This is a genomic window from Sphingobium sp. TomMM35A, from assembly GCF_054771735.1.
In genome coordinates this window covers 165,016-219,066 of sequence record NZ_BSRC01000001.1, presented here as the reverse complement: position 1 = coordinate 219,066, position 54,051 = coordinate 165,016, and the positions used below count along the sequence as shown (strand labels likewise).

The window sequence follows — 54,051 nt, the reverse complement described above, 5'->3', positions numbered from 1 at the left end:
CGCTGGGATGACGCGCCAGGCGAGTAGATCACCCCCTCAAGGCATAACCGCCTCCGCCCGAGCGATCAGCGCGCGCGCCTCCTCGACATGCATTCCCTCGATCATTCGCCCCTCGAACCGCTCCGCCCCGCCCGTCGCCGCCTCGATCAGCCGCCGCGCATCGGCTACCGCCTGCGCATCGGGGCCGAACACCTGGTTGGCGACCGGAACCTGGCTCGGGTGGATCAGCGTCTTGCCGTCGAAGCCCAGCGCATGCCCTGCCGCGCATTCCGCTTCGAACCCTGCCTCATCGTCCAACCGGTTGAACACGCCATCGAACACGGCGACCCGCGCCGCCCGCGCGCTCAGGATCACCGACTGGAGAGCGAAACTCAGCCCTTCCCTCCCAGCCGATGGAGGAATGCCAAGGTCCTGCCGCAGGTCATTGGTGCCCATGAAGATCCCGGCCGTCCCCTCTTCCGCGGCGATCGACGCAGCAGCAAGAACCCCGGCCGCGCTCTCGATCATGGCGAGGACAGGCTTTTGGCAGACGCTGAACACGTCCCGCACCTGCCTGCCATTTTCGACCTTGGGCAGGATGACATAGTTCGCTGCCGACTTCTTGACCGCAACCATTTCTGGCCCATGCCACGGCGTCCCTTCGACATTGATGCGGACTGCGCACAGCCGCTTGCCAAAGCCTTCCGCCGCCGCCTCCACGGCATTCGCGCGCGCTTCCTCCTTCATGTCGTCAGCCACCGCATCCTCCAGGTCCAGCATGACCATATCGCAGGACAGGGTGCGCGCCTTGGCGATGGCGCGCCTGTTCGATGCGGGCAGGAACAGCAGCGATCGGGCGTGGCGCAGCAACATGACAGGTCTCCTATTCGGGCCGGGCGGCAGCGGTGACGGTTTGACTTTTCCCGTTAATGATTTCGCGTCATAGTCAAGCGCTTCTTCGGGGGAGAGAAAGATGCTGACGACCTTCGCGCTGACCGTGACTTTCTTGGTGCTCTTCTATCTGGCCGTGAGCGTCAAGGTGGTGCGGCAGGGCTATCAATATACCATCGAACGCTTCGGCCGGTTCACCGAAGTGGCAAAGCCGGGCCTCAATTTCTACCCCGCCTTCTTCTACGCCGTCGGGCGCAAGATCAACATGATGGAACAGGTGGTCGACATTCCGGGGCAGGAGATCATCACCAAGGACAATGCCATGGTGTCGGTCGACGGCGTCGTCTTCTTCCAGGTGCTGGACGCCGCCAAGGCCGCCTATGAAGTGTCGGAGCTTTACGTCGCCATCATGCAGCTGGCGACCACCAACCTGCGCACCGTCATGGGCTCGATGGACCTCGACGAAACCCTGTCGAAGCGCGACGAGATCAACGCCCGCCTACTGTCCGTGGTCGATCACGCCACCAACGCCTGGGGCATCAAGATCACCCGTGTCGAGCTGAAGGACATCCGCCCGCCCGCAGACATCGTCAACGCCATGGGCCGCCAGATGAAGGCGGAGCGTGAAAAGCGCGCGCTGATTCTGGAATCGGAAGGTCTGCGCGCCTCTGAAATCCTGAAGGCCGAGGGGCAGAAGCAAAGCCAGATCCTGGAAGCCGAAGGCCGCCGCGAGGCCGCCTTCCGCGACGCCGAAGCCCGCGAGCGCGAGGCGGAGGCGGAAGCCAAGGCGACGCAGATGGTGTCCGAAGCCATCGCATCGGGCAACGCGCAGGCGATCAACTATTTCGTCGCCCAGAAATATGTCGAGGCGGTGAGCCAGTTCGCCAACTCGCCCAATGCCAAGACCATCCTCTTCCCCGTGGAAGCCACGCAGCTGATCGGCACGCTGGGCGGCATCGGCGCTCTGGCGAAAGAGGCCTTGGGCAGCGACGGCACACCCACCCCTCCCCCCGCCGCGACCCGCCGCAGCCCCTTTGCTCAGGGTCAGGGCTGATGGACTGGCTCGGCATGCTGGATGATCATTGGGGCTGGCTGGTCTTCGCCGCCCTGCTTGGCGTCGGTGAAGTCCTGTTGCCCGGCGTGTTCCTCATCTGGGTCGCGCTGGCGGCGGCGGTGACGGGACTGATCGCGCTGGCGCTGCCCGTCTCGGTGCCCGTACAACTGCTGATCTTCGCCCTGCTGTGCCTGCTTTCGGTCTGGGGCGGCCGCCGCTGGTATGCGGCCAATCCGGTGAACTCGCAGGACCCGCTGCTAAATGATCGCACCGCTCGCCTGATCGGCGAAGTCGTGCTGGTGGTCGAAGCCATCGAAGCAGGCCGGGGCCGCGTGAAGGTCGGCGACAGCGTTTGGTCCTGCCGAGGCCCCGACGCACCTGCGGGCAGCCACGTGCGCGTCATCGGCGCGGATGCATCGGTACTACAAGTGGAACCGGCCTAAACGGGTTTGGGTGGATTGCAGACTCTCGGCTTTTTGAGAGACTAAGACGTGAGTTAGCTTTAGCCAAGGCTCCGGTAAATCTCAGTTGCGTGGACAAATTGCGGTTTGGGCAGAGTTCCATCTGGACGTCATGTCGGAGATCTTTACCTCTACTGTTCTGTCTGACATTTGACGGTAATGGATATTCGACATTTCAAGCGGGCTGAAGAACATCGGAACGCATGCAAGGAGAAATTTTCCGCACTTGCTGAGGCTTCGGATTTCAGTGTGGCGGCCAGACGATGGTCAGAGTTTTTAGTCGAGCATCAACGATGGTTTACTCGGATGCAGCAGGCATTGGAACGTGGACCTTCGGCGGCTTGGTTTGGTACGCTTAAGGGTAGCCGTAAGTCCGATCCATTGTTCCATTATCTCCATCAGGCGCGCCACGCGGATGAGCATGGGCTGGAACGCATTGCAGATGCACAGCCCGGCAGTGTTGGGATTGGAGTCGGCGGCGGACGCGTCCACATTGAACGATTGATAATTGAGAATGGTGTCATTACTCATTTGGCCGGCTCTCAGGACGGCGGCCCTCTCAAGGTGCGCGTCACAGAAGCGCACCTCAAGCTAAATCAGGTCGAAAATCGCGGCGTTATCTATGACCCTCCAATCTGCGCCGCGCATGGCGAGCCATACTCCGCCATTCGCGCTGCGAAAGAATGCCTTGATGCGATGGAGATCGCCTCAAAAAAGGCGCAGGAGTTCTTCAATTGAGCGATCGAACGGACGCCGTGGCATCCGTGTCGATGGCACGGAAGCTGCCGTAGCGTAGCGGAGATTTCCACAAGTCAGCAATGGCCGATTTGTTCGCAGGTCCGCCGACGCTGTCCCGCTTATCAAAACCAAAAAGTGGCCAGCGTCGCCGCCAGCCCCTCTTGCACCAAAACTCTCCGCCAGTTCAGCCGACGAACGCACGCTCGATCACGAACGCCCCCGGCGCCGCGTTTGAGCCTTCGGTGAAGCCTTCGCCTTCGAAATAGGCGGCGAACTGCTTGATCATCTCCATGCTGCCGCACATCATGATGCGGTCGGTCTCCGGATTGAACTTCCTGTCGCCCGCAATGCCTTCGAACAGCGCGCCGCTTTCGACCAGCTTGTCGATGCGCACATTGTTGCGGAACGGCTCGCGCGTGACGGTCGGCACATAGTGGAACTGGTTCGCGGCCTGTTCAGACACCAGCGGATCTTCCGCCAGCTTGCCCGTCAGTTCGTCATGGAAAGCAAGGTCGCTGACCCGGCGGACCGAGTGGACGACGACGACCTCTTCATAAAAGTCATAGACGTCCGGATCGCGCGCCAGGCTGAGAAAGGGCGCGAGGCCCGTGCCGGTCGACAGCATGAAGAGGCGCTTGCCAGGCAGCAGCGCGTCGGTCACCAACGTGCCGGTTGGCTTGCGGCCGAGATAGATCTGGTCGCCCGGCTGGATCAGTTGAAGCTTGGAAGTAAGCGGCCCGTCCTGCACCTTGATCGACAGGAATTCCAGTTCCTCGTCCCAGGCGGGGCTGGCGACGGAATAGGCGCGCAGCAGCGGCTTGCCATTGTCGCCCTGAAGCCCGATCATCACGAACTCGCCCGAACGGAAGCGGAAGCTTGCCGGGCGGCTGATGCGGAAGCTGAACAGATGCTCGTTCCAATGCCGGACCGACAGCACGGTTTCGACAGTCAGGGCGCCGGTCGGTTCCAGTACCGGCTTTTCGATCGTCACGTCGCTCAAAACCTTGTCTCCTGCCAAATCCACTTCGCCAACGCCCGGTCAGGACGCCAGTTGCGTGGCTTTCGCAATAAGTGATGGCGGCGCGAATGCCTTTTCGGCCCGTCCAAGGCAAGGTGAAAAAACTTTCATGGCCGATAGCTGACGATCATGCCCGCACGCGTCAGCCGGATTTTTCAGCCGAACAATCCCTTGGCCAACCTGCTGAGTTCGCCGATCGGGCTGCCGTCGCCATCGCTGTCGAACAGGCCGCCCAGCTTGCCCAGCACCGCTTCGGGCCCGCCGAATTGGGCGAACAGTTCCTGCAACTTGTCGGCGGAAACGCCATGCTCCGCCGCCGTGGTGGCGAGCGCCGCGACATCGGTTTCGCCCGACGCGATCTTGCCGCCGATTTCCGCCATCAGCGCCTGCATCTGCTCGGCCGAAAGCCCCAGCTTCGCGGCCACCGCTTCCAATCCGCCCACGCTGTTTATCAGTTGGTCAAACATCATCATCATCCCGTTATATCAAGCGACAGGATAGCACCGCCAGCCGCTACCCGAAAGCAAAAGGCCGAAGGCAAAAGCGGCACAAAGCAAAAGAGCCGGAAAGGCGCATGCCCCCGGCTCCTTCACCTTTGCGATCGTCGGCCCTGCTATCAGGCAGCGGTCAGCGCAGCCTGCCGCACCGACGCATCGACATGCTCTTCGAACTGGGCGAAATTATCGACAAACTGCTTCACCAGCTTGCCCGCAGTCTCGTCATAGGCCGCCTGATCGGCCCAGGTCGCGCGCGGATCGAGGATGGTCGCATCGACGCCCGGCACCGCGACAGGAACCTGGAAGCCGAAATTGGGATCGACCCGGAACTCGGCATCGTTGAGGCTGCCGTCCAGCGCCGCGTTCAGCAGGGCGCGGGTAACCTTGATCGGCATGCGCTTGCCCACGCCATATTTGCCCCCCGTCCAGCCGGTGTTGACCAGCCAGCAAGTTACGCCGCCCTTGTTGATCCGGTCCTTGAGCAGATTGCCGTAGACCGAGGGGTGACGCGGCATGAAGGGCGCGCCAAAGCAGGTGGAGAAGGTCGCCGAAGGCTCCGTCACGCCGATTTCCGTACCCGCGACGCGCGCGGTATAGCCGGACAGGAAGTGGTACATCGCCTGGTCCGGGGTCAGCCGCGCGATCGGCGGCAGCACGCCATAGGCGTCGGCGGTCAGGAAGATGATATTCTTCGGCACCGGACCCAGATTCTTTTCCGACGCATTCGGAATGAAGTCGATCGGGTAGGAACCACGGCTGTTTTCAGCCAGGCTGTTGTCGTCGAGGTCGATTTCGCGCGTATCCTCGTCGATCACCACATTTTCCAGCACCGTGCCGAAACGCTTGGTGGTCGCGAAGATTTCCGGCTCGGCTTCGGCCGACAGGTTGATCATCTTGGCATAGCAGCCGCCTTCGAAATTGAAGACCGCCGTGTCCGACCAGCCATGTTCATCGTCGCCGATCAGCGTGCGGCTGGCATCGGCCGACAGCGTCGTCTTGCCGGTGCCGGACAGGCCGAAGAAGACCGCCGTATCACCGTTCGGGCCGATATTGGCCGAACAGTGCATGGGCATCACGCCCTTGGTCGGCAGCAGATAGTTGAGGATGCCGAAGACCGACTTCTTCATTTCGCCGGCATATTTGGTGCCGCCGATCAGGATCAGCTTTTCGCTGAAATTGACCGCGATCACCGTTTCGCTGCGCGAACCATGACGGGCCGGGTCAGCCTGGAAAGACGGCAGGTCGATGATGGTATATTCAGGGGCAAAGCCGCTCAGCTCTTCCGCCTTGGGCCGCACCAGCAGCGTGCGGATGAACAGGTTGTGCCAGGCAAGTTCGTTGATGACGCGGACGTTCACCCGATGCTCGGGCTGCGAACCGCCGAACAGATCTGCGACGTAGAGCTTTTCCTTCTGGCCCAGCGCCTTGAAAAAATCTTCCTTGAGCGCGGCGAAATGTTCGGGCGTCATCGGGACGTTGGTCTTGCCCCACCACACCGTGGATTCGGTCTCGGCGTCCTTGACGATGAACTTGTCGTTGGCCGAACGGCCGGTGTGCTTGCCGGTCTTGACGACCAGCGGGCCATCCTTGGACAGCATGCCTTCGCCATTTGCGATGGCAGCTTCGACGAGCGGCGCGGTGCCGAGATTCCAATGCAATTCAGCGGTCGTGGAAATGCCCTGCTGATCCAGGGTAATTGAGGATTTGGCCTGCACGCCTTAGCTCCTGATGTGACTACTCCGGCCCGCCAACTCGCGCTCGCGACCGATCCGCTCCTAGCGTCGCCGGCCTCATATGGGCGGCAACATTCCTGCAGATGGGGGGGCAATAAGCCTTTGCACCCCCAGCGTCAAATCCCGCCCGCACGCACTTTATCCCAGATTAACACGGGTAAACCGCATAATCGCCCGCCTACCCCTTTCTTGCGAGCGGGGCAGGCATCGTCTAACGCTGGATGGGAAGGCCTGAGCAGGGCGGCCACGATCTTTGGGAACAAGCATGACTCCAACCATCGCCCTTGTGGATGATGACAAGAATATCCTGACTTCCGTGTCCATCGCGCTGCAGGCCGAAGGCTTCCTGACGCGCCTCTATTCGGATCCGGAGGCGGCGCTGAAGGCGCTGCTCGACAATCCCGCCGACCTCGCCGTGTTCGACATCAAGATGCCGGGCATGGACGGCCTGGAACTGCTGCGGCGGCTGCGGGAAAAGAGCCAGATGCCGGTGATCTTCCTGACGTCCAAGACCGATGAGCTGGACGAGGCGCTTGGCCTTGCCATGGGTGCGGACGATTATATCGCCAAGCCCTTTTCCCAGCGCCTGTTGATCGCCCGCATCCGCGCCATCCTGCGTCGGTCTGAGGTAGGGCGGACGGCGGATGCGAGTGACGAGCCCGCCGCCGAACCGATCATACGCGGCCGCCTGGAAATGGACCCGGCCCGCCATCGCGTCAAATGGATGGGGCAGGACGTCACGCTGACGGTCACGGAGTTCCTGATCCTCGAAACGCTGGCGTCGCGGCCCGGCGTCGTCAAGAACCGCAACCAGTTGATGGATGCCGCGTATCAGGATGACGTCTATGTCGACGATCGCACCATCGACAGCCACATCAAGCGGCTCCGCCGCAAATTCCGAGAGGTTGATCCTGAATTCAACGCAATCGACACGCTCTATGGCGCCGGATATCGATTCTCCGAAGAATGATCCGCGGGACGGTGGGTTGCGCTGGTCAGGCCGCATCAGCCTGACTCCGCGCATCCTGGCGGTCAACGTGTTCGCGCTCGCCTTGCTGGCGGGCGGCTTCTTCTATCTGGACAGCTATCGAACCCGCATCGTTGACGCGCGGCTGGAGCAGTCCGCGCGCGAATTGAAGCTGCTCGCCATCGGGCTGGAGACGGCCCCGGCAGAACAACATAACGCTCTGATCGCCGCCTATGCCCGGCAAACGCACGATCGCGTTCGCCGCTATGGACCGGACGGGCGGCTGATCGCGGACAGTTTCGCCATGGATGCGCCCCGCTACCGGCTGCGCCTGCCGTCGGAAGAAGGCTGGCGGCGGCATGCCGCGCGTTTCCTCGACAAGGCGGTGGACCGCGTCGTCTTCGCCGATCGCCCGCCTAATTTCGAAGAACCTGCCGTGGACCGGGCGGATGCCTGGCCGGAGGTACTGCTCGCGCGCAAGACAGGCCAGCCGCAGGCGACGAACCGCTATGCCCCCGACCGCACCTTCATGATTTCGGCGGCGACGGGCATGAAGGACGGCGGCAGCCTCCTTGCGACCGAAAATGCGCGCGACATCACCCGGACGGTGCGAGCGGAGCGGCTGAGGCTCGGCATCGTCATCGCCGCCGCCGTGCTGGCGTCGGTTCTGCTCTCGCTGTTCCTCGCCCGGACCATCGTCCAGCCGCTGCAACGCCTGGCCCGCGCCGCCGTGCGCGTCCGCCTTGGCCGCGCGCGCGAGGTGACGGTGCCCCGCCTGCCGGAGCGGCGCGACGAGATCGGCATGCTCGCCCGCGCGCTTTCCGACATGAGCCACGCATTGAGGCAGCGGATCGACGCCACCGACGCCTTCGCGGCCGATGTCAGCCATGAACTCAAGAACCCCATCGCGTCGCTCCGTTCCGCCCTTGATGCGCTGGAACGGATCGACAAGCCCGAACTGCGCGACCAGCTGATGGCGATTGCGCAGGACGACGTGCGGCGGCTCGACCGGCTGGTTACCGATATCGCCGAAGCGTCGCGCATCGATGCCCAACTTTCCCGCACGCGGTTCGAACCCATCGACCTTGGCCTGTTGATCGAGCGCATGGTCGTGGCGCGCGAGGCACGGGGCGTTCCACGCGGCGTCCGGCTCGCCTTCGCCCGCCCGCGCAAGGATGTCGCCGTCGTGCTCGGCGAAGAGCAGCGCCTGCTCCGCGTGCTCGACAACCTTATCGACAACGCCATCTCCTTCTCGCCCGACGGCGGCCTCGTGCAGATCGTCGCCACGGTCGCCGATCATGAAGTGCTGGTCAGCGTGGAGGATGAAGGGCCCGGCGTGCCCGAGTCCCAGCGCGAACATGTCTTCCGCCGCTTCCACAGTGTCCGCCCGGAAACGGAAAGCTTTGGCAAGCATTCGGGCCTTGGCCTTGCCATCGCCCGGTCGATCGTCGAAGGCCACCAGGGCAAGATCAGCATCGCCGACCGCGAGGACAACCAGCGTGGCGCCTGTTTCATGCTGCGCCTGCCCATGGGGGTCGAGCGTGATCCCGGCATTGTCTCGGAATAGGACAAAGCGCTTAAGTTTTTGACGTTTGCGTTAATTTCCTGCGTCAATTCGATTCACACGCACCGCCGCAAGGTCTAAGAAGAGGTCAGGGACATGGCGGCGCAAGACTCAACCGAAACAGTGCACGCAACGAGCGTCGCGATAGCCGGGCGCGGCATTCTGCTATGTGGCGCAAGCGGCGCAGGGAAATCCGATCTGGCGCTGCGCCTGATCGATCGTGGCGCCATGCTCATCAGCGACGACTATACGATCGTGGAGCGCAATGGCGGGCAACTGACCGCGTCCGCACCCGCCACCATCGCTGGAAAAATGGAGGTGCGCGGGTTGGGAGTCGTGGACATGCCCTTTGTCGGCGAGGCACCGCTGGCGCTGGTCGTCGACCTTGCGCAGCATGTCGATCGCATGCCGGGTGATCCGGACGAATGGATCATCGCCGGCGCCCCGCTGCCCGTCATCAAGCTTTCGCCTTTCGAAGCGTCCGCCCCGATCAAGGTCGAACTGGCGCTGAATGCGGTGGGGCTGGCATGAGCGCGCCCACGCCCAAGACCATCCTCCTGGTGTCGGGCCTGTCCGGCGCGGGCAAGACGACCGCGCTCAAGACGCTGGAGGACATGGGGTGGGAAGTCGTCGACAACCTCCCGCTCCTCCTGCTGGAGCGGCTGCTCGACACGCCCGTGCCTGCGGGCCACGAGGAACTGGACGACCGGCCTTTGGCGCTCGGCATCGACGCGCGCACCCGTGGCTTCGACGCGCAGGCGATCGTCCAGCGGATCAAGGCGCTGCGTACCCGGCGCGGCCATGATGTCGAAACGCTCTTCCTCGACTGTTCCGACATGGAACTGGAACGCCGCTTTGCCGAAACGCGCCGCCGCCACCCGCTGGCGTCCGACCGTCCGGCCGCGCACGGGCTGGCGCGGGAGCGCGAGCTTACCGATCCCTTACGCCGCTGGGCGACCCATGTCATCGACACGACCAGCCTGACCAGCAACGGGCTGCAGCAGGAAATCCGCAACCGTTTTTCGCGCGACGGACTGTCTGCCCCGACGCTGACGATCATGTCCTTCGGCTTTTCGCGCGGCGTGCCCCTGAATGCCGATCTGGTGTTCGACATGCGCTTCCTGCGCAACCCGCATTGGGAAGCGGATTTACGCCCCCATACCGGGCTAGATCCTGGGGTCGCTGCCTATATCATCGAAGACCCCGCCTATGAGGACGCGGTGCACCGCATAGAGGAACTGCTCGCCCTCCTGATCCCGCGCTATGAGGAAAGCGGCAAATCCTATGTGACCGTCGCCTTCGGCTGCACCGGGGGACGGCACCGGTCGGTCCATGTCGCCGAGCGGGTCGCCAAATACTTGCAAGACGCGGGCTTTTCGCCCACGGTCTCGCACCGCAATATGGAATCAGCGCCCCAGGACAGTCTGGAGAAGCGCGAACCGGGAGGCCCGAAAGCTAAATCATGAAACAATCTGGGCCGGGTAGGTAGATGATAGGACTTGTTCTCGTCACGCATGGATCGCTGGCGACGGAATTCGTCGTCGCGATGGAGCATGTGGTCGGTCCGCAGCAGCAGATCGCGACCATCTGCATCGGCCCGGAAGACGACATGGAGGTTCGCCGCGCCGATATCGCATCGGCGGTGGAGCGGGTGAATGACGGTTCGGGCGTCATCCTGCTCACGGACCTGTTCGGCGGCACCCCGTCCAACCTTGCCATCTCTCTGCTGAAGGCGGGCGAGATCGAGGTGATCGCGGGGATAAACCTCCCCATGCTCATCCGCCTGGAAAGCGCGCGCAAGGTCATGGACGTGCGCCAGGCCGTCGCCGCCGCGCGCGAAGCGGGCCAGAAATATATCAGCGTCGCATCCGAATTGTTGGGCAGCACCACATGAGCGAAATCAGCAGGCAAGTTCTGATCAGCAACAAGCGCGGCCTGCACGCGCGCGCCAGCGCCAAGTTCGTGACGCTGGCAAGCGGCCTCCCCGCCCAGATCACCGTGCGCAAGGACGGCAGCGAAGTGACCGGCACGTCGATCATGGGCCTCATGATGCTGGGCGCGGCGCTGGGCGATTCCATCACCATCAGCGCCCAAGGGCCCGATGCCGAAGAATCGCTCGGCAAGCTGGTGACGCTGGTCGAAGACAAGTTCGGCGAAGAATAGCTCTTCCGCGCTCCGCCCCGGCCCGATAGAGAGGCCGCCTCATCCTTCAGGAGGAAAGCAGGCGCAGTGGCACGCGAGATCACCGGATTTTCCAACCCGCTGGTGAAGCGCGTCCGCTCCTTGCGCGAAAAGAAGTTCCGCAAGGCCGAGGGGCTGTTCCTGGCCGAGGGCCTCCGCATCCTCACCGAAGCGCGCGAGGAAGGCGTGCTGCCGGAAATGCTCTTCCACGCCGGGTCCACCCACCCGCTCGCCGCAGAGCTGATCGCCGCGATGGAGGCGTCAGGCGGCGATGTCATCGAAACCACGCCCGACATCCTGTCCAAGATTTCCGGCAAGGATAATGCGCAGGCGGTCGTCGGCGTCTATCGCGACCGGCTGACCCCCTTGGCGAAGCTCGACCGGAGCAAGGCCGACATCTGGATCGTCGCCCAGTCGCTGCGCGATCCCGGCAACCTCGGCACCATATTGCGCACTGGCGATGCGGTGGGGGCTGGCGGCCTCATCCTGATCGACGATTGCGTCGACCCCTTCTCGGTCGAATCCGTTCGCGCATCGATGGGCGCGCTTTTCACCCAGTCGATCACCCAGGCGCGCTGGGGCGAATTCATGCACTGGCTGCGGCAAGGGCCGGGCGAACTCATCGGCACCAGTCTCAAAGCGACGCAGGATTATCAGGAACCGCGCTATGCCAGCCCCTCTTTCCTGCTGGTCGGCAACGAGGCGCAGGGCCTGCCCGAAGCCTATGAGGCGGAATGCGATCAGCTGGTGAAGATGCCGATGCTTGGCAAAGCCGACAGCCTCAACGCTGCCGTCGCCTGCGCCGTAATGGCCTATGAACTGCTGAACCAGAGGCGAGCGAAACGATAACGATAAGCCAACCATTCCCCTCAACGGGGGCGAGGTGATCCAGAATGTGGGGGATAGAGAGAAAGATGGCAAGCGAGGGAATAGGCGCAATGCTGCGCCACAAACGGGTGCTGGCGGCTAGCCTCATCGGCACGGCGGTCGAATTCTACGACTTCTACATCTACGCCACCGCCGCAAGCCTGATCTTTCCCTCGCTCTTCTTCCCCTCATCCTCGCCCACGGCGCAGTTGATGGCGTCATACGGCTCCCTCGCCCTCGCCTTCTTCGCACGGCCTTTGGGCGCAGCGGTGTTCGGCCATTATGGCGACCGCATCGGCCGGAAGGCGACGCTCGTTACCTCTCTCATGCTGATGGGCGGATCGACGCTCGCTATCGGCTTCCTGCCGACTTACCAGATGATCGGCTGGTGGGCGCCGCTCATCCTCTGCATCCTGCGCTTCGGGCAAGGTTTGGGACTTGGCGGCGAATGGGGCGGCGCGGCGCTGCTGGCGGTCGAAAATGCCCCTCCCGGCTGGCGAGCGCGCTTCGGCATGTTCCCGCAACTGGGCGCGCCGGTCGGCTTCATCGCCGCCAACGGCCTGTTCCTGATCCTCGGCATGTTCCTCACCGATGAGGATTTCTTCGCCTGGGGCTGGCGCCTGCCCTTCCTCGGCAGCGCGGTGCTGGTCATCCTTGGCCTCTGGATACGGCTGAAGCTCACTGAAACGCCGGAATTCGCCGCGGCCAAGGCCGAAGCGCCGCCACCCGCCGTCCCGCTGGCTACACTGTTCCAGAACCATCTTGGCGCGGCGATCGCGGGGACGTTCGCGTGCGCGGCCTGCTTTGCCGTCTACTATATCGCGACCGCATGGGCGCTGGGCTATGGCACGACCGCGCTGAAGATCGACCGCGAGACATTCCTGGCCATCCAGTTGGGCGCGATCCTGTTCATGGCGTTCAGCATCATATTGGCAGGATGGTGGGCCGACCGCAGCAGCCCGACCCGCGTGCTGGCATGGGGTTGCGTGGGCACGGTGGCGATGGGCGTGATCTTCGGCCCGGCAATGGGCACGGGAGCCTTGTTGCCGATCTTCCTGATACTCAGCCTCGCACTGTTTCTGATGGGCTTCGTATACGGGCCGCTCGGGGCTTATCTGCCGCACTTGTTCCCGGTGCAACTACGCTATACCGGCGCGTCCTTCGCCTTCAACCTGGGCGGCATCATCGGCGGCGCGCTGGCGCCGATCGTCGCGACCTGGTTGATTGCTGCGCAGGGGGTGGAACTGGTCGGCCTCTACATGACCGCCGTGGCGCTGGTCAGCCTTATCGGCCTGTGGTTCACGAGCCGGACCGGCAAGCGCGACGCTGTCCGCTGAGGGGAAACTGCCGGCCAACGCCTCTCCTCCCCTCCCGCCTGCGGGAGGGGCCGGGGGTGGGCCAGCGCAACGCCGAATTTTCGTCTAAGCCAGCCCAAAGCTCGCTCCGCTCGCCCCACCCCCCCCGCAGGCGGCAGGGGGAACAGACACAAAAAGGCGGCGCTCCTTCAGGAACGCCGCCTCTTCATCTTGGCCGTCAAGCCGCGAGGAAAATCAATCCTCGCTGCGGACGTCGCGGCGCTCGGCGATACGAGCGCGCTTGCCGGTACGGCCGCGCAGATAGTAGAGCTTCGCACGACGCACCACGCCACGGCGGACGACAGTGATCGAATCGATGTTCGGCGAATAGAGCGGGAATACGCGCTCCACGCCTTCACCGAACGAAATCTTGCGCACGGTGAAGTTGCTGCCCATGCCCTTGTTGGAGCGGGCGATGCAGACGCCTTCGTAGTTCTGGACGCGGCTGCGGTCACCTTCGATGACCTTCACGCCGACGCGCAGCGTGTCACCGGGGCGGAATTCCGGGATATCCTTGGCGAGAGCCGCGATGTTCTCGGCCTCGATCTGCTGGATCAAGTTCATTTGACTTAGGTCCTACTTTTCGCGTTGCGCACCAGAGGGCGGCTGGTCCCGAACGCCGATATGACGTTCCCAAAGGTCCGGCCGCCTTAGCCGTGTGTCATCCTCCGCCCTTTGTTTCCGCCAGGCGGCGATCTTCGCATGATCCCCCGATCGCAACACTTCAGGGATCGTGCGCCCTTCCCACATAGCGGGCCGGGTATAGTGCGGATATTCGAGAAGGCCGCTTTCGAAGCTCTCTTCATCCCCACTGGAAGCCGCGCCCATTACTCCGGGAAGCAACCGAATGCAAGCGTCCAGCAGCATCAACGCGCCCATCTCTCCACCCGACAGGATGATGTCGCCCATGCTGATCTGCTCAATGGGCCGCGCCTCGAAAATGCGCTCGTCAAAGCCTTCGAACCTGCCGCAAAGGATCGTTGCGCCTGGCCCCGCTGCGAGTTCCCGCACGCGGCCTTGCGTGATCGGCCTGCCACGCGGCGTCATCGCGATCACCGGCAGATCGGGCCGCTTTTCCAGCGCATGGTCGATGGCAAGTCCAAGGATGTCGGCGCGCAGCACCATGCCCGCCCCGCCGCCCGCGGGCGTATCGTCCACGGTTCTGTGCTTGTCGGTCGCAAAGTCGCGGATGTGGATCGGATCGCACGACCACTTCCCCTCGCTGAGCGCTCGCCCGGCCAGCGACACGCCCAAGGGCCCGGGAAACATCTCCGGATAGAGCGTCAGGATTTGCGCTGCAAAGATCATGCGCGACGTGCCCTCATCCACGCCGCCGCCATGCCGCCCAATAGCGACAACGCACCCCCGGCGATCAGCGATAGGCCGATGCCCCGCTGAAGATCGGCAAAGGGCCGCTCAGGGTGCAGCAGCGATGGCAGCAGGAACAGCATCGGAAAAGGCGCGACCAATGCCACGGCCGCCGCGACTTTCCGCCCCCGCGTCCAGCCCATGCCGAACAGCCGCCATCCAGCAGCGACCGTCAGCAGCATGTAGAAGGCGATGAGGGCTTTGGGCATGATGGACCTGATAGTTCTTCGTCATGCTGAACTTTTTAGCATGACGCTTGAGGAGAGGTATCCCATCCCTCAAACCGCAAAAGCCGCCTCAATCACCGCGCGATCGTCTGCGATCGTCACCGCATGCATCGGCGCCATGAAGCGCTTGCCGGTCGGCCGCTCCACCTCGATGATGTCGCCAGCGCCGAAATTCTCGACCGCGACGATATTGCCCAGCCCATCGCCATCGCTGGAAAAGCAAGGCAGGCCGATCAGGTCGGCATGATAATATTCACCCTCCTCCAGCGGAGGCAGGGCCGATCGAGGCACGGTGAGTTCCGTGCCGCGCACAGCTTCCGCTTGGCTACGGTCCCCGATCTCGGCGAAACGCGCCACCGCGCCATTGGGCCCGGGGCGCACCGACTTCAACGTCAGCGTGCCGCCCGCAGCGTCGAAGCTCTTGTAGGATTTGAGGGTTTCCACCCCCTCCCCGAAGAGCTTCAAACGAACCTCGCCCGACACCCCATGCGCGCCAATGATGACGGCGAGAGTGACAGCGCGCGAAGAGGCTAGCCCCTCCCCTTCAGGTTCAACCGAGTCACGTGCCTCGGTTGAAGGGTTGGGCTGGGGGGTGCCGGGCGCGGAGCCATTGTCAGCCCCCACCCCCGGCCCCTCCCCTGAAGGGGAGGGGTGATTACCCATTTAGCCTTCCGCCTGCTCTTCAGCAGCCGCTTCGGGAGCAGCTTCTTCCGCAGGCACTTCTTCAGCGGCCGGAGCAGCAGCAGCCTCAGCGGCGGCGGCCTTGGCAGCTTCGGCAGCTTCAGCGGCTTCGGCAGCCTTGGCGGCGCGGTCTTCGGCGCGATCCTTGGCCTTCTGGCCCGGCTCAGCCTTCTTCGGGTTGTTGCGGGCAGCGCGTTCCTTCACGCCAGCCGCGTCCAGGAAACGGGCAACGCGATCGGTCGGCTGCGCGCCAGCGGCAACCCAGTGCTTCGCGCGCTCGACGTCGATCACGACGCGCTTTTCATCGCCCTTGGGCAGGACGGGGTTGTAGCTGCCGATGCGCTCGATGAACTTGCCGTCACGCGGGGCGCGGCTGTCAGCCACGACGATGCGGTAATAAGGACGCTTCTTGGAACCACCGCGCGAAAGACGAATGGACGTTGCCATGCTGTTTTTGACCTTTCTACTCTAATCTACTTAGCTTCAATTCATCATCCCAGCGGAAGCTGGGATCTTGTGCCTGAAATCACAGCCTTCGCTGGGATGACGGGCTATTTCTTCATGAAATTCTGAAAGCCCGGCGGCAGGTTCGGCATGTTGCCACCCCCGCCCAGGCCACCCAATCCACCGAGCCCGCCGAGGTCCGGCGCGCCGCCCGCGCCGCCCATCAGCTTTTCCATGCCGCCGCCGGTGAACATCTTGGCGAGGCCCTTCAATCCGCCCATCTTGCGGATCTTCTTCATCGCCGTTTCCATCTCCTGATGCATTTTCAGGAGCTTGTTGACTTCCTGCACAGTGCGGCCGGCACCCTTGGCGATGCGGATCTTGCGCTTGGCGTTGATCAGGCCGGGCTTCTCCCGCTCCTTGGGCGTCATGGAGCCGATCATCGCATCGAGATGGATCAGCGTCTTGTCATTGGCGCCGCTCGCCGCCATCGCGGCCTGCGCCTTCTTGAGGCCCGGCAGCATGCCCGCCAGCGCGCCAAGGCCGCCCATGCGTTGCATCTGCTTCAACTGCGCGCGCAGGTCGTTCATGTCGAACTGACCCTTGGCCATTTTCTTGGCGAGCTTCTCGGCTTCCTCGGCATCGACAGCCTCTGCCGCCTTCTCGACAAGGCTGACGACGTCGCCCATGCCCAGGATACGCTGCGCCACGCGCGCGGGATGGAAAGGCTCGATCGCGTCCAGCTTTTCGCCCGTGCCCGCGAACTTGATCGGACGGCCCGTAACGGCGCGCATCGACAGCGCCGCACCACCGCGCGCATCGCCGTCCATGCGGGTCAGCACCACGCCGGTCAGCGGCACCTGAGCGGTAAAGCTGGTCGCGACGTTCACCGCGTCCTGGCCGGTCAGCGAGTCGACGACGAGCAGGATTTCCGCCGGGTCGGAGACTTGCGCCACCGCCTTCATCTCGTCCATCAGCGCCTGATCGACGTGCAGACGGCCCGCGGTATCGAGCATCACCACGTCGAAGCCCTGGAGCTTCGCCGCCTGAAGCGCGCGCTTGGCGATATCGACCGGCTGCTGGCCCGGCACGATCGGCAGGGTCGCGACATCGGTCTGCGTGCCCAGCACCGCCAGCTGTTCCTGCGCCGCCGGACGCTGAACGTCGAGCGACGCCATCAGAACCTTCTTGCGCTCTTTTTCCTTCAGGCGCTTGGCGATCTTCGCGGTGGAGGTGGTCTTGCCCGAACCCTGCAGACCGACCATCATGATGACGGCGGGCGGGCTGACATCGATCAGAAGGTCACTGGTTTCCGCGCCCAGCGTTTCGGTGAGCGTGTCCGAGACGATCTTGACGACCATCTGGCCCGGCGTGACCGACCGCAGCACGTCGCTGCCCACGGCGCGTTCGGTCGCCTGATCAACGAACTGGCGCACCACCGGAAGCGCGACGTCGGCCTCCAACAGCGCGATTCGCACCTCGCGCATCGCGGCGCGGACATCGTCCTCCGTCAGCGCACCGCGCCCACGCAGCTTGTCGAATACCCCGCTCAGACGATCGCTTAGCGAATCGAACATCATCACCTCATTTGGGCCCGAAAGCCCGGAAAAGCTTGCCACCCCGCCAAACGACAAAATCGCCGGCGGGCGAAACCTCGCCGGCCAGCGTCCATCCGGTACTCCCTAGTGAGCGCCATGGATCTGTCAGGGTATCGAACGGCGAACCGTCCAATTGCGATGTGCCCCTTAGCGGAAAGGGTGCAGCGATGCAACCGGCGCGCCAACTCCCTCCGTCAGCCTGCCCCCCAACGTCATGCCAGCGAAGGCTGGCATCTCAGGAGACGTCGCCCGAGGCAGCCCGAGATCCCAGCCTTCGCTGGGATGACGGATGATTTGCCGGGGCCTGGGATAAAACGGCAACTCTGGCCTTTTCCCCGCACAGCCCCTACATGCGCCCGCCTATGGGACGCTTCTCCAAAATGCACGGGCTGGGCAATGATTTCGTCGTGATCGACGCGCGCGAGGACGCGGTCGATATGACATCCACGCGGGCTCAGGCCATTGCCGATCGCCACGCCGGCATCGGCTGCGATCAGCTCATCCTCATCGGGCAATCCGATCGCGCGGACGTATCGATGCGCATCTTCAACAGCGATGGCAGCGAAGTCGAAGCCTGCGGCAACGCCACCCGCTGCGTGCCCCTTTTCGTCGGCCGCGACGTCCTGATCGAAACCAAGGCGGGCCTGCTTGATGCGAAGGCCGTCAACGGTGGCGCCAGCGTCGACATGGGCGCGCCCCGGCTGGACTGGGACGCCATTCCGCTCGCCTATGCGATGGACACGCTCACCATGCCGGCCAGCTGGGAAGACCTTCCCGCCCCCGCCGCCGTCAACGTCGGCAATCCGCATGTCGTCTTCTTCCTTGACGATATGAACGGTGTGAACTTCGACCATTTGGGCCCGATGATCGAGACCGATCCGCTCTTCCCTGCCCGCGTGAACGTGAACTTCGCGCAGGTCGTCGGCGACAATCATATCCGATTGGTCGTATGGGAGCGCGGCGCTGGCCTCACCCGCGCCTGCGGCACAGGAGCCTGCGCGACAGCCGTCGCAGCGGTCCGTCGCAAGCTCGTCAGCGGGCCGACGCGCGTCACGCTGCCCGGCGGCGATCTCGTCATCGACTGGCAGCCCGGCGGTCACATCATGATGACCGGCCCCGCCACCCACGTCTTCGATGGCGAGGCTGACTGGACGCGCTTTTAGAGCATGAGCGGGCCGCAGATCATCACCCTCGGCTGCCGCCTCAACATCGCGGAAAGCGAAGCCATCCGCGAAATGGCGGGGGAACAGGACGACCTTATCGTCGTCAACAGCTGCGCGGTCACCGCCGAAGCCGTGCGCCAGACCCGTCAGGCCATCCGCCGCGCCCGCCGCGAACGGCCAGAAGCGAGGATCATGGTCACCGGCTGCGCGGCACAGACGGAACCGGAAACCTTCGCCCAAATGGCGGAAGTCGACGCGGTAATAGGCAATCGGGAGAAGCTGGACCCCGCCCACTACCCCTCATCCCAGCGAAAGCTGGGATCTCAGGCCCAACGCCGTGCGCCACCGCATGAGACCCCAGCCTCCGCTGGGGTGACGCAAGTGTTGAAGGCAGCGGAAAAGATCCAAGTCTCCGACATCATGGCCGTCCGCGACACAGCGCCGCACATGGCCAGCGCCTTCGCCGAGCACGCCCGCGCCTTCCTCGAAGTGCAAAATGGCTGCGATCATCGCTGCACCTTCTGCATCATCCCCTATGGCCGGGGAAACAGCCGCTCCGTGCCCGCAGGCGCCATCATCGACAAGGCGCGCGAGCTTGTGGACACAGGCTATCAGGAGATCGTGCTGACCGGTGTCGATGTCACCAGCTACGGCCCCGACCTCCCCGGATCGCCCTCCCTCGGCCTGCTGGTCGAACGCATATTGAAAGCCGTGCCAGCCCTGCCCCGCCTGCGCCTCTCGTCCATCGACAGCGTGGAAATCGACGACCGACTGTTCGAGCTTCTCGCGCATGAACCGCGCATGATGCCGCACCTGCACCTTTCGCTCCAGGCAGGCGACGACATGATCCTCAAGCGCATGAAGCGGCGCCACATGCGCACCGACGCCATCAGTATCGTGGAGCGCCTCAAGGCCGCCCGCCCTGCCATCAGCATCGGCGCGGATATCATCGCCGGTTTCCCGACAGAGGATGAAGCGATGTTCGAAAACAGCCTGAAGCTAGTCGAGCAATGCGCCATCGTCCACGGCCATATCTTCCCCTACTCCCCGCGCGCAGGCACGCCCGCCGCTCGTATGCCGCAAGTCGATCGCGCCATCATCAAGGCCCGCGCCGCCCGCCTCCGTTCGGCCTGCGAGGCGCAACGCCGGGAATGGCTGCAAAGCCTCATCGGCAGCACCCAATCCGTGCTGGTCGAGCGCAACGGCCTCTCGGGCCACGCCGAAAATTTCGCCCCGGTTCGCTTCGAAGCGCCTCAATCCCCCTCCTCCATCACGTCCGCAACGATCACGGGCCTTGAGAATGGCGTGCTGATCGCGCAAGAGGCTCGTCAATGACTGAACCCGGCACCAGCTGGCGCGACCGCCTCTTCGGCGGCTTGAAGCGCACCTCCGACAAGCTTGGCGAGAACCTCACCGGCCTCTTCACGAAGGCCGCGCTTGACGACCAGACGCTCGACGAGATCGAGGAAGCGCTGATCGTCAGCGACTTAGGACCCGCCATGGCCGCCCGCGTGCGCGATCGTCTGTCCGAAGGCCGCTACAATCGCGAATTGACCGAAGATTATCTGCGCGAGATCATCGCGGAAGAGATCGAGAAGGTCCTCGCTCCGGTCGCCCACCCGCTGGAAATCGAAGCCTTCCCCCGCCCTCAAGTCATCCTGGTCATCGGCGTCAATGGCTCGGGCAAGACCACCACCATCGCCAAGCTCGCCAATAATTTCCTGGAGCAGGATTATGGCGTGATGCTGGCGGCGGGCGACACCTTCCGCGCCGCCGCCATCGGGCAGCTGAAGGTCTGGGCGGACCGCCTTGGCATCCCCATAGTCGCGGGCAAGGAAGGCGGCGACGCAGCGGGCATCGTGTTCGATGCGGTCAAGCAGGCGACCGCCACCGGTATCGACGTGCTGATCGTCGACACCGCGGGCCGCCTGCAGAACAAGACCGAGCTGATGGATGAACTGGCCAAGATCCGCCGCGTGCTCGGCCGGTTGAACCCGGCGGCGCCGCATGACGTTGTGCTGGTGCTGGATGCCACCACCGGACAGAATGCGTTGAGCCAGATCGAAGTCTTCAAGGAAGTCGCGCAGGTCACCGGCCTCGTCATGACGAAGCTGGACGGCACCGCGCGCGGCGGCGTACTGGTCGCGGCGGCCGAGAAATATCGCCTGCCCATCCATGCGATCGGAGTGGGAGAGAAGATCGAGGATCTGCGCCCCTTCGACCCCGGCGACATGGCGCGCGCTATCGCGGGAACGGCCTATGCGCGTTGAGATCACGATCTTAGTCATCCCGGCGGAAGCTGGAATCTCATGCGGGCACAGAACGGCCCAACCTTACAAGATGCCAGCTTCCGCTGGCATGACGCAGGTGCCCAATGACTGACTCCAAACCAGCCCATGGCGGCAACCTCAGCCTCGCGCTAGACTTCGGCCCGCTGCTTGTCTTCTTCCTGACATACAAGGGCGTGGGCTGGATCTGGGGTCCGGGAAACCCGATCACCGCGATGAGCTTAAGCACGGCCGCCTTTATGGCCGCCATCGTTATCGCGGTCATCATCTCGAAGGTGAAGCTCGGCCGCGTGTCGCCCATGCTGTGGCTGTCGGCGATGCTCGTGCTCTTTTTCGGCGGCCTCACCATCTATTTCCAGGATCAAAGCTTCATCCAGGTGAAGCCGACGATAATCTACAGCTTCTTCGCCCTGATGCTGTTCGGCGGGCTTCTGCGTGGCAAGGCGCTGCTCAAATATCTGCTGCAGGCCGCCTATGACGGCCTGACCGACGAAGGCTGGCGCAAGCTGTCGCGCAACTGGGGCATATTCTTCGCCGCCATGGCCGTCGCCAATGAAGTGATGCGCCATTCGATGAGCTTCGACGCATGGCTTTCGGTGAAGGTCTGGGGCGTGACAGTGGTTTCATTGCTCTTCGCCCTCGCCAACATCCCGATGCTCACGCGTCACGGACTGACATTGGGTAACAATCTCGACAGCGAGGAAGTCGGCGAGACCACGCCACCCCAGGGGTGATGCGGATCTGGCGCCACGCATATTATTTCCGTTCGGGCTGAGCCTGTCAAAGCCCTTCGCTTCTTCCAAGAGAGCCCTTCGACAAACTCAGGGCGAACGGAGGAAAAGTCAGTCGGAAAACGCAGGCGGAGCCAGCCTTGGCCAGCCCCGCCCAAACCTCGCTTCAACCGCCGTTGAAGTTCACCATGCAATACAGCATCGGCAAAGACAGCAGCGTATTGGTGCGCGAGAAGATCATCGCCGTCGTCGCCGCTTTCGCCTTCACCGCATCCTCGGCGGGAACGATGCCCAGCGCCTTCTTCTGGTTCGGCCAGATGATGAACCACACGTTGAACGCCATGATCAGCGCCAGCCACATGCCAATGCCGATCAGCACGAACCCGGGCGTCAACGTCAGTGCTTCCACCAGATAGCCGCTGCGCCATGCGATGATCGCCCCGGTCAGCACCGTCAGCGCCGCGCCCCAGCGAAAGAAGAACAGGGCCGAAGGCGCGATGAATTTGGACACGCCGGGCTTCAATTCCGCCGGAACCTTCGGCATCGTCGGGATCTGGACGAAGTTGAAATAGTAAAGCAGGCCGATCCAGGTGATGCCGAAGAACAGGTGAAGCCACCGCAATATAGCCTGTTCCGGCACGGTATTGGCGGGAATAGCGAAGATGACGGCGAGCGCGAGGACAAGCCCCACCACCAGCACAAGATGCAAATTGCCGAAGAATTTTGCCATTGATCCGTCCCCTATTATCAGCCGCTGCTTTTGCACGGCCTAACCGGCGATTCTAAGGCATCGTTACGCTGCTGTCACACGGATATTTCCATGCAGCTAAACGAAAATATCCTGTTTTCCGCAGTGCAATAAGGCTGCTACGGGGCCGGGACACTTCCGGTGGCATGACCGTTATGCCGCCATCCATCCATGAACCCGAGGAGTTCCGACATGGCCTTTGTTCTGCCTGACCTGCCCTATTCCAAGGATGCCTTTGGCGACATTCTGTCAGCCGAAACCTTCGACTATCACCATGGCAAGCACCACAATGCCTATGTCGTGAAGGCCAATGAACTGATCGCGGTCGATCCCGCGCTTCAGGGCAAGTCGCTCGTCGAACTGATCAAGAGCAGCAAGGGCGCGCTGTTCAATCAGGTTGGCCAGATCTGGAACCACACCTTCTACTGGCATTCGCTTTCCCCGGAAAAGAAGCAGCCTTCGGGCCAGCTTCTCGACCTCATCAACGAGGGCTTTGGTTCGGTCGATGCCCTGCTCGACAAGCTGAAGGCGGAGGCCGTCGGCCATTTCGCCAGCGGTTGGGCTGCGCTGATCCTGAAGGACGGCAAGCTCGAAGTGACCAGCTATCATGACGCCGACACCCCCGTCGCGCATGGCCACACGCCGCTGCTGATCCTCGATGTGTGGGAGCATGCCTATTATATCGACTATCGCAATCTGCGTCCCAACTATGCCGAGCGCGTGCTGAAGGAAGCGATCAACTGGGACTTCGTCGCCCAGAATCTCGACGGCGAAGGCGCCAGCCGCGCTGACCAGCCGGGCTGATCCGTCATGCCATCCGCCGCTCATGGGGCGGCGGATGGTGCCGACGGGTGAAAACCCTACCAGCACAGTTTCTTAACGCCATTCTGCCACAAGCATCATAAGGCGATGCATGGAATTGGCCGATGGACCTGCAACAGCTACAAAGCCAGCATGATGCGCTTGATCTGCTCGCCGGGCGGTTCCTGACGCTGGTCGATGATGATGGCGTTGCTCGTCCGCTGGGCACACTGCGCTGGCAATTTGCCCGCGAGCTGATGGCGCACTTGGCCTTGGAAGATCAGTTCTTCTATCCGGCCATGCAGCGACAGCCTCATGTTCCGCTACAAGAGATGGCCGCACGTCTACAAACCGAAATGGCCCCGCTGGCCCTGAGCTTCTCCCACTATATGGCGCGCTGGAGCGACGATCGCATCGCCCGGGAGTGGCCGGAATTTTGCCGGGAAAGCCGGTATATGGTGGAAACCATCCTCAACAGGATGCGCAAGGAGGAACAGCTGCTGATGCCGCTTCTGGCGGAAGCAGGGCTGGAGCAGCCGCTAAAGCACGCTGGCTGACCCGTCATTCTCCGCCGCAAGGCCCAGCGTCTGTGCCAGTTCATCCAGATCAGCGCCGCGCCGCACGAGCAGCCAGTCACGCGATTGGGCGCCATTTACGACCGTCACAGCTCCCTTGGGACACACGCCCAGGCAATTCACCTCGATGATACCGGCCGCGGCTTTCCGCCCCTTCTTCAGCGAAAGCTGCTTGCGGAGCGCCTTGGCCAGCCGCTCGTCCCCTTGAGCGCCAAAGCCGCCGTCGAGCTTTTTTGAACATTTGCGGCAGACCAGCACCGCATTCTGCCAGTTGGACCGGATATGATCCTTCAATCCACGGTCTCCCGCGGCTTCCATGTCCGCCGCTCTTCCGCCGATCGCAGCACCTCATAAGCGGCCTGGATCGTCTGGAAACGGACGGCAGCCTCCGCATCTCCCGGCTTGACGTCGGGATGGTTTTCCTTCGCCAAGCGCCGCCAGCTCTTCTTCACCGCCTCGAAATCGGCGTCATCTTCCAGATCGAGGGCTTTCAGAGCATGTAGTTCGTCGCGCGATCGGCTGCCGTCTCCGGGGCCGCCCCAGCCATGATAGGCGCTGCTCTGATAACCGCCCGCGTCGCGCCGTTCCGCGCGCTCGCGCTGCTCCCGCTCTTCCTGGTCGAGCCCCTGAAAATAGTCCCAGTTGCGGTTATATTCCGCTGCATGATCACTACAGAAATACCAGCGCTCGCGGCTATTGGGCGATTTGGGCGCGGGACAATCACCCGGCTTGTCGCACCCATAGCGGTCGCACATGCGCACCTGCTGCGCCTCACGCGATGCGCCATAGCTGCGCCAGCGGGGAAAGCCCCAGTCATTTGATCGGCTGCTTCTTGCCATCGGTCCAAATTAGGTAAGCCGCAGGCGGAACACCACCCCGGCGAGTTAAAATTCGATCGGTTGAAAGCCCTTGCCGCTATGCCAGCGCAGGCTGGGCATCTCAGGACAATATGCGCGGCATGGCCTGCGATCCCCGCCCTCTCCGGACAACGCTTTCTCCCGATCCGATGCCAGAGGGCCTGTAAGCCGGGTTCTGTCCACCATGTCACCATGGATGGGCGGCCATTCCTCTAGGAGACGGATTGCTCCGTCCCTCAAGCAACCAACCCGGGCGGTCTCAGCCGAAACTGGCCTAGCAGTCAAAGCTGCGCGCCGCCCCTATTCGGTCTTGCTCCCGGTGGGGTTTACCGTGCCGCCTTCCGTTGCCGGAGACGCGGTGCGCTCTTACCGCACCCTTTCAATTTCGCTGCGCCGAAGCGTTAGCGACCTGCTTTCTGTTGCACTGTCCCTTGGATCACTCCAGCCGGCCGTTAGCCGGCACCGTCATTTCGTGGAGCCCGGACTTTCCTCGCCGTGGAAGTTACCCGCCACGCCGCGGCCGCCCGGCCCTCTGGCAGGGGCGCTATACACGGCTCGCCGCCGTCCGTCATCCCCGCTTATTCGTCACCCCTCGGCTTTGGCAGCAGCAGGGCGAGCAGGATGGCGCGACACTCGCCATCGATGACGCCGTCGATCAGTTCGGGGCGAAATCGGCGCTGGAAAGCGACGACCGCTGCTCGTGGCTCGGCGATGTCATAGCCGAACCGTTCCAGCGCCAGCATGAAGGCACTGTCCGACCAGAGCGGGTCCATGAGGTTTCGGGTCGGCCGTGGCAGCGCAAGCCGCAGCCGGGCGAGTTGCCCCCATGGAAAAAGCTCGCCCGGGTCCTGCTTGCGTGCGGGGGCCACGTCGCTGTGGCCCACGATATTGCCGCGCGTGATGCCGTGCCGCTTGACGATATCGTGCATCAGCGGGATGAGCGCGCCGATCTGCGCATCCGGAAATGCGCGATAGCCCCATTCATGGCCGGGATTGACGATCTCTATTCCAATGCTGGCCGAATTGACGTCATCCATGCCGCGCCAGTGCGATCGGCCCGCATGCCACGCCCGTTTGGCTTCATCGACCATGCGGACGATTTCGCCCTCTTCGGTCACGACATAATGCGCCGACACCTTGGATTCCGGGCTCGCCAGCCAGTTGATCGCGCTCTGGGCGTCGTGCATCCCCGTATAATGCAGCACCAGCATCGATATGGGCAGCTTGCGATCGTCGAAATTGGGCGACGGAGTCTCGATCATCGGAATGTCGCTCATCGGAAAACCGTAACCACCACCTGTCCTGACCGCATCCAAAAAGATGCACAGCTCCCGCCAACCATGGCGGAGAGAACAGGGCCGATCAAGCACAAGCGCTTGGCGTTGATCCTGAACCTGGCGAACCGATGAGCGAAGTCCCGCCGTCAGACGGCCCGGCGGATGCCTTCGCTGCTATGCGCCGCTTCCGGACGCCTGCCATAGCCGCCGCGAAATTCCGGGTGAGGGATGAAATCGTCACTATGGCCGATGACGGTTTCGCCCGCCCCCAGCAGCAGGACCGACCGGTCATGGCTGTGGCGCGTCATCAGTCGAAACACTTCCTGCCGACGCTCGGGCGTGAAGTACAACAGCACGTTGCGGCAGAGCAGCAGGTCATAATCGCCCGAGGGCGCCTTGGGCTCAAACAGATTGTCGGTGCGGAAATCGATCATCCGGCGCAGCTCAGGGCTCGCGCGCCAATTGTCGCCTGCAGGTTCGAACCATTTGATGAGGTCGCCCACGGCAAGGCCGCGCTGAACGTCCATCTGCGAAAAGATGCCGCTGCGCGCCTGATCTATGGCCGCCGTCGAAATATCCGTCGCCAATATCTCGATCCGCCAGCCGCGCCAACGCGCCGCATCATTGCGGAGCTGGATCGCCAGCGAATAGACTTCCTGCCCTGTAGAACAGCCCGCGCTCCAGATCCGCAGCACCCGCTCCCGCCGCTCCGCGAAGGAAGGCAGGATGTGCCGGTTGATCATGTCGAATATCTGAAGGTCGCGAAAGAAGCTGCTTTCATTGTTGAGCAGCGCATTGACGACTTCCTCTTCCAGCCGGGGATCGCGATTGCCGAGCAGCCGCGTGGCCAGTTCATCCATGTCGGCCACGCCATTGGCCCTCATGACGGGCTTCAACGCGGTTTCCATCCGCCAGGCGCGGCTTTCCGACAGGATCTGACCCGTGCGCGCCTCCAGCAGGCCGGAAAAGATGCGGGCGGCGCCGCGCGAGGATGAATCAGTTGATAGGGTCAATGTGTCAAACCTCTGCTTTTTCCGCGCCGCGCGACGAAATCCATAATGGCATAGGGATCGAGCAAGGCGCAGCTGAGCCCCGCCCCTGTCACCGATCCCGGCATGCCCCAAACCACGCTGCTTGCTTCATTCTGCGCCACGATCCAGCCGCCGCCTGCGACGATGTCATGCCCGCCCGCCGTGCCATCGCGGCCCATGCCGGTCAGCACGACACCAGCAGCCCCCGGCCCATAGGCTTCCGCCATGCTGGTGAACATCGGATCGACCCCGGGCAAGTTGCCCGCGGGCGTACGCTCCGGATTGAGCGTGACCATCACACGCCCATAAAGACCGCGGCGCACCTGCAAATTGGCGTCGCCGGGCGCCACATAGACGGTATCGGGAGCCAATAATTCCCCCTGCTCGCCGACCTTCACCGGCAGGCTGGTCATCCGGGCAAGCTGTTGCACGAAATAGGATGTGAAGCTGACAGGCAGATGCTGCGTCAGCAGGATCGGCACGCCAAGCGGCGCGCTCATCCCGGCAAACAGCTGGCCCAGCGCATGGATGCCTCCTGTAGACGCGCCGATGCCCAGACAGGCAAGAGGCGCGCTCGGCTTGCTCGCCGCCATCAGGACCGGCTGCGTTTCCGCAGGCTGCTGCGGATGCGCGCCGAACAAGCGCGACAGGCGGTCTATCAGCGCCTGGGGAAACTGCTCGCCGAAACTGCCGCTGCCCGGTTTGGCGAAGATGTCGCTAGCCCCCAGCGCCAGCGCCTCGACCGCGGCGCCGCTACCCTCTTCGCAGTTGCCCGACAGGATCACGACCTTGCCTTGGGGATTGGCACGCAGGAACGCCGGAAGAGCGGCCAACCCACTTTGACCCGGCAGCTCGATGTCGAGCAGGACAAGGTCGACCTCATGCGCGGCGAGATAGCGAAGCGCATGTTCGGCGCTGTTCGTCTTGTGAACCACGGAAAAGGCCGGGTCGCCATTTAATATCCGCGCGATCATCGTCCGCACCACGACCGAATCGTCGACAACCATCGCGCGGACCTGCGGTCTGCTTTGGCTGGCCAGGATCGGCGAAAGGGGGGACATGGAAGGACTTTCCGGCAGTGAGGTTGGCAACGAGTAGGTCAGCGGTCTTCAGATGACCCCGACGATCGACAGCTTGCTTTCCAGTGTTTCGCGATCGAAGGGCTTCATCACATATTCGTCGGCGCCCGCCTCCACGGCTGCCTTGATATGGCTGATGCCGTTTTCGGTGGTGCAGAAGATGATCTTTGGCCGTGCGGACACCTTGGCGGTGGACAGGGCCTGCAGGAATTCCATTCCGCTCATGACTGGCATGTTCCAGTCGAGAAGGACAACGTCCGGCGCGGCCGCTTCGCACTGGGTCAGCGCATCCTGCCCATCGACCGCTTCGCTTACCGACAGGTCGAGCGATTCAAGTATATGCCGTGCAACTTTACGGATGACTTTGGAATCATCCACCACCAAACAGTTTTTCATGAAGCGTCCCTTAGATTTTCCTCGTAAAGGAAGGATTAGCTGCCAAAGCCAAGTAATTGGTAAACAAGAAGCCGGAATTATGCAGCCTGCGCCAGCAATCCCGTTTCGATGAAGCTTGCCAGCGATACCAGCAGGTGCGGATGGCCATCCTGCTCAACGATCGCGCGTGCATAAGGAGCCCATGCGCGGTCCAGCTGGCCCCGGAGCGGCAGGTCACCTTCCGGCACTTCGCAAATGTCATGCACCGCATCCACCATCAGGCCGTAGCTGTGGCCGCTGATGTCGGCGATGATCGCCAAGCCGCGCCTGTCGGCGGGCGTAGGCGCGCCATGGATCAGCGCAGGCACGTCGATGATGGTGAGAACCCGGCTGCGCAAGGCGGACAATCCCGCCACATGCCGCAGCATTCCGGGAACAGGCGAGATGTCGGCCAGCCTGACGACGGCCTCGACCTCATGCGCCGCAACGGCGACCCTTGTATCGGCAAGCGTCGCGAGAAGGTAAAGCTGTTCCATAAATAGCCTCCTTAACGCCGCGTGCCGGAGATGGCCGCCATCAGCGCGTCCTGATCATAACGGTAGATGCTGCCATCCTCTGGCCCCGTCGGCCTCGGCGAAGCGCGCAGTTGAACGATGCGGCATCCCAGTATTTCTGCCGCCTGGGATATGTCCCCACCCGAACTCAGCACCACATCGGCCGGATCGACTGGTTCATCCTGCGGCAGGCCGAGGAGCACCTCATGTCCCGCTTGCCGCAGCAAGGGCGCCAATATCTCACGCGTCCAGCCATCCTCGCTGTCCGCTAGGACGCACCGTCCCCGGCGGCGCTCGACGATCGGCCCTCCGGGCAAGGAAGCGAACAAGGCGAAGGGGTTGAGCACTTCCAGATGTTCGCCATCGACAACGGCGACGCCGCTCAGCGCACCCTGCATGGCGACCATATCGGGCACGGCCGGCATTTCCACGATGTCCAGGACAGCGGCAACCGGGTAACAGGCCTCCTGGCTGCCGTCGCGCAGACGCAGTGCCGATACATGACCGGTTGCAAAGCTGTGCGCTCCGTTCGCCACCGGCACCAGCCGCCCGTCCAAGCGAACAAAGGCGTTTCCACCAGAACGGCCAAAGAGCGTGGCATCGACATCTTCCACACGCTCTACCAGCGACAATTTGATCAGCCGCCTCTCGCCCGTAAGCTCTTCGAACCGCAGCGCCGACACCATTTCGATCCGCGCTTCTCCGTCGCCGCTGTCCTCCAGCTGATCGATCGAGCGCTCATCCACGATGTTCGGCAGACGGGCAGCATTGGCGAGACCAGCGGCGTCCAGCAGCAGCATCGGCTTCCCATTGTCGGGCAGCGTCATGCCCGCATAGACGCCGGTCGCCATGATCAGCGGCGAAGCTGGACGGATGACCAGTTCCTCATGATTGTCGACGGCAGCGACGCCCAGGGCAAAGGGCACGCCAGTGGCGGAGCGCACGACCATGATTGCGCGGGGGCCCGGCTGAACCACCTTCTCCATGCCAAGCACGTCTTCCAGATCGATCATCGAATGGCGGACCGTCCGGATCGTGGCGATCTTGGCGCCGCCGACCTCAGCGATGTGCAGCGTCTCATTATTGTCGTGCAGGATTTCCACGACGGCAGCGCGCGGGATGGCGAAATGCAAACCGCCCGAACGAATGATGAGGCCCGGAATGATGGTCAGCGTCAACGGCACACGCAGCGCGATGCGTAGCCCGCGCCCGATCTGGTTATGCAGCGCGATGACTCCGCCGATCCGCTCGACATTGGCGCGCACCACGTCCATGCCGACCCCCCGGCCGGAAATCGCAGTAACCTGCTGCGCGGTGGAAAGCCCGGCCTGGAAGATCAGCTCCAGCTTTTCGCTCTCGCTCATCTTGGCAGCGGCCTCGCGGGTCAGCTTGCCGCTCGCAATGGATTTTTCGACCAGCCTTGCCGTGTCGATGCCCTGCCCATCGTCGCTGACCTCGATCACGATCTGGTTGCCCGACTGGCGGGCCTGCACCTTCAGCGTCCCCGGCTCGGGCTTGCCAAGCGCGCGGCGTTGCTCGGGCGTCTCGATGCCATGGTCGATGCTGTTGCGCACGATGTGGGTCAGGGGGTCGACCACCATCTCCACCATTTCGCGATCCATTTCGACATCGCCGCCCTCCAGGACCAGGTCGATGCGCTTACCCAGTTCACGGCCAAGGTCGCGGACCATGCGCGGGATGGCGGTGAACAGCCGCTCCACCCGCTGCATCCGCGTCTTCGAAATGGAATCGCGCATGTCCGCAACGCAGGTCGACAGCCGCTCGAACACGCTTTCAAGCTCGGGATCGCTTGTCCGTTCGCGCAGCTTGCGGGACAGTTCGTTGCGCGCCAGCACCATGTCCGACACGCCGTTCATCAACTGATCGATCAGCGACAATGGCAGACGGATGGTCCGTGGCACCGCCTGGGCGCCACCCTGACGGATAGGCTCCACGGTCGGGGCCAGCTCTTCGGTCGCCGCGCCTTGCTCCCTCTCGGCAAGCGCGCCGATCAGATAATCGTCATTCTCGTCCGGCAGCGCCGCGCCGATCGCCACGGCTTCCGCCAGTTCGGCAATCCGGTCCATGATGCCAAGGACGGCGCTCACGGTCGCCGGATCAGCGGTACGATTGCCGGCGCGGATTTCGGACAGCACATCCTCGGCCGCATGGCTCAGCCGTTCAAAGCGCGGCAGGTTGAGGAAACCGCAGCTGCCCTTCACCGTATGGAAGAAGCGGAAGATGGCATCGAGCCGGTCCCGGTCGCCGGGGTCGGCTTCCCAGGCGACGACTTCGCCCGCCAGAGCCTCCAGCGTTTCCTGTGTTTCGGCTATGAATTCCTGAAGTAGCTCGTCCATTCCCTTGGCCTTCACGGATGCGCGCGACGGCACCATGGGCAGGGCGTGGTTAAAGGGCCGTTAAAGACATTGAGACGCCAAGCAAAAAGGGCGCCGCGATCATCATCGCGACGCCCTTTCCGGCTTGGGAAAGCGAAAGCTTAGCGTTCCGTCTTCTCTTCAACCGCGTCGGCAGCGCGCTCGCCTGCTTCGCGGGTTGCCTCAGCCTTGTTCTCCAGTGCGTCGGCGGCGTTTTCAGCAGCAGCCTCTGCGTTGCCCGACAGGTTATCGGCCATCGCTTCCATGTTGCTGGCCTGGTTGTCGATGGCGTCCGCCTGATTCTCGTATGCGTTCTCGACCTTGTTTTCCTGCTTGGAATCGCACGCAGCAAGCGCGACCAAGCTGGCAAGGCCGAGGACTGAGACGATGGTTTTCACGGCGTATTCTCCTGTTGCGCCCCCCTGGGGCTGACGTCATTCGGCAAGAGCCCGATCGCGCAATGCGCCCCGAACTCTGACCGCGATCAACTGGTCGCACGGCAGATGGTTCCCGCCGCACACTCCTTTCGTCGCAGAAACGAATTATTTTTTCAAATTGTCGCGAATTTCGCGCAGCAGCAGCACCTCTTCGGGTGTCGCGGCAGGCGCGGCCTCCGGCTTGGGCATCAGCTTGTTCACTGCCTTGACCAGCAGGAAGATGATGAAGGCGAGGATCAGGAAGTTGACGAGCACGGTCAGAAACTCACCCCAGCCCAGCATGGCGACGCCAGCGCTTTTCAGGTCGGCATAGCTTTCCGGATTGCCCTTGAACCCGGCGGGTATGTCGCCAAGCCGGATGAAGTAGCGGGAAAAATCCGCCCCGCCGAACAGGAAACCGACCACCGGCATGATAAGATCATCGGTCAGCGACTTTGTGATCGTTGCAAAGGCGCCGCCGATGATCACGCCGACTGCCAGATCGATGACATTGCCTCGATTGATGAACGTCTTGAATTCGGAAATCAGTCCCATGTGCGAACCCCTTGCCCTGATTGCGTGTTTATCAGGATGAGGCGTTGCGCCCGCATCCACAACCACCTATTTCCGACATCGTAACAATGCCAAGGATGTTTCCATGACGATCCTGCGCCGCTTTTTCCCTTCCCTTTTCCTGCCCCTGCTCACCGCCTTCGCCTTGTCGGCTTGCGGCATCAACAGCGTGCCCACTGCCGAAGAAGCCGCCAAGGCCAAATGGGCTGACGTACAGGCGCAATATCAGCGCCGTTCCAACCTGATCGGCAACCTCGTCGCGACGGTGAAGGCGGCAGGCAAGCAGGAACAGGACACGCTGGTCCGGGTTACGGAGGCACGCGCCAAGGCAACGTCGGTACAGGTCAATGCCGAAGACCTGTCCGATCCCGCCAAGGTCCAGCAGTTCCAGCAGGCACAAGCGCAACTGAGCCAGGGTCTTGGGCGGCTGCTCGCGTCGGTCGAGGCCTATCCCGATCTCAAGAGCAACCAGAATTTCCTCGACCTGCAATCGCAGCTGGAAGGGACCGAAAACCGCATTGCCGTCGCCATCCGCGACTATAATGAAGCGGTCCGCGCCTATAACACCCGCATCCGCACCTTCCCCGACGCGATCGGTGCCAAGATCATCCATGGCGCCAAGCCGATGACGCCCTTCCAGGCGACCACGCCGGGAGCGGAGGAAGCGCCCAAGGTCGATTTCGGCAACTAAGCGCCAGCCATGTTCCGCCGCCTGCTCCTGATCTTCGCGTTACTGGCCGGGGTGCTCTGGCTGATCCCGGCCGCCGGAGCGCAGAGCTTTCCGAAGTTCGACGACAAGGGCGTCGTGGATGCCGCGAACATCCTCGACCCCGCGCAGGAACAGGCGCTCAGTCAGAAGCTGATCGCGCAGAAGCAGGCGAGCGGCCGGTCGCTGGTGGTCGCCACCATCCCCGACCTGCAAGGCTATGACATCTCCGACTATGGCTACCGGCTCGGGCGTGCCTGGGGCATTGGCGACAAGGACAACCAAGGCGTCCTGCTGATCGTCGCGCCCAATGATCGCAAGGTACGGATAGAGGTCGGCTATGGCGTCGAAGGCATACTGACGGACGCACTGTCTTCGCAGATCATCCGCAACGCCATCACCCCGCGCTTCAAGGCGGGTGACATGGCAGGCGGAATCGAGGCGGGCGTCGACCAGATCAGCTCGCTCCTTGCCCTCCCCCCTGACCAGGCCCGCGCACGCGCCGCGCAGGCGGAGGCCGAAATACGGCAGCAGGACAGCGGAGGCGGAGGCATCCTTGGTTTCTGGATCATCATGTTCTTCGTCTTCTTCGTGCTGCTGCCCCTCCTGTCCCGCGCGCGCGGCGGCAAACGCTATCGCCGGGGCGGCGGCGCGCCAGTGATCATCTGGGGTCCCGGCACGGGCTCCGGCTGGGGCTCGGGAGGCGGCGGCTGGGGCGGCGGAGGCGGCGGGGGCGGCGGCTTTTCCGGCGGCGGCAGCTTCGGCGGCGGCGGCGCGTCGGGGAGCTGGTAATGCAAGTGCTGCTCAGCCAGGCCGATCACGAACTTGTATCGGCCGCCGTACAGGAAGCGGAGACACACACCTCTGGTGAGATCGTGACGATCGTCGCCCGCCGGTCGGACAGCTATCATGATGTCGGGCTCAGTTGGGCGGCGGCGGCCGTCTTCCTTGCGCTGGCGCTCATGGCGGCCTTCCCTGCACACCTGCGGGCCTTCCTGTCGTCTTTGCTGCTTGATTGGGATCATGAGCTGGCAGATTGGAAACTGCTCCTCGGGCTGACAGCCATTCTCATCCTGAAATTCCTGGTGGTGCGCTATCTGCTCGCCATCATGCCGCTGCGCATGCTGATGACGCCGCGCGCGACGAAGGCCCGCCGGGTGCGCCGCCGCGCCATCCTGCTGTTTCGCACCGCAGCCGAAGCGCGCACGCATGGACGGACAGGCGTCCTCATCTATCTGTCGCTGGACGAACATCGCGCCGAAATCGTCGCCGATCGCGCCATCAACGAAAAGGTCGCGCCGGAGGCGTGGGGCGACGCGATGACGGCGCTGATCGAAGCCATCCGTTTGGGTAAACCCGGCGAGGGGCTGGCACAGGCCGTGGCCCAGGTGGGCGCAGTCCTCGCCACCCATTTCCCGCGGGAACAGGGCGATATCAACGAACTGCCCGACAGGCTGATCGAGTTATGAGCGAACAGGATATGGCCGCCCCCGAAGAGATCATGTGGGCGGGCCGCTTCATCACCGCCAAGCGCCGGGGCAGATGGGAATATGTCGGCCGGGCGCGCGGCATTCATGCCGCCGTGATCCTTGCCATAGACGAAGATGCGGACGGCCGCCGCCATGTGCTGCTGGTCGATCAGTTTCGCGTGCCGCTCGGCCGCCGCTGCATCGAACTGCCCGCCGGGTTGGTAGGCGACACGGAAGAAGGCGAGGAATCCGCCCTCGCCGCGATCCGCGAACTGGAAGAGGAGACCGGATACCGCGCCGGACGCATGGAGCCCGCTGGCGACTTCTACAGCTCGCCCGGCATGGTATCGGAAAGCTTCTGCCTCTTCCGCGCCCATGATTTGCAGAAGACCGGCGAGGGCGGAGGCGTGGACGGGGAGGATATCCGCGTCCACCGCGTACCGCTCGACGACGTGCCCCAGCGGATCGCCGCCTGGCGCGCCGAAGGCTTTGCCATCGACGTCAAGCTGCTGCTGTTGCTCGGCCCGGACTTGAGCCGCTGACGCGTCAAGGCACGCGATACCAGGCCGCCACCCGCTCAAGCGCCAGCGTCAGCACAAGCTTGCCTGCCCTGCTCGGCCATCCGAGCGCCCGTTCCGCTGCGGCCAGCCCCTCGCCAGCGCAGGCGACCCGCCACAATATGTCGCCCAGCCCTGGCCCGGCAGCGGCAATCGCCGCGTGGAACCGTTCTCGCGCGGAAAGTTGCGCCATGCTGGGATCGGGCGTTCCCGCGCCGCGCCGTGCCCCACCAGTCGCAGGCGCAGCGTCCCAGCGCATCGTCACGCGTGGTCCCAGCCCTGCCTTCTCCCAATCCGCCCGCAGCAACTCGCCCGCGCTGTAATAGCGATCGCTCAAATGTCCCCGCGCGTGCAGCCAGGCCAACGGCGATTCGCCGAGATTGACGGCAACCGTCTGAACCTGCCCGGCGGGGTCCTCGATCCTCTGCTCCACATATTGGCCTCGCATCGGTTCCTCCTCTCAGATGACTGGTGGAAGGGACTTGCCACGACGAACCATTTGTAGGAAAGAACAAAAACCAAATAGGTGAAATTCTGGAACAGGCATGATCACGCGGATAAGAGAAGTTCGAAAAGCGAAGGGATTGACGCTGGAGCAGGTAGCCGCCCTCTGCCAGCCTCCGACGACCGCGCAGACCATCGGGCGCCTTGAAACCGGGACACGAACCGTATCGGTCAACTGGCTGAACCGGATTGCCGATGCGCTGGGCGTGGGATCATCGGAGCTTGTCGCGCTTCCGGGACAAAGCGTGGTGCCGGTCGCGGCGCTGCTCGGCCCAGAAGGCGCGCGCGCCCCTACCCGCAGCCTGTCCTTCCCGCCGCCCGTCCCCGCCGACGCGATGATCGGGGTGCAGGTGTCCGCCAGCATTGGCGACTATCGCAGCGGCGATGAAATCTGGTGCCGCCGCATCGGCCCGGACGAATTTGCAAGCGCGCTCAATCGCGACATATTGCTGCCCCGCCATGCCGGGCGCTTCGTCTTCGGCCGCCTCATCGGGCGCGAGGGTGACAAGCTCCAGATCCTCCCGCTCGGCAGCGGCAGCCGCCAGCAAGTGATCACTGATCCGCCCTGGGGTGCCGTCGCCGTTCAGCTGGTCAGACAATTATAGCCAAAGCCTTACTTCACCCCTAACCCTCGATTAACCGCGATGCCCTATGGGAGACGGCATGACGTTGAATGTCCTCACGCTCTCGACCCTCTTTCCGGATATGAGCCGCCCCAATTTCGGGGTGTTCGTTGAGCGGCAGGCGCGGGAACTCGCCAGCCGCCCGGACGTGAATGTCACGGTCATCGCGCCCTTGGGCATCCCCATTTGGCCGATCGGCCTCGCAGATCAATATGCCCCGCTCCGCGCCTTGCCCCGCAAGGAAAGGTGGAAGGACCTGACCGTCTACCGCCCACTCTTTTCGACGATCCCGAAAATCGGCGCGCGCTACAATGTCGGCAGCATGACCCGCGCGATCCTGCCGCTGGTCCGCCATCTGCATGGGCAGCAACCCTTCGACGTGATCGACGCCAGCTTCTTCTTCCCCGACGGCCCGGTCGCGCAGCGCCTGTCGCGCGCGCTCGGCATTCCCTATTCGGTCAAGGCGCGCGGCGCGGACATTCATTATTGGGGCAAGCGGCGCGACACCCGCGCCATGGTCAAGCGCGCCGGGGCTGAGGCGGCTGGCCTGCTCGCCGTTTCCAGCGCCATGCGCCGGGCGATGGTGAAGCTCGGCATGGACGCTGCCAAGATCCGGGTCCATTATACGGGTGTCGATCTCGATCGCTTCGAAATAGCCGATCGTGCCGTCGCCAAGGATGTCCTCGGCTTTGAAGGTCCGGTCGTCCTGTGCGTCGGGGCCCTCATTCCCCGCAAGGGCCAGGATCTCCTCGTGCAGGCACTCCCTCGGCTGCCCGGCATCACGCTGCTGTTCGCTGGCCAGGGCCAATATCGCCGGTCACTGGAAAAGCAGGCGGAGGAACTTGGCGTCGATCGCCGTATCGGCTTCCTGGGTTCAGTGCCGCATGACCGGCTGCCGCGCATCTACGCCGCTGCCGATGTGATGGCGCTGCCTTCCTCTTCCGAAGGGCTCGCCAACGCCTGGGTCGAATCGCTCGCCTGCGGCACGCCGATCGTCATCACCGATGTGGGCGGCGCGCGAGAACTGCTCGATAGGCCTGAAGCGGGCAAGATCGTCGATCGCGACCCTGAAGCCATCGCCGCTGCCATCGGCGAAATCCTGTACAATCCGCCCGAACGCGAAGCGGTGCGCGACACGGCCCTGCGCTTCACCTGGGAAGCCAATGCCGACCTGCTGCTCCATCATCTGAAGGGCATAGCGCGTGGCGGCTGATCTCTAATCGCGCGCAGAAGCACGCCACATCTCCGTTAGAGGAAGGGCGGGCATCACTCCTACACCCCGCGTGCCCTGAGCCTGTCGAAGAGCTCTACTTCCTTTAAACAAGAAGGCTTCGACAAGCTCAGCCCCGAACGGATTAAGTGTTTCAGGTTATCGCACTCAACTTCAAAGCAACAGTCTCGCCCTGCCATCGGGCGTCGGAAACCGCCCCTCGTCAAAGGGGATCTCGCCCCACCGCCATGGTGTCAGCTCATCATATGCGGGGTTGGATATCGGCGCGTGCCGTCGCAGATCGAGCAGTCTTTCGCCACCATTGCGGTAGCCGGTCAGCCGCACATGCTCGCGATAGATTTCGGCGGGCCGTTCATAATGGAAAGCATCCCCCCACCCCATCGCGCGCGCGATTTGGGTAAGGCTCCACCAGTCCGGCTTCGCTTCGCCCGGCAGCGGAAAGAGGCGGCGCTGGCGACTGATCAGCCGATCGGCCCCGGTCGCCGTGCCATCCTTTTCGATCCAGACGGGGGACGGCAGCGCCAAAAGGTTTCTCGCGCCAGCTTCCGGTGCCCATGGCGTCGTCATGATGACCAGCGGCACTTTGGCGAGCAGAGGCGACAGTCGATGTTCCGGAGCAAGGCCCCCGACGACCAACAGCGCCTTGATCGTCCCTCGCTCTATCGCGTCCGGCACGTCATCGCCGGACAATCCCGGCTCCTCCGCCATGTGCGGCGCGCTCCAGAAGCGCGCCGTCGAACTCAGCGCGTCGTCGGAGAAGTCGCGATGCGCCGCCAGTTGCCTGTTGCCGCATCCGACCTCTCGCGCGCCCATCGCGTTGCTGTCCCGCGCCAGTACGAACGCGGTCGCGCCGGGGCGCCCTATCCACTCCATCGACAGGTGAAGGTTGAGCACGGCCTGCATCAGGCCTGCGTCACCATCATCAAGCAACGTCACCACACGCCGTCCCGCCGCTACCAGATCATAGAAGGCGCGAACCTCACCCGCTTGCATCCCGCAGCGCCGGGCGACCGACCAGAAATCATGCCCGTGCCGCAGGCGCGCCCAGAAATCGGTGGGCACCACCACATGCCGGTCGAGATAGGCCTTGTTGACCAGCTTGCGCTCATGACAATGCAGCAGCAGTCCATTGAGCAGGACGGCTGCGCTTGCCCGCGTGATGTCCAGCCTAATGTCAGCCGGGATCACCTGCTCATCCGCTCCATCACTTAGCAGAATCAATCGCGCGCCATCTTCTTCCCGCGCAGCCTGGACCCGATCGGCCAATATGGGATGGTTGCGCAACGCCGCTTCGCCCGGAACCAGGATTAATTCCGCCCGGCCGATATCCTCATATGTTCCCGGCGCCGCATCCTCGCCCAGCGCCCGGCGATAGATTTCCGCGGCAGCCCCGCCCCCGGAAGGGCAATCGATATGCGCGGAGCCGATGAACCCTTTCATCAGCTTGTTGGCGACATAATAATCCTCAGTGAGCAGCCCGCCCGCGACGTGCATGGCGACGCAGCCCGGCCCATAACGATGCAGGACATCCTTCAATCGCCGCGCGGCTTGGCCGATCATCCGGTCCCAGCTTAGCCGCTGCCCGTTAAGCAGGGGGTGAAGCAGCCGCCCGTCCAGGGGCACCATGGCATCGATCGCACCGCTCCCCGCGCACAGCAGGCCGCTGTTGGCCGGGTGTACGGGATCGCCTCCGAAGGACAGGTCGCGCCCCTCCCCCGTCATGGCGCGCACGCCGCAGCCGACCGAACATTGGCCGCAAAGCGTTCGAACCACCGTCATCGCGCGAATTCAGCCAGCTTGCGTCATTTCTGGCAGGCGACGATCGCGGCGATGACCGACAGCGTTTCTTCCGGATCGCGCACGCGCACCGTGTCCAGCCCCAGCTCCTTGGCCGGATAGTCGTTGCCGCCGGGGAAGATCGCGTCGCCGATGAACATCATCGCATCCAGCGCGATGCCGCTCGCGTCGCGTAGCTTCTTGAGGCCATAGGCCTTGTCCACGCCTTCGCGCGTGATGTCGATCGATGTCGCGCCGCCCATGTTGATAGACAGGCCCGGCAATCGCTCCCGCAGGTCGGCCTGGATGATGCGGCGCTTGGCGAAGTCCGGGTCCCACCCTTCCTTGGCATGGATCGGTGCCTGCTGGCCCAGCGCGGAAAAGGTGATCTGGCTACCTCGATCCTCGATCCGCTCGCCCCAGGTTTCTTCCGGCACGAAACCCGTCGCCTCCAGCGCCTGATCGAAAGCCGCGAAGATCTTCTGCTTCTGCGCGTCGTCGAACAGCTCGGCATAGACCGGCGTCCAGGCTCCCTCTTGCTGCGTGTAGAGCTTCGTCCCGGTGGTCGGCATCAGCCACAGGCGCGACAGGTCGGCGCGCGCGGGTAAGCGGCTCGCCACCTGCTTGTCGAACTGCGGCCAGTCCCCGCCGGAAATCACGGCGACATGCGCCACCGTCAGCAGGTCTGCCAGCGCCTCCCCCATCTCCTCGCCCAAAGGCTGCTTGCTTTCCGCCAGCGTTCCGTCGAGATCGAAAGCGATCAATTCTTTCATAGGGACAGGCTCCTGGAATTCATGCCGGCGCAGCTACCATCAATTGAGCGATCGGCAAATGCATAGAGCCAAGGAAATGACGCCGCGCATGAGGTTGAAAAGGGAAGGCGACTGGCTGCTGCTTGGCCGGGGCAAAAGCTCGGAGGTTTTCCGCATCGGAAACGGAGAGGTGATCAAGATCTTCCATCCAGCCGTGTCGGACGAAATGATCGACCGCGAAATGACGGCGGCAACACTCGCCTCCTCCCTCGGCCTTTCCACGGCCGCGCCGCGCGCGCGCGTCGAGGTGGAGGGCGAGCGCGCCCTCATCTATCCCGAAATCAGCGGCATTTCGATCGCCCGGGCCATCCGCAAGCAGCCGCTGTCAGCCGCGTCGCTGCTGCGCCAAATGGCGGGGCTTCTGAACAGCGTTCATACCCCCTTCGCCTCCGGGCTGCGCACCGTCAAGTCCGTGCTGCAAACCGACATCGACTATGGCCCGGCCCCCGAAAGGCTCAAGAGCGCCGCTAGGGATTATCTCGCGCGCCTGCCGGAGGGCAGCCATATCCTTCATGGCGACTTCCACATCGACAACATCCTGGTGAGCGGCAGCGGGCTGGTGATCCTCGACTGGGCGAAAGCCGCGATCGGCGCGCCCGCCGCCGACGCCGTCCGAAGCGAGATGCTGATGCGCTTTGGCGAAGGTCCCGCCGATCCCATCACCAACATCTGGCGCGATTGGGCGGCCGGTCAGCTTGGCCACGCCTATCACAAGCAAAGCGGCCTCACGCCTGATCAGTTGAGCCAGTGGCGCCCTGTCGTCGCGCTGGCATGGCTCCGCGCGCGCCCGCCCGTCCGTGAGAAGGCTTTCACGCGCTACCTGAATAAGGCCCTGCGCGATGCGGGGCTCCCGATCCTCAGCTGACCCGCGCCAGGTTGATCCGCCTGACGGGTACATCCGCGCTGCGCTCTGCCGTCGTCGATCGGCCGCACAGACGCTCCACCGCATTGTTCACCAGCATGTCGAGCCCCTGATCGCTCAGCAAGCCGCCCCGAATCAGGCATCGGTCGATCAGCACGCGCCGGAATGCCGCATACAGCGTCTGGTCCGGCGCTCCTGGATCGAGCCAGAATTCGTCCAGCGTGCCCTTGTACACGACACCCGGCACTTTGTAGACGGCATGTCCCAGCACCAGCACCGGCTTGCCCTTGTTCAGCGCCAGCGTGCCGACCGTGCTGTTGACCGTCACGACGCCCAACGACCGCCCCACCACCTGCGCGATGTCGAGGTCGGCCAGATAATAGACCCGGTCTTCCACCCCATATCGGGCCGCCAGCCTCCGCGTCAGCCGCTCCCAGGCGACCAGCCCCGAATCAAGCGGATGGCGCTTCACCAGCAGGTAAGTGCCATCGGGCGCGTAGCGGGCGAAGCTCTTGATCACGAACCGCAAGGCCGCGCGCATATTGCCGAACGGCGAATGCACCCGGATCTGGTAATCGGAATCGAGCTGCAACGGCAGGGCGAAATAGGGCTTGTCCCGAATCTTATCCCACTGCGCATGCGACAGGCGCACGTCCCGCTTGCGCAGCATCAGCTTTTTGAACCATCCCGCCGCCTCCAGCAGGAAGCTTTGCGGCCGATGCGTGCGGTAGAAGGGAAAGACCGGCCACATCATCGCCGACGCAAGCCCGTTGCGTGTCGTGTTGACGGCGCGCCTGCGGAAGGTCGAGGGGATTTGCGGCTCCCGCCCACCCTCCGGCGGCAGGCCCAATGCCTGATCCAGGAACCATTGCGGGTCGAGCGGCAGGGTCGAATTGCCGTTCACCCCATCTTCCTGCAACGTCATGAAGTCGGGCCGGATATAGCCTTCCTCCAGCACATGGACACGCAAGCCGCGCAGCCGCGCCATCTTGTGCGCCGACGCATGATAGGGGCGGCAGTCACCGTAAAGGATCAGGTCGGTGACGCCATGCTGGACGATGAAATCGTCGAAGAAAAGCGGCCAGTTGCGAAAAGTACCGCGATAATCGGTCGCCTCCCCCGGCCAGTCGACCTTGTCCCCGCCATTGATGTTGATCCGCAGCGCCCCATGCCCACGCGCGCGCAAGGCATCGGCCAGCATCGCGAAAAAGGGTCCATGCGGTCCCTGGAGGAAAAGGAAGGTCTTGGCTTGGCCGTCAGCCATGGAGACGCTCGGCAGACACAGTCATAAATCTTCTAATTTTCCCCTGTAGCGTCCGCATTCGGATCAGCCATGAGATTGATGACGTCGATCCACTGCCCAAACGCTCCACCATGATTTCGGGGCCGCAGGGCAGACATGTTACCGGGTCCAGGTAACGAGGATAGAGAATGAGGGCGGCCGCGACAAGCTGGTCGATGGTCAGCTTGCGTCCCCGCCGTGGATTGGGTTCCGCCAAGTCGCGCGTCAGTCCCCACCCGGCATAGAATGGCATGCCGTGCACCGTGACGGGCCGGTCGCGCAGCAACGCCTCGAACCCAGTCAGCGACGATAGAACATGCACGTCATCCACCGCCTGCACCAACGCCATCAGCGGCGCGCCGCTGTCCAGCGCATCGGCATAATGATGCACCACGGCATCGCTCAAATGCCCGCGCCGCAATCCGGCCTGCACATCGGGGTGGGGCCGGTAGATGATATGGGCGTCGGGTTCGGCCTGGCGCGCCCGCTTCAATAGCCCCAGATTGCCTTCGACCCCAGCGCCTCCAAGCTGCACCGACAGATCGTCCTCCACCTGGCCGACGACCAGCACCGTGCGCTTGTCCGCCGGAAGGCTCGGCATCCGCCCCGCATCCTGCCCATATTTGGTGATGCCCGTCGCCCGGATCGTTTCACGCAGCCGCCGCGCCCGCTCGACAAGCATTGGCGAAAAAGCATGAGTAGCAAGCAGCGTTTCCAGATCGCTCGGCCTGCCCGCATCATAATAAATACCCGACCGATCGATGACGACAGAGCCCGGCGGCGTCAGCGCCGCGCCCAGCCCCTTCGACCGCAAGAAGCCATCCTCCACCCGCGCGACAGCAATATCCGGTGCGTCCGCCTGCAAGGAAGACGGCACCCGAGACGGCCATATCGCCAGTGCTCCACCTTCCCGCCGTGCGCGCACCACTCCGGCACGCGGAGACAGGATTGGCGGAGACCGCACCCCATCCCACAGGAACCGCCGCATCGCTTCCCGCTTCCAGAAGGCCATGCCGCTGGCAGCGGCGATATGCCGATTGCCCTGCAAGTGGCGTCCCCACTCGGCCAACTGCGCGATGGCTTGATCGACGCCAACCGCCTTCCCGCTGAAACAATCCCGATAGGTGGCTGCTGCCACGGCCCGCTTCGCCTCCAGCCGAAGCCGCTCCGGCGCGATGATTTCACCATCGGGCCCATGCACGGCGACGCCCAGCATCCCCGCGATGATCGCCAGCTCATCGTCAGCTTTTGCATGGACAGAGCGGGCCTGCGCCACCAGCGCCCAAGGATCATATGCCTTGGCGGGCTGCCGCAGCGGCAGAATAACGACCTCAGATCGATCAAGTCCGTCGCGGGAGAAGCAGCACCCCGCCCGCGCCACCAGCTTCACCCCGTCGCGCTGTCTGCCCCAATAGGCCCCGCCCACCCGCGCGGCCGCGATCTGTTCGATGACGCTATCCGGCACTTCATCGGGCTCGCCCGCCCGCTCGCGCAGGATGCTCACCGCCGCCACGCGCGGGGCGATTCCGGGAAAGGGCGGCGATCGCAGGAAGGGCAGCGGCGTCACTTCATCAAATCCAGTCCGCACCCGGCAGAAAAGCGATTGTTCACAAGAGTTTCATGCGCAGCCCCGGCGGGCACGTCAAGCGGGCGCGGTAGCCGTCACATCGTCCAGCAATTGCATGATGATGTCGAAATAGTCCCGCCATTGCGGCGCGCGCCATGCCTTGATGCGCGCCATCTGCGCCTCGCGTTCGGGTGAATCCGGCATGGCATAGGCCTCGATCAGGCGCATCCAGCCGAGCCCGTCCAGCGGATCGAGATAATCTGGCGCCTCGCCACCCACTTCCCGATGCGCGACGATGTCGCTGCAAATCACCGGCACGCCCACCGACAGCGCCTCTATTACGGGAATGCCGAACCCCTCCTCGAACGAAGGCATCAGCATCGCCCTTGCGCCTGCGACCAGCGCGTGCATTTCCGTGTCCGGCACGCTGCCCGCTTCAATGACATGGCCGCGCAAGATCTCGGCACGCTCCAGCATGTCGACGACATTCTCATTTTCCCAGCCACGGCGGCCGATCAGCACCAGAACCGGAGCCCGATCGCCCAGCCGCTCCACCAACCGTCGCCATAGATTGAGCAGCAGCAGGTGGTTCTTTCGCGGCTCGATCGTGGAGATATACACGAAATAGGACCGCGACGGCACATTGTAGCTTTCGCCCCCGAATATGTCCGGCGGGTCAGCGCCGAAATGCGCAACGCACAGGCTGCGCCCTTCCATGCTCCGCGTCATGAAGGGGCCAAGCGCATCGATCGTCGCCTGGCTGTTGCCGATGATCCCATCGGCATAGCGGTCGATCGTGCGTATCCGCCGCCGATGCTCTGCCGCCCCCTGCGGCCGTGCGAACTCTGGATGGGTTAGCGGGATGACATCATGCACCAGCGTTACGAAGCGCGCGCCTTCCGCACGCAGGATCGCGCCCACCTGATCCGGATCGTCCAGATGATGGGGCGAAACTTGCAGATAGACGCGAGGGCTGCGGGCGCGCGGCACCGGGCGTGGCCGCAGCGCGATCAGGTGCCGGATCACCGCCGCCCGTCCCGCAGCCTCATCCTTGACGCTACTGTTGCGCCAGCGCGCCGCGGTGAACGCCAGAAACTGCCGCACCGCCGCGCCGTTCAGGCGGCCATAATAGCCGCCCGCCGGATGCACGGCGGCAAAGGCCAGCCGCTCCGGAATCCGCTCCAGCAGTTCGCGCGCATAGACATATTCGACCCGGTCGATCCCCGTTGGCGCTGCATGGAAGCTGCGCGACAACAGGCGCGAGATGTCGAGGATGATCTCCGCCTTGCCATCGGCCGCCGCGACATAGCTCCTCGCCGGCTTCGATCGCAGCGCGAGCCGGGCACCCGGCGCCTTGAAGGGTTTCAGCGCCATGTCAGCACTTCTTCATATATCCGGCCATGGAAGGATGCGCCGGACTCAGAACTGGGCACGAATCTCTTCCGCCAGCGCTTCGAGGGCAGCGGGATCAGCGAAATTGCCCTGTGCATGAGCGGAAAAGCCCATCGGCCCGCCCTGCCAGCGTGGCACGATGTGGAAATGCAGATGAAAGACGGTCTGCCCGGCAGGCGCACCGTTGAACTGCGCGACATGGATACCGTCAGGCTTCAGCGCCTTGGCAGTCGCATTTGCGACCTTCTTCACCGTCGCCATCACCTGCGCCAGCGCCTCATCCTCGATCTCCAGGATGTTGCGCGCCTTGGACCATTTGGAAATGACCAGGCTGTGCCCCTTCGACTGTGGCTGAATGTCCAGGAACGCATAGGTATGCGCATCCTCATACAGCTTGGTCGAAGGGATCTTGCCCTGGAGGATCAGTGCAAAGACATTGCCTTCGTCATAAGTGCCTTCAAGGCTCATGTCCGGTTCCTCAGCTCAGATAATGAGCCGTGGTCTTAGCGGCGACTTCCTCCGCCGTCACGCCCGGTGCGAGTTCGATGAGCTTGAACGGGCTGCCGTGGTCAGGCCGCTGGAAGACGCAAAGGTCGGTGACGATCATGTCCACGACATTCTTGCCCGTCAGCGGCAATGTGCAGGCCGGAATGAATTTCGAGCTGCCGTCCTTGGACGTATGTTCCATGACGACGATGATCTTCTTGACGCCAGCGACCAGATCCATGGCACCGCCCATGCCCTTGATCATCTTGCCGGGGATCATCCAGTTGGCGATGTCGCCATTTTCCGCGACCTCCATCGCGCCAAGCACGGTCAGGTCGATATGCCCGCCCCGGATCATGGCGAAGCTGTCGGCGCTGGAGAAATAGACCGTGTTCGGTAGTTCGCTGATCGTCTGCTTGCCTGCGTTGATCAGGTCCGCATCCTCCTCGCCCTCATAGGGGAAGGGGCCGATGCCCAGCATGCCGTTTTCTGACTGAAGCGTCACTTCGACACCCGCCGGAATATGGTTCGCCACCAGCGTCGGGATACCGATGCCAAGGTTCACGTAGAAACCGTCCTTGAGCTCCTTCGCCGCCCGCGCGGCCATCTCGTCACGAGTCCAAGGCATCAGGCGGTCTCCCTCTGGCGAACAGTGCGGAATTCGATCTTTTTGTCGTAGGGCGCGCCGATGATCATGCGCTTCACATAAATGCCGGGCAGATGGATGCTGTCGGGGTTCAGGCTGCCGACCGGCACCACTTCCTCGACTTCGGCGACGCAGATCTTGGCGGCGGTCGCCATGGGGGCGTTGAAGTTGCGCGCAGTCTTGCGGAAGATGAGGTTGCCGCTCTCATCCGCCTTCCAGCCCTTGATGATCGACACATCGGCAAAGATGCCGCGTTCCAGGATATAATCCTGCCCGTCGAAATTCTTCACTTCCTTGCCTTCAGCGACCGCCGTGCCGACGCCCGTCTTGGTGTAGAAGCCCGGAATGCCAGCGCCGCCAGCGCGACAGCGCTCCGCCAGCGTGCCTTGGGGTGAGAACTCCACCTCCAATTCGCCGCTCAGATACTGCCGCTCGAACTCCTTGTTCTCGCCGACATAGGAGCTGATCATTTTCTTGACCTGGCGGGTGCGCAGCAGCTTGCCGAGCCCTTCGCCGTCGATCCCGGCGTTGTTGGACGCGATGGTGAGGTCCTTCACCCCCGAATCACGGATCGCGTCGATCAGGCGCTCGGGGATTCCGCAAAGCCCAAAGCCGCCCGCACAAAGATGCATGCCATCAAAGAGAAGGCCCTCCAACGCAGACGCAGCATCGGGGTACAGCTTATTGACCATCGCTTTTCCTCCTCCTGAATGCGTTTAGCCCATAAGCGGAAGCGGCCGGACGGTCAATTTGCTGCAATGGCGAAAGTGATGCGGCTCCCGCTCGGTTCGGGCGAAGGCGGATTAGATAAGGCCAGCAAGCGGGCTCGACGGATCGGCATACATGCGCTTCCCCATCCGACCTGCGCGATAAGCCATGCGCCCGGCCTCGACGCCGGCCTTCATCGCCGCCGCCATCAGCACCGGGTCCTTGGCCTCAGCGATGGCCGTGTTCATCAGCACGCCCGTGCAGCCCAATTCCATCGCCTCGGCCGCTTCGGACGCGGTGCCCACGCCAGCATCGACCAGCACCGGCAGCTTCGTGCCCTCGACGATCAGGCGGATCGTCACTCGGTTCTGAATGCCAAGGCCCGAGCCGATCGGCGCACCCAACGGCATGATCGCCACCGCGCCCGCATCTTCCAGCCGCTTGGCCGCGATCGGATCATCGACGCAATAAACCATCGGCTTGAAGCCTTCCTTGGCCAGGATTTCCGTCGCCCTCAGCGTCTCCACCATGTCGGGATAGAGCGTCCGCGCTTCGCCCAGCACCTCCAGCTTGACGAGGTCCCAGCCACCCGCCTCCCGCGCCAGCCGCAGCGTCCGGATCGCCTCTTCACCGGTATAGCAACCCGCCGTATTGGGCAGATAGGTGATCTTCCGGGGATCGATAAAGTCCGTCAGCATCGGCGCGTTCGGGTCTGACACATTCACGCGCCGCACCGCCACCGTGACGATCTCCGCCCCCGAAGCCGCGACAGCCGCCGCATTCTGCTCGAAATTTTTGTATTTTCCGGTGCCGACGATCAGCCGCGACCGGAAAGTCTTGCCCACAACGCTCCAGCTATCCTCATCGACAGCCGACACATCGCCGCCACCAACAAAATGCACGATCTCCAGATCATCGCCATCCTCGACGCACACCTGCGCCAGCGTCGACCGGGGCACGACCTCCAGGTTACGCTCAACCGCCACCTTCTCCGGCGCGAAGCCAAGCTCGCTCGCCAATTCCGCCAGCGTGATGCCTGCGCGCACGCGGCGATGGTCGCCATTGATGGTGATCGATAAGGTGCCGTCGACGTGCAATGCTCGTGTCCTGTCTTCAAATCAAAAACGTGTCTCGACTTGGCGCGACACGAAAGGCTAAGGATCAGCGCAGCATATAGGGGCGGCGCCGCCCCTGCCGCAACATGCTAAGGGGGATTGCCATGGCCGAAGCGCGGAAAATCTATGTGTTGAACGGCCCCAACCTCAACATGCTGGGCACGCGGGAGCCGGACATCTACGGCTATGACACGCTCGACGACATTGCCGAGCGGATGGAAGACGCGGCGCAGCGCGCTCATGTCGAAATCGACTTCCGCCAGTCCAATCATGAAGGCCACCTGATCGACTGGCTCCAGGAAGCGCATGAGGAAAGCGCGCATGCCATCATCCTCAACCCGGGCGGCCTCACCCACACTTCCATCGCGCTGCATGACGCGATCAAGGGTATCAGCATACCCGTGATTGAGGTTCACCTGTCGAACCCGCATGCCCGCGAGCCGTTCCGCCACAAAAGCTATGTCGGCATGGCGGCAAAGGGCACGATCGCGGGCTTCGGCGCGATGTCCTACATGCTGGCGTTGGAAGCCGCGCTGGAACTTTAAGCCGCGAGCAGTTTTGGCGCTCAAAAGTTGCGCTTTGGCCTAAATGCGCATAGGCGCGGGCATCACATAAGACATTTCACCGTCCAGGGACTTCAAATGAACGACAAGGCTGAAAAGGGCGCAATGCAGGTGGACGTGCAGCTGGTGCGGGATCTCGCCGCGCTGCTCGACGACACCAACCTGACGGAAATCGAGGTTGAGGACGGCGATCGCAAGATCCGCGTCGCGCGCAAGGCGGCCAGCGGCGGCAACGCCATCGCCTATGCCCCCGCGCCGGTCGCCGCAGCCCCGGTCGCCACTCCTGCGCCCGCCGCCGCTCCGGCCGTAGCCGCTGCGCCTGCCGTCGCTGCCAACGCCGTCCGATCGCCCATCGTCGGCACCGCCTATCTTTCGGCGGAACCGGGCGCTGCTCCCTTCGCCGCCGTGGGTGCGACCGTGAAGGCTGGCGACACTGTCCTCATCGTCGAAGCGATGAAGGTCATGAACGCCATCACCGCGCCCAACGCGGGCACGGTCAAGGCCGTGCTGGTCGATAATGGCCAGCCGGTCGAATATGACCAGCCGCTGATCGTCATCGAATAAGGGCCGCTTCACACATGGCCATCGAAAAGCTGCTGATCGCGAACCGGGGCGAAATCGCGCTCCGCATCCACCGCGCCTGCCATGAAATGGGCATCAAGACGGTGGCGGTGCACTCCACCGCCGACGCCGATGCCATGCATGTGCGCCTCGCCGACGAAGCGATCTGCATCGGCCCGCCCGCGGCCAAGGACAGCTATCTCAACATCGCCGCGATCATCTCCGCCGCCGAAATCTCCGGCGCGGATGCGATCCACCCCGGCTATGGCTTCCTCTCCGAAAACGCCCAGTTCGCGGAAATCGTGGAAGCGCATGGCCTCGCCTTCGTCGGCCCCAAGCCCGAACATATCCGCATCATGGGCGACAAGGTCGAAGCCAAGCGTACCGCAGGCGCGCTCGGCCTGCCGCTCGTCCCCGGCTCCGATGGCGCGCTGTCGACGGTCGAGGAAGCTCGCGAAGTCGCCGCCAGGATCGGCTACCCCGTCCTTATCAAGGCAGCCTCGGGCGGCGGCGGGCGCGGCATGAAGGTCGTGCCATCCGAAGACCAGCTTGAAACGCTGATGCGCCAGGCCGGATCGGAAGCCAAGGCGGCGTTCGGCGACGACACCGTCTATATGGAAAAATATCTGGGCAATCCCCGGCATATCGAATTCCAGGTCTTCGGCGACGGCAATGGCGCCGCTATCCACTTGGGCGAGCGCGACTGCTCGCTCCAGCGCCGCCACCAGAAGGTGCTGGAGGAAGCCCCCTCTCCCGTCCTCTCCGCCGCAGAGCGCGACCGCATGGGCGAAGTCGTGCGCAAGGCGATGGCCGACATGGGCTATCGCGGCGCAGGCACGATCGAGTTCCTCTGGGAAAATGGTGAATTCTACTTCATCGAGATGAACACCCGCCTTCAAGTGGAGCATCCGGTGACGGAAATGATCACCGGCCTCGACCTCGTCCGCGAACAGATCCGCGTTGCTGAGGGCAAGCCGCTCTCCGTCGCGCAGGAAGAGATCGAGTTTCACGGCCACGCCATCGAATGCCGCATCAATGCGGAAGACCCGCGCACCTTCGCACCCTCGCCCGGCACCGTCACCAGCTATCATGTCCCTGGCGGCATGCACGTCCGCGTCGATAGCGGCCTGTATCAGGGTTATAGGGTGCCGCCCTATTATGACAGCATGATCGGCAAGCTGATCGTCTACGGCCGCACGCGCGAAGGCTGCATCATGCGCCTCAAGCGCGCGTTGGAAGAATATGTGATCGAAGGCATGAAGACCACGATCCCGCTCCACCAGAAGCTGCTCAAGGACCCCGAATTCCTCAGCGGCGACTACACCATCAAATGGCTGGAGGAGTGGTTGGCGAAGGACGAACAGGCGTGAAGGCCACCATCTGGCACAATCCCCGCTGCTCCAAATCGCGCGCCGCGCTAGCGATCCTTGAGGAGACACCGGGGGTAGAGGTCGAGGTGGTAGAGTATCTGAAAACCTCGCCCGCCCGTGCAGAGATCGAAGCGGTGCTGGCGAAAGCAGGCGTGCGCCCTTCCGAAGCCCTCCGCAACGGCGAAGCTGTGGTAAAGGACATCGGCCTAGATGTAACGAATGACGATGCCGTCCTGGACGCCATGGCCGTCCACCCGATCCTGATCGAACGCGCCATCGTGATCACCGACAAGGGCGCAGTCATCGCCCGCCCGCCGGAACGGGTGAGCGAGATCCTGTAAAGCCTTCCCCCTCCCGCTGGCGGAAGGAGCCGCCGCAGCACTCCCCCTCCCGCTAGCGGGAGGGGGTCGGGGGGTGGGCCAGCGCAACGTCCAATCGCTCAAACACCTCTAGCTTGGAAGCGCGCAAGCCTCATCCAAAGCTCACAAAATCGGCCAGAACCGCTCCGCCGCCACACCTCCGCCAGTCTGCCGCGCAAACTCCCTCGTCGCAGCCCTGAAATCATCGGTGAAGCGGAAAATCACCGGAACCTGCGTCCGATAAGCTCGGATCGCATCTAGCTTCCGCTCCAACTGCTCTTCGATCCCGACCAGCTCAGGCGGCCCCAGCCGGGCCCTTACCTGTTCCAGCCTTTGGCCAAGCCCCTCGGGCGTATGGATGACATAGGGCGCATCCTCCCAAGCAAAAACCCGGTGCCCCCGTCGCGCCAGCCCCACGCCCGTCTCAAAGACGATCTGATGGTCGATGTGCGACCCGATCGCCAGCGGCACGAACACGGTCGCCGAAGGCTGCCACTCAGGCAGGCTTGTCAGCTCGTCGACAAGATGGTCGGCCAGCGCCAAGCCATTCGCGTCGATAGGCCCGAACAATTCATCGTCCGACGTGACCGTATCTCCGCGATAGATCACATCGGGCAAGCCGAGCCAGCGCACTGAACAGCCCAACGTCTGCGCCGCCTGAGCGTCTTCGGACCGCCGAATATCGATCACCTCCTCCGGATCGGTAAGGTTCCAGCGCGAATGTTTCCACTCGGCAAAGCTGCTGACAAGTTGCGGTACGATCTCCCCGGCGAACAAGGTAATAATGTGGCTGGACCGTCCAGCAGCCGCAATGGCGGCCGCGGTTCCCCCGCAGGATAGAGCCGCATCGTCCGCATGCGGCTGGAGAAATATAGCTGGCGCGGAAGTGAGATCGAGCATGCAAAGCCTCTTAATCCTTAAGCCACGGAAATGATGCACATCTAGGGGCCGTCAGGGGAAACACGGACCTTCCCCCTCGTCCATTCAGAGGAATAGGGGGAATATCCGCGCCCGGCTTTACCGGCCCCATCCGTCATGCCAGCGCAAGCTGGCATCTCAGTCTACATCGCCCCGCCTAGCCTCTCATTCGCAGCGTCCTCCGACATGGAACGGGCACACAGCGTCACCAAACAGCCACACCTCCCTGAAAAAGCATCCTATTTCTCCAACACGGCGCAATTTCACCCCTGTCCTATTTGTCGCCCGTCAGCCTATCCTCACTACCTCTTTGAAAACGTCCGGCACATCACGCCCTCGCGCACACGCGCGCCCGCCCTCGCGCGCGCATACACTGTGAACTTCGGCGGAAATCCGCCATTTCTTCACCCTTCCCCATCCGCAGGCTGCCTATTTTCCGCTCGGCCAAGGCGAATCGAAATCCCGGCAGAGGCCTGCATGATGGTGGCACCGGCCACATCGCACCCAAGCCACTGGAGCGCGCCGCCCTAACCGGCTATCCCCTGCGCCCATGGCCCAGAATCATCTCTACCTCGTCGACGGCAGCGGCTACATCTTCCGCGCCTACCACCAGCTCCCCCCGCTCACCAATCGGCACGGCCAGCCGGTCGGCGCGGTCTATGGCTATACGACGATGCTGTGGAAGCTGGCGGAGGAACTGGGCAAGGCGGAAGGCCCGACCCATCTTGCGGTGGTGCTGGACAAGGGCAGCCAGACCTTCCGCAACGAAATGTACGACGCCTACAAGGCGAACCGGCCCCCGCCGCCCGAGGATCTCGTCCCCCAATTCCCGATGATCCGCGACGCGACCCGCGCCTTTTCCCTGCCGTGCATCGAGGAAGCGGGGTTCGAGGCCGACGACATCATCGCCAGCTATACGAAGGCCGCCGTCGCGGCTGGCTGGCACGTCACCATCGTCAGTTCCGACAAGGACCTGATGCAGCTCATCCAGCCCGGCGTCGACATGTACGACACGATGAAGAATGAGCGGCGCGGCGCGGACTATGTCATGACCAAGTTCGGCGTGCAGCCGGAGCAGTTGGGCGACGTCCTCGCGCTGATGGGCGACAGCGTCGACAATGTCCCCGGCATCCCCGGCATCGGCCCCAAGACCGCCGCCAAGCTCATCACCGAATATGGCAGTCTGGAAGCCGCGCTCGAAGCCGCCCCGAGCATGAAAAAGTCGAAGATGCAGGAAAACCTCATCGCCCATGCCGACATGGCCCGCCTCTCACGCAGGCTGGTAGCGTTGCACGACGGCATGGATCTGCCAGAACCTCTGGAGGACTTGACGCTCAAGGGCATTCCGCCTGAACCGCTCCAGAACTTCCTGGAACATCATGGCTTCAAGTCGCTCCTGACGCGCCTCGGCGCGCCCGCTGCCGCCGTTGCCGTCGCAACCGCCGCGCTTGCTGTTACCGAAAGCACGCCGCCCGCCGCTCCGGCGCTGGAGGAAGAACCGCCGATCGACCGGAGCCTCTACGAAACGGTGGTGACGGAAGAGGCGCTCGACCGCTGGATCGCCGCTGCCCATGCCGAAGGGTTGCTCGCGATCGACACCGAAACCGACATGCTCGACTGCGTGTCCTGCGCGCTCGTCGGCGTCAGCCTTGCGGTCGGCCCAAGCGCGGCCTGCTACATTCCTGTGGGCCATGGTGGAAAGGACATGTTCGCGGAGAAGCCGGAGCAGCTGCCCAAGGACCTTGTGCTTGCAAAGCTCCAGCCGCTGCTGGAGGACGACAGCGTCCTGAAGATCGGCCAGAACCTCAAATATGACCTGACCGTCATGCACCGCCACGGCATCGAAATCGCACCCTATGACGACACCATCGTCATGAGCTTCGACCTGGACGCCGGGCAAAGCCTGGCGGGCCATGGCATGGACGAAGCGGCAAAGGTGCACCTCAATCACACATGCATCAGCTTCAAGGATGTGTGCGGCACCGGCAAGAACCAGATCAGCTTCGCCGAAGTCCCGCTTGACAAGGCGACCGAATATGCCGCCGAGGACGCCGACGTGACGCTGCGCCTGTGGAAAA

The 54,051-nt window shown here is 63.4% G+C and carries 60 protein-coding genes, 1 other RNA gene and 1 pseudogene (1 of these 62 only partly in view); 29 read left to right on the top strand and 33 right to left on the bottom strand.

The annotated features are described in order from the left end of the window. Positions 1 to 36: 36 nt before the first annotated feature. Positions 37 to 852 carry an HpcH/HpaI aldolase/citrate lyase family protein gene (locus ACYU8T_RS01170; protein ID WP_461158248.1) on the bottom strand — a complete coding sequence of 272 codons (816 nt, stop codon included), beginning with the start codon at positions 850 to 852 and terminating at the stop codon, positions 37 to 39. 100 nt (positions 853 to 952) lie between these two features. On the opposite strand from ACYU8T_RS01170, the gene ACYU8T_RS01165 reads away from it, so the two are divergent. The 3 genes from ACYU8T_RS01165 to ACYU8T_RS01155 all read left to right on the top strand — a co-directional run bounded on the left by ACYU8T_RS01165 (position 953) and on the right by ACYU8T_RS01155 (position 3,123). Continuing rightward, positions 953 to 1,924 carry an SPFH domain-containing protein gene (locus ACYU8T_RS01165; RefSeq protein ID WP_461158247.1) on the top strand — a complete coding sequence of 324 codons (972 nt, stop codon included), beginning with the start codon at positions 953 to 955 and terminating at the stop codon, positions 1,922 to 1,924. Next, positions 1,924 to 2,367 (top strand): NfeD family protein, encoded by a 444-nt coding sequence (locus ACYU8T_RS01160; protein ID WP_201514974.1) that lies wholly within the window; start codon positions 1,924 to 1,926, stop codon positions 2,365 to 2,367. Before ACYU8T_RS01165 ends, ACYU8T_RS01160 begins: the two co-directional genes overlap by 1 nt. 168 nt (positions 2,368 to 2,535) lie before the next feature. Then, the gene (locus ACYU8T_RS01155) at positions 2,536 to 3,123 is read left to right on the top strand and encodes a hypothetical protein (protein ID WP_461158246.1); all 588 of its coding nucleotides are present in this window, start codon (positions 2,536 to 2,538) and stop codon (positions 3,121 to 3,123) included. Positions 3,124 to 3,307: 184 nt separating this feature from the next. On the opposite strand, the gene ACYU8T_RS01150 is transcribed toward ACYU8T_RS01155, so the two are convergent. The 3 genes from ACYU8T_RS01150 to ACYU8T_RS01140 all read right to left on the bottom strand — a co-directional run bounded on the left by ACYU8T_RS01150 (position 3,308) and on the right by ACYU8T_RS01140 (position 6,353). Next, positions 3,308 to 4,123, bottom strand: a complete 816-nt coding sequence (locus tag ACYU8T_RS01150; RefSeq protein WP_461158245.1) for a ferredoxin--NADP reductase — start codon at positions 4,121 to 4,123, stop codon at positions 3,308 to 3,310. A gap of 173 nt (positions 4,124 to 4,296) precedes the next feature. After that, positions 4,297 to 4,614: a hypothetical protein gene (locus tag ACYU8T_RS01145; RefSeq protein WP_461158244.1), complete on the bottom strand. Its 318-nt coding sequence runs from the start codon at positions 4,612 to 4,614 to the stop codon at positions 4,297 to 4,299. A 143-nt stretch (positions 4,615 to 4,757) separates the two neighbouring features. Continuing rightward, positions 4,758 to 6,353 (bottom strand): phosphoenolpyruvate carboxykinase, encoded by a 1,596-nt coding sequence (locus ACYU8T_RS01140; RefSeq protein ID WP_247234739.1) that lies wholly within the window; start codon positions 6,351 to 6,353, stop codon positions 4,758 to 4,760. A 283-nt stretch (positions 6,354 to 6,636) separates the two neighbouring features. On the opposite strand from ACYU8T_RS01140, the gene ACYU8T_RS01135 reads away from it, so the two are divergent. The 8 genes from ACYU8T_RS01135 (at position 6,637) to ACYU8T_RS01100 (ending at position 13,287) form a co-directional block, all read left to right on the top strand. Further along, positions 6,637 to 7,341 carry a response regulator gene (locus ACYU8T_RS01135; RefSeq protein ID WP_461158243.1) on the top strand — a complete coding sequence of 235 codons (705 nt, stop codon included), beginning with the start codon at positions 6,637 to 6,639 and terminating at the stop codon, positions 7,339 to 7,341. Beyond that, a complete protein-coding gene (locus ACYU8T_RS01130) occupies positions 7,310 to 8,905 on the top strand; it encodes a sensor histidine kinase (protein ID WP_461158242.1) in 1,596 nt (531 codons plus the stop codon). The genes ACYU8T_RS01135 and ACYU8T_RS01130 overlap by 32 nt, the downstream gene beginning before the upstream one ends. Positions 8,906 to 8,998: 93 nt before the next feature. Continuing rightward, complete coding sequence (locus tag ACYU8T_RS01125; RefSeq protein ID WP_461158241.1) at positions 8,999 to 9,433, top strand: HPr kinase/phosphorylase; 435 nt, start codon at positions 8,999 to 9,001, stop codon at positions 9,431 to 9,433. Next, on the top strand, positions 9,430 to 10,368 hold the full coding sequence (gene rapZ / locus ACYU8T_RS01120; RefSeq protein ID WP_201514979.1) for an RNase adapter RapZ: 939 nt from the start codon (positions 9,430 to 9,432) through the stop codon (positions 10,366 to 10,368). The genes ACYU8T_RS01125 and rapZ overlap by 4 nt, the downstream gene beginning before the upstream one ends. A gap of 23 nt (positions 10,369 to 10,391) precedes the next feature. Next, on the top strand, positions 10,392 to 10,796 hold the full coding sequence (locus ACYU8T_RS01115) for a PTS sugar transporter subunit IIA (protein WP_097091003.1): 405 nt from the start codon (positions 10,392 to 10,394) through the stop codon (positions 10,794 to 10,796). Then, positions 10,793 to 11,065: an HPr family phosphocarrier protein gene (locus ACYU8T_RS01110; protein ID WP_097091002.1), complete on the top strand. Its 273-nt coding sequence runs from the start codon at positions 10,793 to 10,795 to the stop codon at positions 11,063 to 11,065. The genes ACYU8T_RS01115 and ACYU8T_RS01110 overlap by 4 nt, the downstream gene beginning before the upstream one ends. A 66-nt stretch (positions 11,066 to 11,131) precedes the next feature. Beyond that, positions 11,132 to 11,932 carry a TrmH family RNA methyltransferase gene (locus ACYU8T_RS01105; RefSeq protein ID WP_097091001.1) on the top strand — a complete coding sequence of 267 codons (801 nt, stop codon included), beginning with the start codon at positions 11,132 to 11,134 and terminating at the stop codon, positions 11,930 to 11,932. Positions 11,933 to 12,021: 89 nt separating this feature from the next. Beyond that, positions 12,022 to 13,287, top strand: coding sequence for an MFS transporter (locus tag ACYU8T_RS01100; protein ID WP_461158240.1), 1,266 nt, complete (start codon positions 12,022 to 12,024; stop codon positions 13,285 to 13,287). Between the two features lie 213 nt (positions 13,288 to 13,500). On the opposite strand, the gene rplS is transcribed toward ACYU8T_RS01100, so the two are convergent. The 6 genes and pseudogenes from rplS to ffh all read right to left on the bottom strand — a co-directional run bounded on the left by rplS (position 13,501) and on the right by ffh (position 17,605). Continuing rightward, positions 13,501 to 13,869, bottom strand: a complete 369-nt coding sequence (gene rplS / locus ACYU8T_RS01095; RefSeq protein ID WP_022681436.1) for a 50S ribosomal protein L19 — start codon at positions 13,867 to 13,869, stop codon at positions 13,501 to 13,503. Positions 13,870 to 13,881: 12 nt separating this feature from the next. Further along, positions 13,882 to 14,613 (bottom strand): tRNA (guanosine(37)-N1)-methyltransferase TrmD, encoded by a 732-nt coding sequence (gene trmD / locus ACYU8T_RS01090; protein WP_461159718.1) that lies wholly within the window; start codon positions 14,611 to 14,613, stop codon positions 13,882 to 13,884. Further along, entirely contained in the window at positions 14,610 to 14,882 is a 273-nt protein-coding gene (locus ACYU8T_RS01085; protein ID WP_461158239.1) for a hypothetical protein, read from the bottom strand. The genes trmD and ACYU8T_RS01085 overlap by 4 nt, the downstream gene beginning before the upstream one ends. Before the next feature lie 69 nt (positions 14,883 to 14,951). Then, positions 14,952 to 15,428, bottom strand: a pseudogene (rimM, locus tag ACYU8T_RS01080) (ribosome maturation factor RimM); the annotation flags it as partial. A gap of 135 nt (positions 15,429 to 15,563) precedes the next feature. Continuing rightward, complete coding sequence (gene rpsP / locus ACYU8T_RS01075) at positions 15,564 to 16,028, bottom strand: 30S ribosomal protein S16 (protein WP_461158238.1); 465 nt, start codon at positions 16,026 to 16,028, stop codon at positions 15,564 to 15,566. 104 nt (positions 16,029 to 16,132) lie between these two features. Then, complete coding sequence (gene ffh, locus ACYU8T_RS01070) at positions 16,133 to 17,605, bottom strand: signal recognition particle protein (RefSeq protein WP_461159717.1); 1,473 nt, start codon at positions 17,603 to 17,605, stop codon at positions 16,133 to 16,135. Positions 17,606 to 17,985: 380 nt separating this feature from the next. On the opposite strand from ffh, the gene dapF reads away from it, so the two are divergent. The 4 genes from dapF (at position 17,986) to ispZ (ending at position 21,808) form a co-directional block, all read left to right on the top strand. Then, positions 17,986 to 18,786: a diaminopimelate epimerase gene (dapF, locus tag ACYU8T_RS01065; RefSeq protein WP_461159716.1), complete on the top strand. Its 801-nt coding sequence runs from the start codon at positions 17,986 to 17,988 to the stop codon at positions 18,784 to 18,786. A gap of 3 nt (positions 18,787 to 18,789) precedes the next feature. After that, positions 18,790 to 20,121 carry a tRNA (N(6)-L-threonylcarbamoyladenosine(37)-C(2))-methylthiotransferase MtaB gene (gene mtaB, locus ACYU8T_RS01060; protein WP_461158237.1) on the top strand — a complete coding sequence of 444 codons (1,332 nt, stop codon included), beginning with the start codon at positions 18,790 to 18,792 and terminating at the stop codon, positions 20,119 to 20,121. After that, positions 20,118 to 21,056 carry a signal recognition particle-docking protein FtsY gene (gene ftsY / locus ACYU8T_RS01055; RefSeq protein ID WP_461158236.1) on the top strand — a complete coding sequence of 313 codons (939 nt, stop codon included), beginning with the start codon at positions 20,118 to 20,120 and terminating at the stop codon, positions 21,054 to 21,056. The genes mtaB and ftsY overlap by 4 nt, the downstream gene beginning before the upstream one ends. A 104-nt stretch (positions 21,057 to 21,160) precedes the next feature. Continuing rightward, positions 21,161 to 21,808 (top strand): septation protein IspZ, encoded by a 648-nt coding sequence (ispZ, locus tag ACYU8T_RS01050; RefSeq protein WP_097090991.1) that lies wholly within the window; start codon positions 21,161 to 21,163, stop codon positions 21,806 to 21,808. A 163-nt stretch (positions 21,809 to 21,971) separates the two neighbouring features. On the opposite strand, the gene ACYU8T_RS01045 is transcribed toward ispZ, so the two are convergent. Beyond that, positions 21,972 to 22,535, bottom strand: a complete 564-nt coding sequence (locus ACYU8T_RS01045) for a urate hydroxylase PuuD (RefSeq protein ID WP_097090990.1) — start codon at positions 22,533 to 22,535, stop codon at positions 21,972 to 21,974. Positions 22,536 to 22,745: 210 nt separating this feature from the next. On the opposite strand from ACYU8T_RS01045, the gene ACYU8T_RS01040 reads away from it, so the two are divergent. Continuing rightward, the gene (locus ACYU8T_RS01040; RefSeq protein WP_201514989.1) at positions 22,746 to 23,357 is read left to right on the top strand and encodes a superoxide dismutase; all 612 of its coding nucleotides are present in this window, start codon (positions 22,746 to 22,748) and stop codon (positions 23,355 to 23,357) included. 122 nt (positions 23,358 to 23,479) lie between these two features. Next, positions 23,480 to 23,911, top strand: coding sequence for a hemerythrin domain-containing protein (locus ACYU8T_RS01035; protein WP_461158235.1), 432 nt, complete (start codon positions 23,480 to 23,482; stop codon positions 23,909 to 23,911). On the opposite strand, the gene ACYU8T_RS01030 is transcribed toward ACYU8T_RS01035, so the two are convergent. The 11 genes from ACYU8T_RS01030 to mscL form a co-directional block, all read right to left on the bottom strand. Further along, positions 23,894 to 24,247 carry a (2Fe-2S) ferredoxin domain-containing protein gene (locus ACYU8T_RS01030; protein WP_461158234.1) on the bottom strand — a complete coding sequence of 118 codons (354 nt, stop codon included), beginning with the start codon at positions 24,245 to 24,247 and terminating at the stop codon, positions 23,894 to 23,896. The two genes, ACYU8T_RS01035 and ACYU8T_RS01030, sit on opposite strands and share 18 nt — an antisense overlap. Next, positions 24,220 to 24,768: a J domain-containing protein gene (locus ACYU8T_RS01025; protein WP_097090986.1), complete on the bottom strand. Its 549-nt coding sequence runs from the start codon at positions 24,766 to 24,768 to the stop codon at positions 24,220 to 24,222. The genes ACYU8T_RS01030 and ACYU8T_RS01025 overlap by 28 nt, the downstream gene beginning before the upstream one ends. A 166-nt stretch (positions 24,769 to 24,934) precedes the next feature. Continuing rightward, positions 24,935 to 25,322, bottom strand: an RNA gene (rnpB, locus tag ACYU8T_RS01020) — RNase P RNA component class A. A gap of 42 nt (positions 25,323 to 25,364) precedes the next feature. Beyond that, positions 25,365 to 26,063 (bottom strand): N-acetylmuramoyl-L-alanine amidase, encoded by a 699-nt coding sequence (locus tag ACYU8T_RS01015; RefSeq protein WP_461158233.1) that lies wholly within the window; start codon positions 26,061 to 26,063, stop codon positions 25,365 to 25,367. Between the two features lie 146 nt (positions 26,064 to 26,209). Continuing rightward, a complete protein-coding gene (locus ACYU8T_RS01010; protein ID WP_201514993.1) occupies positions 26,210 to 27,076 on the bottom strand; it encodes a CheR family methyltransferase in 867 nt (288 codons plus the stop codon). Then, a complete protein-coding gene (locus ACYU8T_RS01005) occupies positions 27,073 to 28,155 on the bottom strand; it encodes a chemotaxis protein CheB (protein WP_247234766.1) in 1,083 nt (360 codons plus the stop codon). The genes ACYU8T_RS01010 and ACYU8T_RS01005 overlap by 4 nt, the downstream gene beginning before the upstream one ends. Positions 28,156 to 28,203: 48 nt before the next feature. Then, positions 28,204 to 28,569, bottom strand: a complete 366-nt coding sequence (locus ACYU8T_RS01000) for a response regulator (protein WP_201514995.1) — start codon at positions 28,567 to 28,569, stop codon at positions 28,204 to 28,206. A 77-nt stretch (positions 28,570 to 28,646) separates the two neighbouring features. Further along, the gene (locus tag ACYU8T_RS00995) at positions 28,647 to 29,084 is read right to left on the bottom strand and encodes a chemotaxis protein CheW (RefSeq protein WP_461158232.1); all 438 of its coding nucleotides are present in this window, start codon (positions 29,082 to 29,084) and stop codon (positions 28,647 to 28,649) included. Between the two features lie 11 nt (positions 29,085 to 29,095). Further along, positions 29,096 to 31,459: a chemotaxis protein CheA gene (locus tag ACYU8T_RS00990; RefSeq protein WP_461158231.1), complete on the bottom strand. Its 2,364-nt coding sequence runs from the start codon at positions 31,457 to 31,459 to the stop codon at positions 29,096 to 29,098. Between the two features lie 140 nt (positions 31,460 to 31,599). Further along, the gene (locus ACYU8T_RS00985; RefSeq protein WP_097090980.1) at positions 31,600 to 31,875 is read right to left on the bottom strand and encodes a hypothetical protein; all 276 of its coding nucleotides are present in this window, start codon (positions 31,873 to 31,875) and stop codon (positions 31,600 to 31,602) included. Positions 31,876 to 32,019: 144 nt separating this feature from the next. Beyond that, positions 32,020 to 32,448 (bottom strand): large conductance mechanosensitive channel protein MscL, encoded by a 429-nt coding sequence (mscL, locus tag ACYU8T_RS00980; protein ID WP_247234768.1) that lies wholly within the window; start codon positions 32,446 to 32,448, stop codon positions 32,020 to 32,022. 103 nt (positions 32,449 to 32,551) lie between these two features. Between mscL and ACYU8T_RS00975 the strand changes: the two genes are divergently transcribed. Genes ACYU8T_RS00975 through ACYU8T_RS00960 form a run of 4 tightly spaced genes read left to right on the top strand, consistent with a single transcriptional unit; the run spans position 32,552 to position 35,183 of the window. Further along, positions 32,552 to 33,157 (top strand): LemA family protein, encoded by a 606-nt coding sequence (locus ACYU8T_RS00975; protein WP_461158230.1) that lies wholly within the window; start codon positions 32,552 to 32,554, stop codon positions 33,155 to 33,157. 9 nt (positions 33,158 to 33,166) lie between these two features. After that, positions 33,167 to 33,964, top strand: coding sequence for a TPM domain-containing protein (locus tag ACYU8T_RS00970; protein ID WP_461158229.1), 798 nt, complete (start codon positions 33,167 to 33,169; stop codon positions 33,962 to 33,964). Further along, complete coding sequence (locus ACYU8T_RS00965; protein WP_097090976.1) at positions 33,964 to 34,641, top strand: TPM domain-containing protein; 678 nt, start codon at positions 33,964 to 33,966, stop codon at positions 34,639 to 34,641. Before ACYU8T_RS00970 ends, ACYU8T_RS00965 begins: the two co-directional genes overlap by 1 nt. After that, positions 34,638 to 35,183: an NUDIX hydrolase gene (locus ACYU8T_RS00960; RefSeq protein WP_247234776.1), complete on the top strand. Its 546-nt coding sequence runs from the start codon at positions 34,638 to 34,640 to the stop codon at positions 35,181 to 35,183. Before ACYU8T_RS00965 ends, ACYU8T_RS00960 begins: the two co-directional genes overlap by 4 nt. A 4-nt stretch (positions 35,184 to 35,187) precedes the next feature. On the opposite strand, the gene ACYU8T_RS00955 is transcribed toward ACYU8T_RS00960, so the two are convergent. Further along, positions 35,188 to 35,646: a DUF6456 domain-containing protein gene (locus ACYU8T_RS00955; RefSeq protein ID WP_461158228.1), complete on the bottom strand. Its 459-nt coding sequence runs from the start codon at positions 35,644 to 35,646 to the stop codon at positions 35,188 to 35,190. Positions 35,647 to 35,743: 97 nt separating this feature from the next. Between ACYU8T_RS00955 and ACYU8T_RS00950 the strand changes: the two genes are divergently transcribed. Next, the gene (locus ACYU8T_RS00950) at positions 35,744 to 36,307 is read left to right on the top strand and encodes a helix-turn-helix domain-containing protein (RefSeq protein WP_201515002.1); all 564 of its coding nucleotides are present in this window, start codon (positions 35,744 to 35,746) and stop codon (positions 36,305 to 36,307) included. A gap of 58 nt (positions 36,308 to 36,365) precedes the next feature. After that, positions 36,366 to 37,538, top strand: a complete 1,173-nt coding sequence (locus ACYU8T_RS00945) for a glycosyltransferase (RefSeq protein ID WP_461158227.1) — start codon at positions 36,366 to 36,368, stop codon at positions 37,536 to 37,538. A gap of 171 nt (positions 37,539 to 37,709) precedes the next feature. Here the strand turns inward: ACYU8T_RS00945 and ACYU8T_RS00940 are convergent, their stop codons facing one another. Then, positions 37,710 to 39,335 (bottom strand): molybdopterin-dependent oxidoreductase, encoded by a 1,626-nt coding sequence (locus ACYU8T_RS00940; RefSeq protein ID WP_461158226.1) that lies wholly within the window; start codon positions 39,333 to 39,335, stop codon positions 37,710 to 37,712. A gap of 23 nt (positions 39,336 to 39,358) precedes the next feature. Beyond that, positions 39,359 to 40,105 (bottom strand): HAD-IIB family hydrolase, encoded by a 747-nt coding sequence (locus ACYU8T_RS00935; RefSeq protein WP_461158225.1) that lies wholly within the window; start codon positions 40,103 to 40,105, stop codon positions 39,359 to 39,361. Between the two features lie 88 nt (positions 40,106 to 40,193). Between ACYU8T_RS00935 and ACYU8T_RS00930 the strand changes: the two genes are divergently transcribed. Then, complete coding sequence (locus tag ACYU8T_RS00930) at positions 40,194 to 41,009, top strand: phosphotransferase family protein (RefSeq protein WP_461158224.1); 816 nt, start codon at positions 40,194 to 40,196, stop codon at positions 41,007 to 41,009. On the opposite strand, the gene ACYU8T_RS00925 is transcribed toward ACYU8T_RS00930, so the two are convergent. From ACYU8T_RS00925 to thiS, 7 genes are all read right to left on the bottom strand, one after another. Next, on the bottom strand, positions 41,002 to 42,270 hold the full coding sequence (locus tag ACYU8T_RS00925) for a capsule biosynthesis protein (protein WP_461158223.1): 1,269 nt from the start codon (positions 42,268 to 42,270) through the stop codon (positions 41,002 to 41,004). The genes ACYU8T_RS00930 and ACYU8T_RS00925 overlap by 8 nt on opposite strands. After that, positions 42,263 to 43,855 (bottom strand): capsular polysaccharide export protein, LipB/KpsS family, encoded by a 1,593-nt coding sequence (locus ACYU8T_RS00920; protein WP_461159715.1) that lies wholly within the window; start codon positions 43,853 to 43,855, stop codon positions 42,263 to 42,265. Before ACYU8T_RS00920 ends, ACYU8T_RS00925 begins: the two co-directional genes overlap by 8 nt. A gap of 75 nt (positions 43,856 to 43,930) precedes the next feature. Continuing rightward, positions 43,931 to 45,229, bottom strand: coding sequence for a glycosyltransferase family 4 protein (locus ACYU8T_RS00915; protein ID WP_461158222.1), 1,299 nt, complete (start codon positions 45,227 to 45,229; stop codon positions 43,931 to 43,933). 45 nt (positions 45,230 to 45,274) lie between these two features. Continuing rightward, the gene (locus tag ACYU8T_RS00910; RefSeq protein ID WP_097090968.1) at positions 45,275 to 45,715 is read right to left on the bottom strand and encodes an HIT family protein; all 441 of its coding nucleotides are present in this window, start codon (positions 45,713 to 45,715) and stop codon (positions 45,275 to 45,277) included. 10 nt (positions 45,716 to 45,725) lie between these two features. Continuing rightward, on the bottom strand, positions 45,726 to 46,361 hold the full coding sequence (locus ACYU8T_RS00905) for a CoA transferase subunit B (RefSeq protein ID WP_097090967.1): 636 nt from the start codon (positions 46,359 to 46,361) through the stop codon (positions 45,726 to 45,728). Next, complete coding sequence (locus tag ACYU8T_RS00900; RefSeq protein WP_097090966.1) at positions 46,361 to 47,071, bottom strand: CoA transferase subunit A; 711 nt, start codon at positions 47,069 to 47,071, stop codon at positions 46,361 to 46,363. The genes ACYU8T_RS00905 and ACYU8T_RS00900 overlap by 1 nt, the downstream gene beginning before the upstream one ends. 111 nt (positions 47,072 to 47,182) lie before the next feature. Further along, entirely contained in the window at positions 47,183 to 48,184 is a 1,002-nt protein-coding gene (gene thiS, locus ACYU8T_RS00895) for a sulfur carrier protein ThiS (RefSeq protein ID WP_097090965.1), read from the bottom strand. 122 nt (positions 48,185 to 48,306) lie between these two features. Between thiS and aroQ the strand changes: the two genes are divergently transcribed. From aroQ to arsC, 4 genes are all read left to right on the top strand, one after another. Next, positions 48,307 to 48,747 (top strand): type II 3-dehydroquinate dehydratase, encoded by a 441-nt coding sequence (gene aroQ / locus ACYU8T_RS00890; protein ID WP_097090964.1) that lies wholly within the window; start codon positions 48,307 to 48,309, stop codon positions 48,745 to 48,747. A gap of 96 nt (positions 48,748 to 48,843) precedes the next feature. Next, positions 48,844 to 49,329 carry an acetyl-CoA carboxylase biotin carboxyl carrier protein gene (gene accB, locus ACYU8T_RS00885; RefSeq protein ID WP_097090963.1) on the top strand — a complete coding sequence of 162 codons (486 nt, stop codon included), beginning with the start codon at positions 48,844 to 48,846 and terminating at the stop codon, positions 49,327 to 49,329. A 14-nt stretch (positions 49,330 to 49,343) separates the two neighbouring features. Beyond that, on the top strand, positions 49,344 to 50,696 hold the full coding sequence (gene accC / locus ACYU8T_RS00880) for an acetyl-CoA carboxylase biotin carboxylase subunit (protein WP_461158221.1): 1,353 nt from the start codon (positions 49,344 to 49,346) through the stop codon (positions 50,694 to 50,696). Then, the gene (gene arsC, locus ACYU8T_RS00875) at positions 50,693 to 51,037 is read left to right on the top strand and encodes an arsenate reductase (glutaredoxin) (RefSeq protein ID WP_461158220.1); all 345 of its coding nucleotides are present in this window, start codon (positions 50,693 to 50,695) and stop codon (positions 51,035 to 51,037) included. Before accC ends, arsC begins: the two co-directional genes overlap by 4 nt. A 141-nt stretch (positions 51,038 to 51,178) precedes the next feature. Here the strand turns inward: arsC and ACYU8T_RS00870 are convergent, their stop codons facing one another. Further along, entirely contained in the window at positions 51,179 to 51,955 is a 777-nt protein-coding gene (locus tag ACYU8T_RS00870) for a PIG-L deacetylase family protein (RefSeq protein ID WP_461158219.1), read from the bottom strand. Positions 51,956 to 52,523: 568 nt separating this feature from the next. Here ACYU8T_RS00870 and polA point away from each other — a divergent pair. After that, positions 52,524 to 54,051, top strand: partial view of a DNA polymerase I gene (gene polA, locus ACYU8T_RS00865; protein WP_461158218.1) — the 5' portion only. 1,259 nt of this gene lie beyond the right edge of the window; only the first 1,528 of its 2,787 coding nucleotides appear in the window; it begins with the start codon at positions 52,524 to 52,526; its stop codon lies beyond the right edge, outside the window.

Coding starts and splice junctions, on each gene's coding strand:
- ACYU8T_RS01170 (WP_461158248.1), bottom strand. CDS start 852: ATGTTGCTGCGCCACGCCCGATCGCTGCTGTTCCTGCCCGCATCGAAC.
- ACYU8T_RS01165 (WP_461158247.1), top strand. CDS start 953: ATGCTGACGACCTTCGCGCTGACCGTGACTTTCTTGGTGCTCTTCTAT.
- ACYU8T_RS01160 (WP_201514974.1), top strand. CDS start 1,924: ATGGACTGGCTCGGCATGCTGGATGATCATTGGGGCTGGCTGGTCTTC.
- ACYU8T_RS01145 (WP_461158244.1), bottom strand. CDS start 4,614: ATGATGATGTTTGACCAACTGATAAACAGCGTGGGCGGATTGGAAGCG.
- ACYU8T_RS01135 (WP_461158243.1), top strand. CDS start 6,637: ATGACTCCAACCATCGCCCTTGTGGATGATGACAAGAATATCCTGACT.
- ACYU8T_RS01130 (WP_461158242.1), top strand. CDS start 7,310: ATGGCGCCGGATATCGATTCTCCGAAGAATGATCCGCGGGACGGTGGG.
- ACYU8T_RS01125 (WP_461158241.1), top strand. CDS start 8,999: ATGGCGGCGCAAGACTCAACCGAAACAGTGCACGCAACGAGCGTCGCG.
- rapZ (WP_201514979.1), top strand. CDS start 9,430: ATGAGCGCGCCCACGCCCAAGACCATCCTCCTGGTGTCGGGCCTGTCC.
- ACYU8T_RS01115 (WP_097091003.1), top strand. CDS start 10,392: ATGATAGGACTTGTTCTCGTCACGCATGGATCGCTGGCGACGGAATTC.
- ACYU8T_RS01110 (WP_097091002.1), top strand. CDS start 10,793: ATGAGCGAAATCAGCAGGCAAGTTCTGATCAGCAACAAGCGCGGCCTG.
- ACYU8T_RS01100 (WP_461158240.1), top strand. CDS start 12,022: ATGCTGCGCCACAAACGGGTGCTGGCGGCTAGCCTCATCGGCACGGCG.
- rplS (WP_022681436.1), bottom strand. CDS start 13,869: ATGAACTTGATCCAGCAGATCGAGGCCGAGAACATCGCGGCTCTCGCC.
- trmD (WP_461159718.1), bottom strand. CDS start 14,613: ATGATCTTTGCAGCGCAAATCCTGACGCTCTATCCGGAGATGTTTCCC.
- ACYU8T_RS01085 (WP_461158239.1), bottom strand. CDS start 14,882: ATGCCCAAAGCCCTCATCGCCTTCTACATGCTGCTGACGGTCGCTGCT.
- rpsP (WP_461158238.1), bottom strand. CDS start 16,028: ATGGCAACGTCCATTCGTCTTTCGCGCGGTGGTTCCAAGAAGCGTCCT.
- ffh (WP_461159717.1), bottom strand. CDS start 17,605: ATGATGTTCGATTCGCTAAGCGATCGTCTGAGCGGGGTATTCGACAAG.
- dapF (WP_461159716.1), top strand. CDS start 17,986: ATGGGACGCTTCTCCAAAATGCACGGGCTGGGCAATGATTTCGTCGTG.
- mtaB (WP_461158237.1), top strand. CDS start 18,790: ATGAGCGGGCCGCAGATCATCACCCTCGGCTGCCGCCTCAACATCGCG.
- ftsY (WP_461158236.1), top strand. CDS start 20,118: ATGACTGAACCCGGCACCAGCTGGCGCGACCGCCTCTTCGGCGGCTTG.
- ispZ (WP_097090991.1), top strand. CDS start 21,161: ATGACTGACTCCAAACCAGCCCATGGCGGCAACCTCAGCCTCGCGCTA.
- ACYU8T_RS01045 (WP_097090990.1), bottom strand. CDS start 22,535: ATGGCAAAATTCTTCGGCAATTTGCATCTTGTGCTGGTGGTGGGGCTT.
- ACYU8T_RS01040 (WP_201514989.1), top strand. CDS start 22,746: ATGGCCTTTGTTCTGCCTGACCTGCCCTATTCCAAGGATGCCTTTGGC.
- ACYU8T_RS01035 (WP_461158235.1), top strand. CDS start 23,480: ATGGACCTGCAACAGCTACAAAGCCAGCATGATGCGCTTGATCTGCTC.
- ACYU8T_RS01030 (WP_461158234.1), bottom strand. CDS start 24,247: ATGGAAGCCGCGGGAGACCGTGGATTGAAGGATCATATCCGGTCCAAC.
- ACYU8T_RS01025 (WP_097090986.1), bottom strand. CDS start 24,768: ATGGCAAGAAGCAGCCGATCAAATGACTGGGGCTTTCCCCGCTGGCGC.
- ACYU8T_RS01015 (WP_461158233.1), bottom strand. CDS start 26,063: ATGAGCGACATTCCGATGATCGAGACTCCGTCGCCCAATTTCGACGAT.
- ACYU8T_RS01005 (WP_247234766.1), bottom strand. CDS start 28,155: ATGTCCCCCCTTTCGCCGATCCTGGCCAGCCAAAGCAGACCGCAGGTC.
- ACYU8T_RS01000 (WP_201514995.1), bottom strand. CDS start 28,569: ATGAAAAACTGTTTGGTGGTGGATGATTCCAAAGTCATCCGTAAAGTT.
- ACYU8T_RS00995 (WP_461158232.1), bottom strand. CDS start 29,084: ATGGAACAGCTTTACCTTCTCGCGACGCTTGCCGATACAAGGGTCGCC.
- ACYU8T_RS00990 (WP_461158231.1), bottom strand. CDS start 31,459: ATGGACGAGCTACTTCAGGAATTCATAGCCGAAACACAGGAAACGCTG.
- mscL (WP_247234768.1), bottom strand. CDS start 32,448: ATGGGACTGATTTCCGAATTCAAGACGTTCATCAATCGAGGCAATGTC.
- ACYU8T_RS00975 (WP_461158230.1), top strand. CDS start 32,552: ATGACGATCCTGCGCCGCTTTTTCCCTTCCCTTTTCCTGCCCCTGCTC.
- ACYU8T_RS00970 (WP_461158229.1), top strand. CDS start 33,167: ATGTTCCGCCGCCTGCTCCTGATCTTCGCGTTACTGGCCGGGGTGCTC.
- ACYU8T_RS00965 (WP_097090976.1), top strand. CDS start 33,964: ATGCAAGTGCTGCTCAGCCAGGCCGATCACGAACTTGTATCGGCCGCC.
- ACYU8T_RS00960 (WP_247234776.1), top strand. CDS start 34,638: ATGAGCGAACAGGATATGGCCGCCCCCGAAGAGATCATGTGGGCGGGC.
- ACYU8T_RS00955 (WP_461158228.1), bottom strand. CDS start 35,646: ATGCGAGGCCAATATGTGGAGCAGAGGATCGAGGACCCCGCCGGGCAG.
- ACYU8T_RS00950 (WP_201515002.1), top strand. CDS start 35,744: ATGATCACGCGGATAAGAGAAGTTCGAAAAGCGAAGGGATTGACGCTG.
- ACYU8T_RS00945 (WP_461158227.1), top strand. CDS start 36,366: ATGACGTTGAATGTCCTCACGCTCTCGACCCTCTTTCCGGATATGAGC.
- ACYU8T_RS00940 (WP_461158226.1), bottom strand. CDS start 39,335: ATGACGGTGGTTCGAACGCTTTGCGGCCAATGTTCGGTCGGCTGCGGC.
- ACYU8T_RS00935 (WP_461158225.1), bottom strand. CDS start 40,105: ATGAAAGAATTGATCGCTTTCGATCTCGACGGAACGCTGGCGGAAAGC.
- ACYU8T_RS00930 (WP_461158224.1), top strand. CDS start 40,194: ATGAGGTTGAAAAGGGAAGGCGACTGGCTGCTGCTTGGCCGGGGCAAA.
- ACYU8T_RS00925 (WP_461158223.1), bottom strand. CDS start 42,270: ATGGCTGACGGCCAAGCCAAGACCTTCCTTTTCCTCCAGGGACCGCAT.
- ACYU8T_RS00915 (WP_461158222.1), bottom strand. CDS start 45,229: ATGGCGCTGAAACCCTTCAAGGCGCCGGGTGCCCGGCTCGCGCTGCGA.
- ACYU8T_RS00910 (WP_097090968.1), bottom strand. CDS start 45,715: ATGAGCCTTGAAGGCACTTATGACGAAGGCAATGTCTTTGCACTGATC.
- ACYU8T_RS00905 (WP_097090967.1), bottom strand. CDS start 46,361: ATGCCTTGGACTCGTGACGAGATGGCCGCGCGGGCGGCGAAGGAGCTC.
- ACYU8T_RS00900 (WP_097090966.1), bottom strand. CDS start 47,071: ATGGTCAATAAGCTGTACCCCGATGCTGCGTCTGCGTTGGAGGGCCTT.
- aroQ (WP_097090964.1), top strand. CDS start 48,307: ATGGCCGAAGCGCGGAAAATCTATGTGTTGAACGGCCCCAACCTCAAC.
- accB (WP_097090963.1), top strand. CDS start 48,844: ATGAACGACAAGGCTGAAAAGGGCGCAATGCAGGTGGACGTGCAGCTG.
- accC (WP_461158221.1), top strand. CDS start 49,344: ATGGCCATCGAAAAGCTGCTGATCGCGAACCGGGGCGAAATCGCGCTC.
- ACYU8T_RS00870 (WP_461158219.1), bottom strand. CDS start 51,955: ATGCTCGATCTCACTTCCGCGCCAGCTATATTTCTCCAGCCGCATGCG.